The 48,704-nt window shown below is 70.2% G+C and carries 40 protein-coding genes, 9 tRNA genes, 1 pseudogene and 1 riboswitch; of the genes and pseudogenes, 27 read left to right on the top strand and 23 right to left on the bottom strand.

Going from position 1 to position 48,704, the window contains the following annotated elements; all coding sequences use genetic code 11:
• Window positions 1-68 precede the first annotated feature (68 nt).
• The gene (locus AB0I18_RS35160) at window positions 69-2,168 is read right to left on the bottom strand and encodes an asparagine synthase-related protein (protein WP_363109729.1); all 2,100 of its coding nucleotides are present in this window, start codon (window positions 2,166-2,168) and stop codon (window positions 69-71) included.
• 771 nt (window positions 2,169-2,939) lie between these two features.
• Between AB0I18_RS35160 and AB0I18_RS35155 the strand changes: the two genes are divergently transcribed.
• From AB0I18_RS35155 to AB0I18_RS35140, 4 genes are all read left to right on the top strand, one after another.
• Window positions 2,940-4,364: an MFS transporter gene (locus tag AB0I18_RS35155; protein ID WP_363109728.1), complete on the top strand. Its 1,425-nt coding sequence runs from the start codon at window positions 2,940-2,942 to the stop codon at window positions 4,362-4,364.
• Window positions 4,365-4,576: 212 nt separating this feature from the next.
• A complete protein-coding gene (gene lhgO / locus AB0I18_RS35150; RefSeq protein ID WP_363109731.1) occupies window positions 4,577-5,788 on the top strand; it encodes an L-2-hydroxyglutarate oxidase in 1,212 nt (403 codons plus the stop codon).
• A gap of 111 nt (window positions 5,789-5,899) precedes the next feature.
• The gene (gene trmB / locus AB0I18_RS35145) at window positions 5,900-6,733 is read left to right on the top strand and encodes a tRNA (guanosine(46)-N7)-methyltransferase TrmB (protein ID WP_363109727.1); all 834 of its coding nucleotides are present in this window, start codon (window positions 5,900-5,902) and stop codon (window positions 6,731-6,733) included.
• A 135-nt stretch (window positions 6,734-6,868) separates the two neighbouring features.
• The gene (locus AB0I18_RS35140) at window positions 6,869-8,179 is read left to right on the top strand and encodes a PrsW family intramembrane metalloprotease (RefSeq protein WP_363109726.1); all 1,311 of its coding nucleotides are present in this window, start codon (window positions 6,869-6,871) and stop codon (window positions 8,177-8,179) included.
• Between the two features lie 41 nt (window positions 8,180-8,220).
• On the opposite strand, the gene AB0I18_RS35135 is transcribed toward AB0I18_RS35140, so the two are convergent.
• The 4 genes from AB0I18_RS35135 to AB0I18_RS35120 form a co-directional block, all read right to left on the bottom strand.
• Entirely contained in the window at window positions 8,221-9,165 is a 945-nt protein-coding gene (locus AB0I18_RS35135) for an aldo/keto reductase (protein ID WP_363109725.1), read from the bottom strand.
• A 63-nt stretch (window positions 9,166-9,228) separates the two neighbouring features.
• On the bottom strand, window positions 9,229-10,281 hold the full coding sequence (locus AB0I18_RS35130; protein ID WP_363109724.1) for a M23 family metallopeptidase: 1,053 nt from the start codon (window positions 10,279-10,281) through the stop codon (window positions 9,229-9,231).
• An 11-nt stretch (window positions 10,282-10,292) separates the two neighbouring features.
• Window positions 10,293-10,448: riboswitch (cyclic di-AMP (ydaO/yuaA leader) on the bottom strand.
• Window positions 10,449-10,805: 357 nt separating this feature from the next.
• A tRNA-Met gene (locus tag AB0I18_RS35125) sits at window positions 10,806-10,879 on the bottom strand.
• 92 nt (window positions 10,880-10,971) lie between these two features.
• Window positions 10,972-12,114, bottom strand: a complete 1,143-nt coding sequence (locus tag AB0I18_RS35120; RefSeq protein WP_363109723.1) for a dihydrofolate reductase family protein — start codon at window positions 12,112-12,114, stop codon at window positions 10,972-10,974.
• Between the two features lie 127 nt (window positions 12,115-12,241).
• On the opposite strand from AB0I18_RS35120, the gene AB0I18_RS35115 reads away from it, so the two are divergent.
• The 3 genes from AB0I18_RS35115 to AB0I18_RS35105 all read left to right on the top strand — a co-directional run bounded on the left by AB0I18_RS35115 (window position 12,242) and on the right by AB0I18_RS35105 (window position 14,330).
• A complete protein-coding gene (locus AB0I18_RS35115) occupies window positions 12,242-12,775 on the top strand; it encodes a MarR family transcriptional regulator (protein WP_363109722.1) in 534 nt (177 codons plus the stop codon).
• A 124-nt stretch (window positions 12,776-12,899) separates the two neighbouring features.
• Complete coding sequence (ribA, locus tag AB0I18_RS35110) at window positions 12,900-13,526, top strand: GTP cyclohydrolase II (protein WP_363109721.1); 627 nt, start codon at window positions 12,900-12,902, stop codon at window positions 13,524-13,526.
• Between the two features lie 225 nt (window positions 13,527-13,751).
• Window positions 13,752-14,330, top strand: coding sequence for a DUF4352 domain-containing protein (locus AB0I18_RS35105; RefSeq protein WP_363109720.1), 579 nt, complete (start codon window positions 13,752-13,754; stop codon window positions 14,328-14,330).
• A gap of 110 nt (window positions 14,331-14,440) precedes the next feature.
• Here AB0I18_RS35105 and AB0I18_RS35100 read toward each other — a convergent pair whose 3' ends face one another.
• Together AB0I18_RS35100 and AB0I18_RS35095 are read right to left on the bottom strand one after the other, a co-directional pair.
• Complete coding sequence (locus tag AB0I18_RS35100) at window positions 14,441-14,758, bottom strand: hypothetical protein (RefSeq protein WP_363109719.1); 318 nt, start codon at window positions 14,756-14,758, stop codon at window positions 14,441-14,443.
• Entirely contained in the window at window positions 14,758-14,961 is a 204-nt protein-coding gene (locus AB0I18_RS35095; RefSeq protein ID WP_363109718.1) for a hypothetical protein, read from the bottom strand. Before AB0I18_RS35095 ends, AB0I18_RS35100 begins: the two co-directional genes overlap by 1 nt.
• Before the next feature lie 286 nt (window positions 14,962-15,247).
• Here AB0I18_RS35095 and AB0I18_RS35090 point away from each other — a divergent pair, with 286 nt between their 5' ends.
• A complete protein-coding gene (locus tag AB0I18_RS35090) occupies window positions 15,248-15,520 on the top strand; it encodes a GntR family transcriptional regulator (RefSeq protein ID WP_363109717.1) in 273 nt (90 codons plus the stop codon).
• Between the two features lie 118 nt (window positions 15,521-15,638).
• Complete coding sequence (locus tag AB0I18_RS35085) at window positions 15,639-16,307, top strand: class I SAM-dependent methyltransferase (protein ID WP_363109716.1); 669 nt, start codon at window positions 15,639-15,641, stop codon at window positions 16,305-16,307.
• Between the two features lie 103 nt (window positions 16,308-16,410).
• On the opposite strand, the gene AB0I18_RS35080 is transcribed toward AB0I18_RS35085, so the two are convergent.
• From AB0I18_RS35080 to AB0I18_RS35060, 5 genes and pseudogenes are all read right to left on the bottom strand, one after another.
• A tRNA-Lys gene (locus AB0I18_RS35080) sits at window positions 16,411-16,483 on the bottom strand.
• A gap of 144 nt (window positions 16,484-16,627) precedes the next feature.
• Window positions 16,628-16,981, bottom strand: a pseudogene (locus tag AB0I18_RS35075) (amino acid permease); the annotation flags it as partial.
• A 102-nt stretch (window positions 16,982-17,083) separates the two neighbouring features.
• A complete protein-coding gene (locus AB0I18_RS35070) occupies window positions 17,084-19,378 on the bottom strand; it encodes a DEAD/DEAH box helicase (protein ID WP_363109715.1) in 2,295 nt (764 codons plus the stop codon).
• A gap of 524 nt (window positions 19,379-19,902) precedes the next feature.
• Window positions 19,903-20,430 carry a hypothetical protein gene (locus AB0I18_RS35065; RefSeq protein WP_363109714.1) on the bottom strand — a complete coding sequence of 176 codons (528 nt, stop codon included), beginning with the start codon at window positions 20,428-20,430 and terminating at the stop codon, window positions 19,903-19,905.
• Between the two features lie 156 nt (window positions 20,431-20,586).
• Window positions 20,587-20,937, bottom strand: coding sequence for a metallopeptidase family protein (locus AB0I18_RS35060; RefSeq protein WP_181660974.1), 351 nt, complete (start codon window positions 20,935-20,937; stop codon window positions 20,587-20,589).
• A gap of 94 nt (window positions 20,938-21,031) precedes the next feature.
• On the opposite strand from AB0I18_RS35060, the gene AB0I18_RS35055 reads away from it, so the two are divergent.
• The 7 genes from AB0I18_RS35055 to AB0I18_RS35025 all read left to right on the top strand — a co-directional run bounded on the left by AB0I18_RS35055 (window position 21,032) and on the right by AB0I18_RS35025 (window position 27,796).
• A complete protein-coding gene (locus AB0I18_RS35055; RefSeq protein ID WP_363109713.1) occupies window positions 21,032-22,606 on the top strand; it encodes a metallophosphoesterase in 1,575 nt (524 codons plus the stop codon).
• An 80-nt stretch (window positions 22,607-22,686) separates the two neighbouring features.
• Window positions 22,687-22,759, top strand: a tRNA-Glu gene (locus AB0I18_RS35050).
• A gap of 39 nt (window positions 22,760-22,798) precedes the next feature.
• Window positions 22,799-22,873 (top strand) — tRNA-Asp (locus tag AB0I18_RS35045).
• Between the two features lie 23 nt (window positions 22,874-22,896).
• Window positions 22,897-22,970, top strand: a tRNA-Phe gene (locus AB0I18_RS35040).
• Window positions 22,971-23,112: 142 nt separating this feature from the next.
• Window positions 23,113-27,099, top strand: a complete 3,987-nt coding sequence (hrpA, locus tag AB0I18_RS35035; RefSeq protein WP_363109712.1) for an ATP-dependent RNA helicase HrpA — start codon at window positions 23,113-23,115, stop codon at window positions 27,097-27,099.
• 94 nt (window positions 27,100-27,193) lie between these two features.
• Window positions 27,194-27,268 (top strand) — tRNA-Asp (locus AB0I18_RS35030).
• A gap of 315 nt (window positions 27,269-27,583) precedes the next feature.
• Window positions 27,584-27,796, top strand: a complete 213-nt coding sequence (locus AB0I18_RS35025) for a DUF6274 family protein (protein ID WP_363109711.1) — start codon at window positions 27,584-27,586, stop codon at window positions 27,794-27,796.
• A 482-nt stretch (window positions 27,797-28,278) separates the two neighbouring features.
• Here the strand turns inward: AB0I18_RS35025 and bldC are convergent, their stop codons facing one another.
• Together bldC and AB0I18_RS35015 are read right to left on the bottom strand one after the other, a co-directional pair.
• Window positions 28,279-28,485 (bottom strand): developmental transcriptional regulator BldC, encoded by a 207-nt coding sequence (gene bldC / locus AB0I18_RS35020; protein WP_027749187.1) that lies wholly within the window; start codon window positions 28,483-28,485, stop codon window positions 28,279-28,281.
• Window positions 28,486-28,976: 491 nt separating this feature from the next.
• Window positions 28,977-29,819, bottom strand: a complete 843-nt coding sequence (locus tag AB0I18_RS35015; protein ID WP_363109710.1) for a hypothetical protein — start codon at window positions 29,817-29,819, stop codon at window positions 28,977-28,979.
• Window positions 29,820-30,073: 254 nt separating this feature from the next.
• On the opposite strand from AB0I18_RS35015, the gene AB0I18_RS35010 reads away from it, so the two are divergent.
• A complete protein-coding gene (locus AB0I18_RS35010; RefSeq protein ID WP_363109709.1) occupies window positions 30,074-31,168 on the top strand; it encodes a Glu/Leu/Phe/Val dehydrogenase dimerization domain-containing protein in 1,095 nt (364 codons plus the stop codon).
• A gap of 290 nt (window positions 31,169-31,458) precedes the next feature.
• Window positions 31,459-31,710, top strand: coding sequence for a DUF3073 domain-containing protein (locus AB0I18_RS35005; protein ID WP_363109708.1), 252 nt, complete (start codon window positions 31,459-31,461; stop codon window positions 31,708-31,710).
• Window positions 31,711-31,930: 220 nt separating this feature from the next.
• Here AB0I18_RS35005 and purM read toward each other — a convergent pair whose 3' ends face one another.
• From purM to AB0I18_RS34985, 4 genes are all read right to left on the bottom strand, one after another.
• Window positions 31,931-33,001, bottom strand: coding sequence for a phosphoribosylformylglycinamidine cyclo-ligase (purM, locus tag AB0I18_RS35000; protein ID WP_363109707.1), 1,071 nt, complete (start codon window positions 32,999-33,001; stop codon window positions 31,931-31,933).
• Window positions 33,002-33,074: 73 nt separating this feature from the next.
• Window positions 33,075-34,601 (bottom strand): amidophosphoribosyltransferase, encoded by a 1,527-nt coding sequence (gene purF / locus AB0I18_RS34995; RefSeq protein ID WP_363109706.1) that lies wholly within the window; start codon window positions 34,599-34,601, stop codon window positions 33,075-33,077.
• 61 nt (window positions 34,602-34,662) lie between these two features.
• Window positions 34,663-35,544, bottom strand: coding sequence for an META domain-containing protein (locus AB0I18_RS34990; RefSeq protein WP_363109705.1), 882 nt, complete (start codon window positions 35,542-35,544; stop codon window positions 34,663-34,665).
• A gap of 79 nt (window positions 35,545-35,623) precedes the next feature.
• Window positions 35,624-36,421, bottom strand: coding sequence for a sterol carrier family protein (locus tag AB0I18_RS34985; protein ID WP_363109704.1), 798 nt, complete (start codon window positions 36,419-36,421; stop codon window positions 35,624-35,626).
• Between the two features lie 339 nt (window positions 36,422-36,760).
• Between AB0I18_RS34985 and AB0I18_RS34980 the strand changes: the two genes are divergently transcribed.
• Entirely contained in the window at window positions 36,761-37,075 is a 315-nt protein-coding gene (locus tag AB0I18_RS34980; protein ID WP_363109703.1) for a hypothetical protein, read from the top strand.
• A gap of 94 nt (window positions 37,076-37,169) precedes the next feature.
• On the opposite strand, the gene purL is transcribed toward AB0I18_RS34980, so the two are convergent.
• The 3 genes from purL to purS are packed head-to-tail and all read right to left on the bottom strand — an operon-like array spanning window position 37,170 to window position 40,365.
• Window positions 37,170-39,428, bottom strand: coding sequence for a phosphoribosylformylglycinamidine synthase subunit PurL (purL, locus tag AB0I18_RS34975; protein ID WP_363109702.1), 2,259 nt, complete (start codon window positions 39,426-39,428; stop codon window positions 37,170-37,172).
• Complete coding sequence (gene purQ / locus AB0I18_RS34970) at window positions 39,425-40,105, bottom strand: phosphoribosylformylglycinamidine synthase subunit PurQ (protein WP_363109701.1); 681 nt, start codon at window positions 40,103-40,105, stop codon at window positions 39,425-39,427. Before purQ ends, purL begins: the two co-directional genes overlap by 4 nt.
• Complete coding sequence (gene purS / locus AB0I18_RS34965) at window positions 40,102-40,365, bottom strand: phosphoribosylformylglycinamidine synthase subunit PurS (protein WP_033526749.1); 264 nt, start codon at window positions 40,363-40,365, stop codon at window positions 40,102-40,104. The genes purQ and purS overlap by 4 nt, the downstream gene beginning before the upstream one ends.
• A gap of 359 nt (window positions 40,366-40,724) precedes the next feature.
• Between purS and AB0I18_RS34960 the strand changes: the two genes are divergently transcribed.
• From AB0I18_RS34960 to AB0I18_RS34925, 8 genes are all read left to right on the top strand, one after another.
• On the top strand, window positions 40,725-41,042 hold the full coding sequence (locus AB0I18_RS34960) for an Lsr2 family protein (protein WP_363109730.1): 318 nt from the start codon (window positions 40,725-40,727) through the stop codon (window positions 41,040-41,042).
• 156 nt (window positions 41,043-41,198) lie between these two features.
• Window positions 41,199-41,270: transfer RNA gene (locus AB0I18_RS34955), tRNA-Gly, on the top strand.
• Between the two features lie 79 nt (window positions 41,271-41,349).
• Window positions 41,350-41,425 (top strand) — tRNA-Gly (locus tag AB0I18_RS34950).
• Between the two features lie 178 nt (window positions 41,426-41,603).
• Window positions 41,604-42,617 (top strand): ABC transporter ATP-binding protein, encoded by a 1,014-nt coding sequence (locus tag AB0I18_RS34945; RefSeq protein WP_363109700.1) that lies wholly within the window; start codon window positions 41,604-41,606, stop codon window positions 42,615-42,617.
• Window positions 42,614-43,426 (top strand): ABC transporter permease, encoded by an 813-nt coding sequence (locus tag AB0I18_RS34940; RefSeq protein WP_363109699.1) that lies wholly within the window; start codon window positions 42,614-42,616, stop codon window positions 43,424-43,426. The genes AB0I18_RS34945 and AB0I18_RS34940 overlap by 4 nt, the downstream gene beginning before the upstream one ends.
• 100 nt (window positions 43,427-43,526) lie before the next feature.
• Window positions 43,527-44,891 carry a histidine kinase gene (locus AB0I18_RS34935; protein ID WP_363109698.1) on the top strand — a complete coding sequence of 455 codons (1,365 nt, stop codon included), beginning with the start codon at window positions 43,527-43,529 and terminating at the stop codon, window positions 44,889-44,891.
• The gene (locus tag AB0I18_RS34930) at window positions 44,888-45,508 is read left to right on the top strand and encodes a response regulator transcription factor (RefSeq protein WP_363109697.1); all 621 of its coding nucleotides are present in this window, start codon (window positions 44,888-44,890) and stop codon (window positions 45,506-45,508) included. Before AB0I18_RS34935 ends, AB0I18_RS34930 begins: the two co-directional genes overlap by 4 nt.
• Before the next feature lie 23 nt (window positions 45,509-45,531).
• A tRNA-Gly gene (locus tag AB0I18_RS34925) sits at window positions 45,532-45,604 on the top strand.
• An 80-nt stretch (window positions 45,605-45,684) separates the two neighbouring features.
• Here the strand turns inward: AB0I18_RS34925 and AB0I18_RS34920 are convergent.
• Window positions 45,685-46,584 carry a phosphoribosylaminoimidazolesuccinocarboxamide synthase gene (locus AB0I18_RS34920; RefSeq protein WP_363109696.1) on the bottom strand — a complete coding sequence of 300 codons (900 nt, stop codon included), beginning with the start codon at window positions 46,582-46,584 and terminating at the stop codon, window positions 45,685-45,687.
• Between the two features lie 93 nt (window positions 46,585-46,677).
• Window positions 46,678-48,204, bottom strand: a complete 1,527-nt coding sequence (locus tag AB0I18_RS34915) for a N,N-dimethylformamidase beta subunit family domain-containing protein (protein ID WP_363109695.1) — start codon at window positions 48,202-48,204, stop codon at window positions 46,678-46,680.
• Window positions 48,205-48,704: the final 500 nt, after the last annotated feature.

Genomic DNA, 48,704 nt, shown 5'->3' with positions numbered 1-48,704 from the left:
GCGGGGGTCTGGGGGCGCAGCCCCCAGGGGACGGGTATGGGTAGGGGCGGCGGGGGCGAAGAAAAGCCCTATCCCCTCCGCGCGCCCGCCCCCAGCGCCCCCTGCTGCGGTCGGATCCCGGCCGGGACGGCTCGTTGCCGGGCGGGGGTGCCCGTCCAGCACGTCCCCCGGCGGTCCAGCAACCGCCTGAGCCACAGTTCCAGGGACACCAGGTCCGCGAGGCCTTCCAAGGGGAGGGGCTCTCCGTCGGCCGCCGCCCGGAGGGCCTTGCGGACGACGCGGGCCTCGACCAGGCCCGCCTGGGCGAGGAGCGGCGTGTCGAAGAGGGCGATCAGGTCGTCCACGGCGACCCGGAGCCCGGTGCGGGCCGCGGCCGCCGAGGACGCGTGGGAGGGCGCGCCCCAGCCGGGCGGGAGGTCGGCGACGCCGGCGCCCTCCAGGACCGTACGGAGAATCGCGGCACGCGCGCCGGGCCGCACGCGCAGCGCCTCGGGAAGGGCGCGGCAGGCCCGTACGACCTGGTTGTCGAGGAAGGGGGCGTGCAGGCGCTGGAAGCGGACCTCGGCGGCCTGTTCCAGGACGCGCAGATCGGCGGCGTGCCGGGCGAGGGCCGAGCGCGCGCGGAAGTCGCCGGGACGCTGGCCGGGGCCGACGCTCGCCCGGGTCGTCGCCCCGGTCAGGCGAACCGATACTTCAGCGAGGGCCTCGCCGGTCAGCCAGCGTGCGGCGGGCCCGGGTCTGGCCCACGTGAGTTCGGCGAGCGACACTCCCACGGCACCTCCCGGTCCCTCGAACCGCCTGTGCAGCAGGCGGTCCGCGAGTCCTTGGATGCCGACGAGATAGGGCGTACGGGAGAGCTTGCGGGCCGCGCCGTACACGCGCGCGGGGACCATGACCATGACGGATCCGTCGGCTTTCGCCAGCGCCGCCACGGGGCGCACGAGATGACGTCGTTTGCGGTCCATCAGCAGGTCGGCGAGGCGGGCCGGGTGCGCGTCCAGGACCTGGCGGGCGCCGTAGCCCGTGAAGTGGTCCGCGCTGCCCGAGGCCAGGCGGGCGCGGTGCCGGGCGGCGGACACGAGGGAGGGGCCCGGCTCGTCCGTCAGCGGGCCTTCCAACTCGGCGTAGGGGAGGACCTCTTCGCCGCCCGCGACCACCACGTGGTGCAGCCGGGGGTTGGCGGCCAGGGTTCCGGCCCGCTCCAGTTCCGCCTCCCGGCCCTTCACCGCGAGGTCGTTGAAGGTGACGGCGAGGAGGCGTTCGCCGGCGCCCGTGCCGTGTCCCAGGACGGTGCCGGGCGCCCCGGGGAGACCGGCGGCCAGCAGGGCGAGCGTTCCCGAAGCGGGTCCTCCGGAGAGGTCGGCTCCGATGCCGGGGACGGGCATGCCGCGGGCCGCGCGCCGCTCGGCGGGGCCCATCCCGGGGACGGGACCGGGGTCGATGTCCGCGCCGGGTACGTGCCTTGGGGCGGCGAGCCGGGCCCGTACGGCCTCTACGAGGGCGTCGCGTATGGCGTCGACCGCGCTGTCGGGGTCGGCGGACGGGGCCGCGACGGCGAGGGAGGCCACCTGCTCGTACCCGGCGATCTCGCGTGCGCCCGCGCGCAGGATCAGCGCGTGGCCGGGCGGGATGCGCCGTACGCCGTCGTAGGGGGTCGAGTCGTGGAGTGCGGCCGGTACGTCGGGAGCCGCGAGCAGGGCCGCCAGGTGCCCGAAGTCCAGGTTCGCCTCGATGAGGTCGGCGAGCGGGAGGGCGGCGGTCGAGTAGGCCGTGCCGCCTGCCCAGGGGGTGTAGAACACCGGCCGCGCGCCCGCCAGATCACCGCAGACCATCAGCCGGCGGCCCACCTGGACGACCGCCGTGTAACTGCCGGACCAGGCCGTCAGATGCCGAATCGCCCCTCCGCGCGCGGCGAACAGGCCGACGCGCAGTTCCTCGTCGGAGGCTCCGCAGGTGCCGAGCACCGCGATGCGGTTCTCCTCGTCGGCCTTCACGACGCGCACCTCGTCGGGGCGCCAGTCGCCGACCGCCCAGAGCGGATCGGGGTCACCCCACAGGAGTTGGGACCCCACCGGGTGCACCGTCTCGCCGTCGCCGCCGGTCGCGCCCGCCGAACCGATCTCGCGCGCACGAGCGGCGGTACTGCTCCATCCCACCAACCACCGCATCGCCGCCTCCACAGGCTGTGGACAACCAGTGCACCGTACGAACTGGCACCATGCTGCCACGAAGAAAGCGCGCCGGAGGGCCTGTAGGGCCGCTTGTGCTCCCGGAGTGCGCCCCTGGGAGATGCCCACCATGAAGCGAACGCACGCGCGAGGAAAGGCGATCGCGAAGAATTTACCCTGCGGCTACGACGCGAATGCGCCCCCGGTACGCTCCCCAAAAACAACCAACGCGCCCTCAAGTCCCATGGTGGGAGGGATATTTGACTCCCGAGGGCAGGGGCGATATTCAGCCAAATCGGTGATGGACAGCCGGGCTCGCACACGCTCCGTACAGGCTGTGCGCAACGCACAGTCCGGGAGGCGGAGTCCGCCTCCCGGACCGGTCCGCCGCCCGCGGGGATGTAGGCGGCGGTGTCCCCCAGCCCACTGGATCCAGTACAGCGGGCCGACCCACGCATCATCCATGGAAGCGCTCCCGCGATGGCCGGAGAAGAGCGCACGGACGGGCGCACGGCCACACAGCGGGAGCACGGCACAACGCTCCGTGCTCACTCCCGGACCACATTCCCGCCATCCGGAACAATGCCCCTTAACGCTTGGGATGCGGCGAACTACCCTGTGTTTGCCTGTGTTTTCGCGGGAGGCATATACCTGAGGGCTCGGCCACGTGCTTTTGCGGGTGGGGTTCCAGGGGTTGGCTCCTGGGAAGACGCAGCACGAATGCCGCGTGGCTACGCCCGCGCGGCAGCCGTCTGTGTCGAGGGGTGGCGCATGTCCAGGGAGCAACGCGGGCCGAACGAAAAACTCGGCGCCGTTCTCGCCCTCGCGGGAATCAGCAACGCAGGACTCGCCCGACGCGTCAACGATCTTGGCGCACAACGCGGGTTGACTCTTCGCTACGACAAGACGTCGGTGGCGCGCTGGGTGTCGAAAGGCATGGTGCCGCAGGGTGCCGCGCCGCACCTCATCGCCGCGGCCATCGGCCAGAAGCTCGGCCGCCCGGTACCGCTCCACGAGATCGGTCTGGCGGACGCGGATCCCGCACCGGAAGTGGGCCTCGCCTTCCCTCGTGACGTAGGACAGGCCGTGCGGTCGGCCACCGAGCTGTACCGGCTCGACCTCGCCGGGCGCCGGGCCGGCTCCGGCGGCATCTGGCAGTCGCTCGCCGGATCGTTCGCAGTGAGCGCATACGCAACTCCCGCGTCCCGGTGGCTGATAACTCCCGCCGACAGCTCGGTGGCACGCGACGCGAACCCGGGCGAGGGCTCCGGAGCACCGCAGAAAGTCGGCCACAGCGACGTGCTGAAGCTGCGGGAGGCCGCCGAGGACGCCAGGCGCTGGGACTCCAAGTACGGGGGCGGCGACTGGCGTTCGTCCATGGTGCCGGAGTGCTTACGGGTGGAGGCGGCACCGCTGCTCCTCGGCTCGTACTCGGACGAGGTGGGCCGCGCGCTGTTCGGGGCGTCCGCCGAGCTCACCCGGCTCGCGGGCTGGATGGCCTTCGACACCGGTCAGCAGGAGGCCGCCCAGCGCTACTACATCCAGGCTCTGCGGCTCGCGCGCGCGGCGGCGGACGTCCCCCTGGGGGGCTATGTCCTCGCCTCCATGTCGTTGCAGGCGACCTACCGCGGATTCGGCGACGAGGGCGTCGATCTCGCGCAGGCCGCACTGGAACGCAACAGAGGGCTGGCCACCGCCCGCACGATGAGCTTCTTCCGGCTCGTCGAAGCACGGGCCCACGCGCGCGCGGGTGACGCCCAGGCGGCCGGCGCGGCGCTGCGGGCGGCGGAGGGCTGGCTGGAACGGGCCCGTGACGGGGACCACGATCCGTCCTGGCTCGGCTTCTACTCGTACGACCGCTTCGCGGCCGACGCCGCCGAGTGCTACCGCGATCTGAAGGCGCCCCGCCAGGTCCGCCGTTTCACGGAGCAGGCGCTGTCGAAGCCGACGGAGGAGTTCGTACGCTCGCACGGGCTGCGGCTCGTCGTGTCGGCGGTCGCCGAGCTCGAGTCGGGCAATCTGGACGCGGCGTGTGAGCAGGGCGTGCGGGCGGTGGAGGTTGCGGGGCGCATCTCCTCCTTCCGCACCACCGAGTACGTGCGGGATCTTATCCATCGGCTGGAGCCGTATGGCGACGAGCCGCGGGTGGTGGAGTTGCGGGAGCGGGCGAGGCCGTTGCTTATGGCTCCCGCCTAGGCGCCGGGTCCCTGAGCGTCTGCCTGGCTGGTGTGGTCTTGGGGGTGCGGGTTGTGTGTGGCTGGTCGCGCCCACGCGGCGGAGCCGCACAATGTCACAGCCTCGCGCCCCTGAAGGGGCGCGCCTGCGCGGCCGGCGCCTTCACACCGTCTTCCGGGTTTGAGCGCGTTGTCAGTGGCGCAGTGCACTATCGGAGGCGGGAGGTGGAGCAGGTGGTGCGGGAGATCGCTTACGACTGTGACGTGCTCGTGATCGGCGGCGGGATCGTCGGTCTGTCGACGGCGTACGCGATCACGCGTGCCGCGCCGGGCACGCGGGTGACGGTGCTGGAGAAGGAACCCGGTCCGGCCCGCCACCAGACGGGGCGCAACAGCGGGGTCATCCACAGCGGGATCTACTACCGCCCGGGCTCCCTGAAGGCGCGGTACGCGGTGCGGGGCGCCGCCGAGATGGTCAAGTTCTGCGCCGAGTACGGCATCGCGCACGCCGTCACCGGCAAGCTGATCGTCGCCACCGAGCGGGACGAGCTGCCCCGGCTGCACGCACTCGTACAGCGGGGGCGGGAGAACGGGATCGCGGTGCGGGAGCTGGGCGCCGCCCAGATCGAGGAGTACGAGCCCGAGGTGCGGGGGCTCGCCGCGATCCACGTCGCCACGACGGGCGTGTGCGACTTCGTGGGCGTCGCGCGGCAGCTCGCGGAGGCCTCGGGGGCGGAGATCCGGTACGGGGCGCGGGTCACGCGCATCGACCGGCGCCCCGACCTCGGAGTCGCCGTCCGCACGGACGACGGCACGGTCGTCCGCGCGCGCGTCCTGGTGAACTGCGCCGGGCTGCACTGCGACGAGATCGCCCGCCTCGCGGGGGACGAGCCCGGGATGCGGATCGTGCCGTTCCGGGGCGAGTACTACGAGCTGGCGCGGCCCTCACTGGTGAACGGGCTGGTGTATCCCGTACCCGACCCGGCGTTCCCCTTCCTCGGCGTGCATCTCACCCGGGGCATCGACGGCGGCGTCCACATCGGGCCGAACGCGGTGCCGGCCCTGGCCCGCGAGGGCTACGACTGGCGGACCGTACGGCCCCGCGAGCTGGGCGCGACACTCGCCTGGCCCGGTTCCTGGCGGATAGCCCGCCGGCACTGGCGCTACGGCGGCGGAGAGCTGCGCCGCTCGGTGTCCAGGGCGGCCTTCACCAAGGCGGTGCGCCGGCTCCTGCCCGCGGTGACCCCGGACGACCTGGTACCCGCCGCCGCGGGCGTCCGTGCCCAGGCGGTGCTCAGAGACGGCACGCTGGTCGACGACTTCCTGATACGCGAGGGCGCCCGGACGGTGCACGTCCTGAACGCCCCGTCCCCCGCGGCCACCGCCTCCCTGCCGATCGGCCGAGAGGTGGGCCGAAGGGTGCTCGCGACACTGGCCCGCGCCTGACGCCTGAGGGCCTGTTTCCGAGGCGTCAGGGCCGATGCCGGACCGGGCCGCACCCCCGCCCCCGCTCCACCCCGAGACCCTCCACCCCGAGACCCGTAAAATCGACTCACTGTGTCTGAGTCCCCTCTCACCCCCGATGCCCCCGGCCACCCCGACGGCCCGCCCCTCGACGCGCCGCGGCGGCAGCGTGCCAAGGGGGAGCCCCGCTTCCCCGACGGACCGCAGCCCGATCCGGCCGGTTCGCACTTCGACCGCCGTATCCGCAGCTTCCAGCCGCGGCGGAGCCGGGTGACGCAGGGGCAGGCGGACGCGCTGCAGCGACTGTGGCCGAAGTGGGGGCTGGACATCGACGGGCAGCGGGTCCTCGATCTGCCGGAACTGTTCGGCGCCGACCTGCCGGTGGTGCTGGAGATCGGCTTCGGGATGGGCGAGGCGACCGCGCGGATGGCCGCCGAGGACCCCGGCACCGGGATCCTCGCCGTCGACGTGCACACCCCCGGCCAGGGAAACCTGCTGAACCTCGCCGACCGCGGCGGCCTGTCCAACATCCGCGTCGGCAACGGGGACGCGATCATCCTGCTCCGCGAGATGCTCGCGCCGGACTCGCTGGCCGGACTGCGGGTCTACTTCCCGGACCCCTGGCCGAAGAAGCGCCACCACAAGCGGCGCCTGATCCAGCCGGATTTCCTCACCCTCGCCGCGTCCCGCCTAAGGCCGGGCGCGCTGGTGCACTGCGCGACGGACTGGGAGCCGTACGCCGAGGTGATGCTCGAAGTCCTCACCGCGCATCCGGATTTCGAGAACACCCAGCCGGACGGCGGTTTTGCGCCCCGTCCCGACTTCCGCCCGCAGACCCGTTTCGAGACCCAGGGTCTGGACAAGGGACATGTGGTGAACGACCTGCTCTTCAGCCGCGTACCTCACAACATCACCCGGGCCCCGTAGGGGCGCGGGGAACTGCGCGCTCAACCCCCACAACCCGCACCTCACAACCCACGCACTCCACCCCCCACCCAGTCGGCCCGACCCAGCGGAGCGCAACGTCGCGGCCGGAGCCCCTCCCTCGTTAGGGTCATTGCCGTGGCCACCTTTCCTCCGCATCCACCGACCCCCGGCTCCCCCGCCGGAGGCACCGGTGCCGGACGGCCCGCGCGTTGGTGGCAGCGCACCTGGGTGCGCTACGGCGCGCTGATCACCCTGCTCACCCTCTCGGGCCTCGTCATCCTGGCCCTCGTCCGCGAACAGACCGGCACCGAGGGCTTCTTGGTGGGCCTCGGCCTCGCCGTACTGCCCGTCCCGCTCCTCATGGCCGCCTTCCGCTGGCTGGACCGGGTGGAACCGGGGCCCTGGCGGAACCTGCTGTTCTCCTTCGCCTGGGGCGCCTGCGCGGCCGCGCTGATAGCGATCGTGGCCAACAGCTTCGCGACCAGATGGATAGCGACGGCCACCGCGGACCCGACCAGCGCCGACACCCTCGGCGCGACCGTCATAGCGCCCATCGTCGAGGAGTCGGCGAAGGCCGCCGCGGTCTTACTCGTCTTCCTGTTCCGCAGACGGGACTTCACCGGAATCGTCGACGGCGTGGTGATAGCCGGGGTCACCGCGACCGGCTTCGCGTTCACCGAGAACATCCTCTACCTCGGCACCGCCTTCGGCACCGACCAGCTCAGCGGCGACACCGGCATCGCCTCCGTCACCGCCGCGACCTTCTTCGTACGCGTGATCATGTCGCCCTTCGCGCACCCGCTGTTCACCGTGCTCACCGGCATCGGCTTCGGCATCGCCGCCCTCTCGGCGGACCGCCACCAGGTGCGCCGCGTGCTGCTCCCGCTCACCGGACTGCTGCTCGCGATGGGCATGCACGCGGTCTGGAACGGCTCGTCGGCCTTCGGCGAGTACGGCTTCTTCGCGGTGTACGCCGCGTTCATGGTGCCCGCGTTCGGGCTGCTCACCTGGCTGGCCATCCGGACGCGCCAGCGCGAACTCGGCACGGTGCGCGCCGAACTGCCCGCGTACGCCATGGCCGGCTGGCTCACCATGCCCGAGCCGTTCGTCCTCGGCTCGATGAAGGCACGGCGGCTGGCCCGCGACTACGCCGCCCACAACGGCGGGCGGGCGGCGGGCCGGGCCGTCGAGGAGTACGAGGCGTACGCGACGTCTCTGGCGTTCCTGCGCCACCGGGGGCGCCGCGGCCGCGCCGGCGCCGACTTCGTCGTCCGCGAACGGGAGCTGCTGCGGGAGCTGTGGGCCCGGCGCGACGTGGCCCGCCCCGCGCTCGCCTACGCGGCCCGGGTGACGGCTCCGACGCCGGTACCGCCGCCGTGGCCGGTGTACGGGTACCCGTACGGGCAGGCGGCGCCGCATCCCGCGTACAACCCGTACCTTTCGTAACTCCCGAGCCCTCCGCTGCGTCAGGCAGCGGTCCCGTCAGGTCAGGCGGAGGCCGCCGTCAGCTTCGCGAGGTCCGCGTCCGTCAGTGTCAGGTCGGCCACCCCGAGCAGCGCCGGAAGCTGTTCGAGGTTGCGGGCGCTGGCGATCGGCGCCGCCACCGTCGGGCGGGACAGCAGCCAGGCCAGGGCGACCGTCGCGAGCTCGGCCCCGCGCTCCTGCCCGACCTCGTCCAGCGCCGCCAGGACGCGCCGCCCCCGCTCCGACTCCAGATACGCGCCCGCCGCGCCGGCCCGGGGGCTGTCGATCTGGACCCCCGGCCGGTACTTGCCGGTGAGGAAGCCCTTGGCGAGCGCGGAGTACGGCACGACGGCCAGCCCGCCCCGGGAGGCGATGTCCTGGAGCGGGCCCTCGTAGGTGTCGCGCGAGACGAGGCTGTAGTGGGGCTGCAGCGCGACATACCGCGCGAGGCCCTCGCGGTCGGAGAGGTCGAGGGACTCCTGGAGCCGCTCGGGGGAGATGTTGGAGGCGGCGATCGCCCGCACCTTGCCGGCGCGCACCAGCTCGTCCAGAGCCGTGAGGATCTCCTCGACCGGCACCGAGGGGTCGTCGAAGTGCGTGTAGTAGAGGTCGACGTAGTCGGTCCGCAGCCGCCGCAGCGACGCCTCGACCCCGCCCTTGACGGTCCCGGCGGACAGCCCCTTGTACTGGGGATGGCCGCCGACCTTGGTCGCGATCAGCATGTCGGCCCGATTGCCGCGCGCGGCGAGCCAGTTGCCGATGACGGTCTCCGACTCGCCGCCCTCGTTGCCGGGCGCCCAGGCCGAGTACACGTCGGCGGTGTCCACGAAGTTCCCGCCCGCGGCCGCGTACGCGTCGAGCACGGCGAAGGACTGCGCCTCGTCGGCGGTCCAGCCGAAGACGTTGCCGCCGAGGGCGAGCGGGAAGACCTCGAGGTCGGACGAACCCAGCTGGCGAAGAGAAGTCATACGTAGGTCAACGACCGTACCGGACGGCCGTATTCCGTACGCACAGAGCCGGAGAGCCGGGCCTTACGGGTTGAGCCCCTTGCTCCGCATCCACGCCATCGGGTCGATGCCGTCGCCGCCGCTCGTGTGGACCTCCATGTGGAGGTGCGCCCCGGTGACGTTGCCGGTCGCGCCCACGCGGCCGATGACGTCGCCCGTGTTGACCTTCTGCCCGACGCTGACGCTGATCGACGACTGGTGGGCGTACCAGATCTCCGTACCGTCGTCGAGCGTGAGGACCGTGCGGTAGCCGTACGACCCGTTCCAGCCGGCCTCGGTGATCGTGCCGGTGTGGACGGCCTTGAGCGGCGTCCCCGTGGGAGCGGCGAAGTCCAGGCCCGTGTGCTGGCCGGAGGACCACAGCGAGCCGGACTGACCGAAGGTCGAGGTGATGGTGTACGAGGAGGTCGGCAGCGTGAACTGCTTGGCGAGCTCGGCGAGGCGCGCGGCCTCGGCCTTCTCCTTGGCCTCCTGGTCCGCCTTCTTCTTGGCGGCGGCGATCTTGGCCCGGGCGGCGTCCCGCTCCTTGGCGGCCTGATCGGCGGCGGCGGCCTCGGCGGCCTGCTGGGCCTCGCGGTCCACCTGGTCCTGCTGCTGCTCGGCCTGGAGCATGATCCGGGAGCGCAGGGCCTCGCCGGCGTCCGCGGTGCCCTGTTCGGCGTCGGCGGTGGTGGTCAGGCCCGCTGCGGTGAGCGGCGTGCCGGCCTCCTCGGCGGAGTCGTCGTCCGAGATCAGCGAGCCCACGTTCGGCAGGTCGGGCATCGAGATCGACACCGGCGGCTTGCCGGTCTGCGCGGTGGCCATGCCGCCCGCGCCGACGGCGGCTATGACACCGACGCCCAGAACGGTCGAGCTGCGTGCGAGTCCTCCGCCGCGCTGCTTGGAGACGCGGTGCTTACCGCGTACGGGACGGAGGGAATCCGCGGTGGGATTCCACTCCTCCCAGGTGTCCTCGTCCTTGCGGATGCCGTAGGCGAAGACGTCGAGCTTCTTCTCACCCGAGGTCTCGCCAGGTGTTTCACCCGACAACTCGCTTGGTGCGAACGAGGGTTGGGGAGCGGGGCGGTTGGACGCCACGTGGGCGCACTCCTTTCCTTCCTTCTCGCCTACCGGGTTAGCTGACGGGTTCGGAGCAGGAAGGTCTCCTACGCGCGTCAACCGCGGTATCCTCACCGCGAATAACGCCCGATTCACCCCAATTAGTGGTTCCCCGGTTCCCTTGCGGGATTCGGCACGTGCACACGGAGCCGACTCTTGTGACGGCTGGGACGACCGCGCTGCGTTATCGAACGTTAATAGACGCGGGTACCGGATTCCAAGCTGTTCCGAGTGATCGTTAAGGCTCTTGGCCTGGACTTACAGGTCATGAGCGGTTCAAACCGGGCGAGTTGACCCGCAATCGAGGGTGATCCCTATGGTGATGGTGTGTCAGTTGTTATGCGCAGGGGCGTCATTCGACTACCACGGGTGATATAGCGGCCATGGAAGCTCACGGCCGTCGTACGGCGATCAGCGCCATGGCGGTCGGCGCGCAGCTCCATGTCGGCCGACGAAAATGACTTGAGGCCGGAATCCAATGGATTCCGGCCTCAGGCCTTCAGTAGCGGGGACAGGATTTGAACCTGCGACCTCTGGGTTATGAGCCCAGCGAGCTACCGAGCTGCTCCACCCCGCGTCGTTGAACTCAACTATACGCCATCTGCGGGACCCCCAGCACCACGGTTTACGTCGCCCGCCCTTCACCGGGGGTTTCGGCTGGGGCAGGGGTCAGCCGAGGAGGTGGCGGTTGGGCGCGGTCGCCCGCTCCTCGTACTCCGGGAGTACGAGGACGGTGGCGCCCTCCGCCGCCAGCAGCCCGCTGCCGTCCGCGGCCGCCACGAACGTGTCCGGCTCGCGCCAGGCCGTGACGACCCGGCGCACGCCCGCGTCGAGGATCAGCCGGGCGCAGGGTGCGGGCCGGGAAGCACGGCGGGCGCACGGCTCCAGGCTGCTGTAGACCGTGGCGGTGGCGAGGCGCGGGTCGGCGGGGCCGAGCTTGGCGAGCGCTGCCTCCTCGGCGTGCGACACCGGGTCGGACTCGCGGGAGTGGCCGCGGGCCAGCTCCGTACCGTCGGCCGCGACGACGACCGCGCCGACGCTGAACGCGGTCCGCGAGGGCGGGCAGTCGGCGGCGAGTTCGCAGGCGAGCCCCAGCCAGTGCCGGTCGGCGGCGGTGGCGAGCGGACCGGCACCGGGGGCGGTGGGCACGTACCGCATGAGGACCACGTCTCCGACGGGCCGGGTCTCGACCAGCCGCATCCGGTTGCGGGGGCCGCCCGGGTATCCGCCGGGCCCGAACAGCCGTGGCGCGTCCGGCTGCCCCACGACGAGCGGTGCGAGGGCGAGCTGCAGCTCGTCCGCGAGCCCCTGCCGGAGGAGCTGGGTGTGCACCCGGCCGCCCCCTTCGACCATGAGGCGCCGGACGCCGCGTACGTCGTGGAGGTGCGCGAGTACGGCCCGCCAGTCCAGCTCGGGGCCGACGGGGACGACGTCGACGCCCAGGCCGTGCAGGGCTTCAGCGGCCCTCCGGGCGCCCTTGTCGGACGTGTAGACGATCTTCTCGCCGCCGGTGGACCAGAAGTTCGCGGCCGGGTCCAGGTCGCCGCTGCCGCTGACGGTGACCTTCAGCGGGTACGCGGGCCGGCCGGCGGCGACCCGGGCCGCGCGCCGCTCGGCGGAGTTGACCAGCAGCCGGGGGTTGTCGGCGCGCAGGGTGCCCGCGCCGACCAGGATCGCGTCGGACTCGGCCCGCACCTCGTCGACCCGGTCGAAGTCGGCCGGCCCGGAGAGCAGCAGCCGGTCGGGCCCGGTGTCGTCCAGGCAGCCGTCGAGGGAGACGGCGGCGGACAACAGGACGTAGGGGTGAGGCATGAACGCGCTTCCTTTCGGACCTTGCCTGATCTTGTCGGACCTTGCGTTTTCGCGTTCGGACTTCGCGAAGGCGAGCCGGGACAGGCCTGGGCTTGGTTCAAGTTTGAAACAAACCTACACTGGGTGCATGACGACCCGCTGGCTCACTCCCGAGGAGCAGCGCGCCTGGCGCGCGTACGTCGCAGCCTCCCTGCTCCTGGAGGACGCGATCGACCGGCAGCTCCAGCAGGAGGCCGGCATGCCACACCTCTACTACTCCATCCTGGCCAACCTCTCCGAGATGCCGGGCCGCCGTCTGCGCATGACCGATCTCGCCGAGAAGCTGAAGATCACCCGCAGCCGCCTGACGTACGCGGTGACCCGCCTGGAGAAGGACGGGGCGGTACGCCGCGAGGGCTGCCGCAGCGACAAGCGGGGCAGCCTGGCGATTCTGACGGACGAGGGGCTGGCCGTCCTGGAACGCACGGCGCCCGGCCATGTCGAGACGGTCCGCACGTCCCTCTTCGACAATCTCACTCCGGAGCAGGTGGGACAGCTGGAGGACATCTGTACGGGGATCGCGCGAGGCCTGGAGGGGGACGACCCGCAGGCCATGCCGGACGACGTCCCGTGGCGCCGCCGCTCCTCCACGACCACCACGACCACCACGAACTGCACCTGAGTCGCAGCACACTCTTTGCTTCAATTTTTAAGCATGTCCTCAAAATGTGGGGTAGGGTCTCGATTCGAGGATCTGCTTCAAAACTGAAGCAGATAAGAACCTGGACCTGGACCGGAGTACCCGCATGCCCGACTACCCCGCCGCCACCCCGCGCGCACGCGTCCGGGTCCCGCTGCGCTTCCACGACGGTTACAGCGTCGACGCCGAACTGGTCACCTTCCACGGCCTGACCGACGGCCAGGAACACGTGGCCGTCGTGCTCGGCACCCCGTCCGCGACCCCGCTGGTCCGCCTCCACTCCGAGTGCCTGACCGGTGACGTCTTCGGCTCCGCCCGCTGCGACTGCGGCCCGCAGCTGCGGGAGGCGGTCGAGCAGATCGCCACGCGTGGCGGCGTGCTCCTCTACCTCCGCCAGGAGGGCCGGGGCATAGGCCTCTACAACAAGCTCGACGCGTACGCCCTCCAGGACCAGGGCCTCGACACCTACGCCGCCAACACGGCCCTGGGCCTTCCTGAGGACGCCCGCGACTACACGGCGGCGGCCCAGATGCTGACGGCACTCGGCATTACGGAGCTCGACCTCCTCTCCAACAACCCGGACAAGGCGGAACAGCTCCGCTCGCTGGGCATCGACGTCCAGCACCGCGTCCCGACGGGCGTCTTCACGACGGCCCACAACGTCCACTACCTGCGGGCGAAGGTCCTGCAGACCCAGCACACGCTGCCGCTGGCGGAGCTTACGGCGGGCTAACGGCCTGGCCAGGCATACGGTCGATCGAGGCTTCGCCGTGCGGGTGATACGGGACGGACGCACGCTGAGAGCATGAACACCAGCCCTCCCGACGGACCTCCCGAGGGCCCACTCCAGCCTCCGCCGGGGAGTCTTCGGTCTCCCCCTCCACCTCGTCGGCCAAGGCCGGCCCGAAGAGTCCTCACTCATGCGGCCGCAGTCACCGTGGGCCTGATCGTCGGAACAGTGATCGGTTTTGCCGCCGACCGCCCCACGGACGAAGCCCAGCAGCCCACCGAGACCGTCACCTCGACATCCACCGAGCAGACCGTCACCTCGACACCCACTGACGAGCCCGCTACGTCGACACCCACCGACGAGACCACCCCCAAGCAGGACGGCAGTCTCAAGATGGGCGCCAAGATGGACATCGTCGACGCCGGGAAAAACCTCCACATGACTGTCCAAGCCGTGGAGTATCAGCAGCCCTACAAAGGCCCTCAGCCCCAGGCACCCGAGAACTTCCAGGGTGGCGACGTCTGGGCAACCGCCGAGGTCAAGGTGTGCAACGTCGACGGCGCGAGTATCACCGTCAGCCAGTTCCCCTGGTCCCTGGCGTACAAGGACGGCACGAGCATCGGGATCACCGGTTCCTCCGGCGGAGACATGCCCAAGCCGGAGTTCCCGATGGACAAGACCCTCAAGTCCGGCCGTTGCGCGGCCGGCCTCATCGCCTTCCCGGTATCCGGCGAGAACACCCCAGAGTTCGTCGTCTACGACCCCGAGGAAGGCGAACCCGCCGAGTGGGCGATCAATAAAGGCTGACACAAGAGGTGCGCCCCGCGGCCGGGGCGCAAGACGGGCGCCCTTACCGCCGCCCCCTCGCCACCGCCGTAGAACCGCAGGGCTGCGCTCCTGCCTCGATGTAGCCGGTCTCAGCTCCTGGGCTCCTCACTCACCTCAGCGTCCGGCACAAGCAGGCGCATGCCGCGGGACTCTGCGACCCGCAGCACATCGCTCAGGCACTCGGCGAGCCGGAGCCCCGCGTAACGCACCTCGGTGTACGGGGACATGGGGTCGTCCAGCACCTTCCGGGCATGGCCGAGCACGTCAGCGCCCATGGCCAGTTGCACGGCTTCCATCTCGTCGGCCAGGCGGGACAGGTACCCGCCTCCGTCGCCCGGCACGAGAAAACACGGCTTGCCCTCCGGGGACGGCCACGGCAGCAGGCGGGGCGCGATGACAGGTTCCATCAGGCGGCCACCTCCCTCGCGCCGATCAGGTGCTGGTCGAGATCGATCCCGAGATCGGCGGCGAGCACCAGGGCGATCCGACGTCGACGCTGGCGCGCGCGTTCCTGTTCGTGCGCGACGAGGTAGGGGCGCGCCAGGGCGGTCGCGCCGCCGTCGAGCGGGCCGTCCAGTCCGTATGGGGAGCGGTGGGCGGGGAGTCGCACGGTGGCAGGGTGGGGCGTGGTCGGGCGCTGGACTGCTGGCGAGGCGGGTCGGGCCCCTGCTCGACGCCTTCCCGTGCCGGGGGCAAACACGAGTCGCAGCCATTGGACAGCCTGGCCGATAAGGTCGTGCACGTCGACGCTCCTTACTGAGCGTTGGCCATGCCCCGGGAGGTCTAGCCACCTCGCCGGGGTCTTCTGTTCCTTTGAGGCTACGGCAACTTGTCACCTGTTGTCATGTGACTACACATGACGAGATGCACTGTCGCAGGTTAATTAGGGTCGAGATATGACTGTCGACCTCGAAGGCCCCGAACCGCTGTACGAGCAGATCGCGGTCATACTCACCGCGCGGATCGCGGACGGCACGTACGAGCCTCGCCGTCGGGTCCCCTCGGAGGCAGCCATCTGCCAGGAGTTCAACGTGTCACGCCCGACCGCCCGAGCGGCCATCCAGCTCTTGGGCCAGCGCGGCCTCATCGTCACCGTGCGCGGGAAAGGGTCGTTCGTTGCCGAGCGGCCTGCCGCCGATGCGTCCGAGGGCGACGGCTCCGCCGACTGAGGTATGGCCCTGGCCCACGATCGGTGTCACGCGATCACCCCCTTCGCCCGCTGCGCATAAGACACTCCAGCCGTCCGGTGTCGGTGCCGGGCGGCTGGTCTCATGAGTGGAGCAAGTCGTGGCAGACACGAGCGTGGCGTGGGACACCTACTCCGCCCAGCGGCCCGAGCGCCGGGCGGTCAACTCCTGCGGCGACACGACATGGTTCAACTGGACCCAGTACCCGGACCACGGCCCGGGCGCAGAGGTGCTGGGTCTTCCGGCTCACGGCCGCGTCCTGGACCTCGGATGCGGGAAGGGCGGCAATGCCGCGCATCTGGCGGCCTTGGGAATGGACGCCGTTGGCATCGACGTCTCGCAAGCGCAGCTGCACGCGGCTGAGGAACGCTGGGGCAGTGTCGGCGGCCTGGCCCTGCACAAGTCGGAGGCCGTCACCTTCTTGCGAAGGGCGGCGGACGTGTACGACGCCGTGTACTCGGTGTACGGGGCGGTCTGGTTCACCGATCCGGCCGCGCTCCTGCCCGCCATCCGTGAGCGTCTGGAGCCGGGGGGCACGCTGGCGTTCTCGCAGCGGCCGGCCGTGGAGGGCTGCTACGGCTGCCAGGCCTCGTACATCCCGCGCGGTGCCGACGAGGACCCGCTCGTTGTGAAGCGTTGGGACTTCGAGCCCGCGGCCTGGGAACGGCTGCTGAAGGAGTACGGCTACACGGAGGTGCGGGCGGAGGTACTCGCTGCTCCGCCCGGCAGGCGGAAGGTGGGCACGCTCATCGTTCGGGCGCGCGCCTGACCGAGGGTCCACTTCGATAGAGCGTTGACGGAGCTGCCGATGTTCGGGCCCCGGAACACGACAGAGCCCCGTTTCAGATCACCTCTGAAACGGGGCTCTTCCGTAGACCCTGTGGGACTCGAACCCACAACCAATGGATTAAAAGTCCACTGCTCTGCCAATTGAGCTAAGGGTCCGCGCACCGACCCGCGTCGGTGCCCGCACCGGACCGTGCCGATGCAGGAACGAGCATAGCCGGACGCGGCCGGGAGTCCGATCGGGTATCGGGGTCCCGGCCGCGCCGAGGGAGCGGAAAGGGGGCGGAGCGGGCGGAACCGGAGCTACGGGTCGAGTGGTTCCGGGGCGCCCGCGCGGGCAGCTTCTCGGGCGTGGGTGCGTTCGTGGTCCGGGTTGAGGAAGCAGTGGCGGGCCGAGGCGAACCACCAGATCGCGGCGAAGCAGAGGACGGCCAGGACCGCGAGCGGGGCGTAGTTGAAGGTCTCCCAGGTGACTGGCGAGAGCTGGGGCAGCATGAAGAGGGCCGTGATGACACCCACCCAGGAGACCGCGACGATCCCGATCGGGCGGGACCAGCGGCCCAGGTGCCAGGGGCCGCGTTCGAAGGCGTCCCCCTTGCGGACCCGCAGCAGCGTCGGGATGACGTACGCGATGTAGAGGCCGATCACGGCGATCGACGGCCTGCCGTTCCACGGACTGCCCGGGGGAATGCCGAAGGGCCCGGCCGACCGAGGTCGTCCGGGCCCTTCGTGTGCTGCTCAGTGAGTGCTCACCGCACGTCAGCCGTTGCGCTTCCAGCGCGGCTTGTCGTCGCGGCGCCCGAAGGTACCGGTGCCGGTTCCCGTGCCGGTTCCGGCGCCACGGTGGTCGTCACGACGGCCGGACGGGCGGTCGTGGCCGCCGGAGCGGAAACCACCGGTGGGGCGGTCGCCCTGGCGGTCGCGGTTGAACGGACGGTCGCTGCCTCGGTGGCCGGCCGGACGGTCGTCACGACGGTCACGGTTGAAGCCGCCGGAGCCACCCGACGGACGGTCGCCCTGGCGGTCGCGGTTGAAGCCGCCCGACGGACGGTCGTCGCGGCGGAAGCCGCCACGGTCGCCGCCGCGCTCGCCGTCACGACGGTCATCGCGACGGAAACCACCCGAGCCACCCGACGGACGGTCGTCACGACGGTCGAAGGAACGGCCGCCACGGTCGTTGTTGTCGCGGTTGAAGCCACCCGACGGGCGGTCGTCACGACGGTCGCGGTTGAAGCCGCCCGAGCCGCCCGAGGGACGGTCGTCGCGGCGGAAGCCGCCACGGTCGCCGTCACGGCGGTCGTCCCGACGGAAACCACCCGACGGACGCTCGTCACGACGGTCACGGTTGAAACCACCACGGTCACCGTCACGACGGTCATCGCGACGGAAACCACCCGAGCCGCCCGACGGACGGTCGTCGCGACGGTCACGGCGCTCGCGCTCGTAGTTGCCCCGCTCGTCCCGACGCGGACGCGACTCCTCGCGCGCCGGCGCCTCGGCGGCCTGCGCCGCCGACTGCTCGGCCACCGCGGCGGCGGCCGCCTCGACCACGGCGGCGGCCTCGGCCAGCGCGGCCTCCGGGTCGTCGCCCCGCTCGCGCGCGGCCCGCGCGATCAACCGGTCGGCCTCCTCGCGCAGCTCGCTCGCACGCCGCTGCGCGCGCTCCAGCTCCTTGGCGAGCTGCGAGACCTCACGCTCGGCCTGCTGCGCGGCGTTGACCGCCGACTCGGACTGGACCTCGGTCATCGACCGGGCTCCGGTGATGTCGGCGACCTCCGGGTCGAAGGCCGCACCGCCCTGGATGATGTGGCGCGTGGCGTCGACGCCCGCGTCCTCCATCTGACGGAAGATCTGGCGGCGCTGGTGCGGCAGGGAGAGGGACACGACCGTGCCGCTCTTCCCCGCACGGGCCGTACGGCCGGAGCGGTGCAGGTAGTCCTTGTGGTCGCCGGCCGGGTCCACGTTCAGGACCAGGTCGATGCCGTCGACGTGGATGCCGCGGGCGGCCACGTCGGTCGCGACGAGCGCGTTGACGTAGCCCTTCTTGAAGTCCTCGAGCACGCGGGTACGCGCGCCCTGCGTCATGCCGCCGTGCAGCGCGTCGGCCTTCACACCGGAGTCGCAGAGCTGCTCGGCGATGCGGTCGGCGCCCAGCTGGGTGCGGACGAAGATGATCGTGCGGCCCTTGCGGGAGGCGATCGCGGCGGTGACCGGCGCCTTGTCCTTGGGCTTCACGATGAGGATGTGGTGGGACATGGTCGTGACGTTGCCCTGGGCGCTGTCGACCTCGTGCGTGACCGGGTTGGTCAGGTAGCGCTTGACCAGCGTGGAGATCTCGTTCTCCATCGTGGCCGAGAACAGCATGCGCTGGCCGCCGCCCGGGATCTGGTCGAGCAGCTCGGTGACCTCGGGCAGGAAGCCCAGGTCGGACATCTGGTCGGCCTCGTCGAGGACCGCGACCTCGACGTTCGCCAGGGAGCAGGCGCCGCGGTTGATGATGTCGCGCAGCCGGCCCGGAGTGGCGACGAGGACGTCGACACCGCGCTCCAGGGCGTAGATCTGGTTGCTCATCGACGTACCGCCGCAGACGACCTTCATCTTCAGGCCGAGTACGTCGCCGTACGGCTGGAGGGCGTCCGCGACCTGCATCGCGAGCTCACGGGTCGGCGTGAGGATGATGCCGCGGGGCTTCTTCTTCTCGGTGTGGCCGCCGGACAGCTTGGTCAGCAGCGGCAGACCGAAGGAGAGGGTCTTGCCGGAGCCGGTGCGGCCACGGCCGAGGATGTCCTTGCCGGCCAGGGCGTCCGGGATGGTGGCGGCCTGGATCGGGAAGGGGGCGGTCACGCCGTTCTGTGCGAGCTTGCGCACGATGCCGTCGGCGAGGCCGAGGGTGCCGAAGGTGACTTCGGGAGTCTCGGGGGTCTCAGGAGCCTCGGGGGTCTCGAGAACCTCGGGCGTCTCAAGAACCTCGGCCACGGTGATGGCCTCGGGCTCGACGGCCGCGTCCCCGCTGTTCTCGGGCACGACGACGTGATCAGTACTGGAAATGGACATGCGAATGCGAAACCTTCCGGAGTCTCGTCGGCACGCGCCCGTCAACTCCGTGATTTCGCAAACGACCGCCTCAATGCGGTCAGCCACGGCAAGGGAGAGTACGCGCCACGCGGCGCGCTCTGCTGCGGCGCCGGGCAATAGGATCAGACGATCTACCACCATACGCACCCTGCACCCCCGAGGGCAAATCCGGCCCGAGGGCCGAGGCCTGACCACTCCCGCGACCTTCTTTTCGGCCGGTCAGCCGGTCCAGCCCCGGTCAGCCTGTTCAGCCCTGTTTGCCCGCCGGGCCCGTTCAGCGGTCAGCCTGTTCAGCCCCGTTTGCCCGCCGGGCCGCTCAGCCCGACAGCCCGCCCAGCCCGTCTGCCCGCCCGGCGCGTTCAGCCGTCAGCCCGTCCAGCCCTGTTCGCCCGCCGGGCCGCTCAGCCCGACAGCCCTCCCGGCGCGTTGAACCGCCCGGCATGTCCGCCCGCCCAGCCCGCTCTGCCGCTCCGCCCGTCCAGCCGACAGCCCGTCCTCGCAGGTCAGGCCTCGACCCCGGCCCGGGGCGCCGGCTCCCGCTCTCCGACGAGCTGTGGCTCGGGCTCCGGGTGCGCCGAGGACGAGGGCTCGGCGGTGGTCGGGTCCGGCGACGGTGGAGGCGTCTCCTTGGTGGGCGTCGGCTCCGGGTTCGGACGCGTCGGAGTGGGCTGCGCCTTGGTCGGCGTGGGCGCCGCCGGCCTGGGCTTCTTCCCGTCCTTGCCCTCGTCGTCGGGCTTCCCGGACTTCGACGGAGCGGCGGACACGCTCTCCCCCGCCGACGGCGAGGCCGACCCGGACGCCGACTCGCTCGGCTTCGCCGAACCGTGTTTTCCGTCACTCGTCCCGCGATAACCGGGACCCCCACCGGACACGGCCGACCCCCCGTCGGGCGCCTCACCGCCCCGCTGCCCCGCCGAGTGCGAGGGCTTGGCACGGGGTTCCCCGTCGTCACCGACGCTCATACAACCGGCGGACGCGGCCACGGCCAGGGTCGCGGCGGCCAGACGGACAGGTACGTACATGGCGCGCACGGGCAGCCACCTCCGAGGCGGTTATGACGAGTCCCCCTGCCCAACTCCCGCCGCCCACAAGAAGACACGCGCCCCGCCGACCCACCGTCACCCGAGTGCCCGCGCCCGAGCCCCCTCACCCCGGCCCGACACCCCGGCCCGATCACCCGTACCCGGTCATCCGTACCCGAGGGCATGCAGCCGCGCGTCGTCGATCCCGAAGTGGTGGGCGATCTCATGCACCACGGTCACCTCCGTCTCGACCACCACGTCCTCCCGCGACTCGCACATCCGCAGCGTCGGCCCCCGGTAAATCGTGATCCGGTCCGGCAGCACACCCGCGTACCACTCACCCCGATCGGTCAGCGGAGTCCCCTCGTACAACCCGAGCAGCTCGGGATCGTCGGCGGGCGGCTCGTCCTCGACGAACACCGCCACGTTGTCCATCAGTCGCGTCAGCTCCGGCGGGATCCGGTCCAGCGCCTCGGCGACCAGTTCCTCGAACTCCTCGCGCGTCATCTCCAGCACACGGCCATTGTCCGGCACGAGACCGCCCCGCGAGCGGTACGAGACACGGCGGCCGCCCCGCATATCCGCCCCCGGACATGGGCATACGGGACCAATGGCCCGCGTCCCCGCTGCCGCACTGCACCGCATTCGCACACCGCTCGGCAAGGTCCCGCACGCCCTCGCCCGCCGCTACCGCATCCGCCGGATCCACCCGACCCTGGAACTCGTCCACCAGCCGCACCCCTGGACCCGCGCCCTGGGCCTCGTCGCGGTCGTCGTGCTTGGCGCCTGGCTCGGCCTGCTCATCGTCGGCAACGTCCGGGCCCCGGTCGGCCCCATGGACACGACGATGACCCTGCGCCCGTCCGCGACCGGCGGCACGAAGATCAACGTCTCTCCGCTGGGCGCGCTGCAGCTGGACACCCACATCGCCCCCGTCCGCCTGGACGTGAACGTCGACCAGTTGGACCCGGCCCGCTCCCAGTCCCTGGTCGACCACCCCGAACGGCTCTCCGGCCTCCAGGAAGAGGTCGCCCAGGACGTCGGCCACGGCACGCTCGACCTGGCCGTACGCTCCTGCGTCGCCGTCGTCTCCGGCGCCACCGCCCTCGGCCTCGCCGTCTACCGCCGCCCACGCCGCGCCCTCGCGGCCGGCGGCCTCGCCCTCGCCCTGCTCACCGCGTCCGGCGTGACGGCGTACGCGACCTGGAACCCCAAGTCGGTCCTGGAACCGAGGTTCTCGGGCCTGCTCTCCTCGGCCCCCTCCCTGGTGGGCAACGCGCGCAGCATCGTCACCGAGTTCGACGTCTACCAGAAGGAGTTGGCCCGCCTGGTGACGAACGTGACGAAGCTGTACGACGTCACGTCCACCCTCCCCGCCTACGCGCCGGACCCGACGACCATCCGCGTCCTGCACGTCTCCGACATCCATCTCAACCCCGCGAGCTGGAAGATCATCGCGTCGCTGGTGGAGCAGTACGACATCAACGTCATCGTCGACTCCGGCGACACCATGGACCACGGAACGGCGGCCGAGAACAGCTTCCTGGACCCGATCCAGGACCTCGGAGCCCCGTACGTCTGGGTGCGGGGCAACCACGACTCCGCCGTCACCCAGAGCTATCTGGAGCGCATGAAGAACGTGCACGTCCTGGACGACGGCCGGGCCGCCTCCGTCGCGGGACTGCGCTTCGCCGGCATCGGCGACCCGCAGTTCACCCCCGACCGCACGACCGAGCCCGGGGCCGACAACGCGCAGGAGCTGGCGGGCGCCCGGCTGGCCTCCGCGCTGCGCGACCAGCGGGCGGCCGGCACCCCCGTCGACATCGCCATCGCCCACGAGCCGTCGGCGGCCCGCGAGACGGACGGCGAGGTACCTCTGGTCCTGGCGGGCCACCTCCACCACAACGAGATGGAGGTCATGAAGTACGGCACACGCCTGCGCATCGAGGGGTCCACCGGCGGCAGCGGCCTGCGCGCGGTCGAGGGCAAGTACCCCGACCCCATCGAGGCATCGATCCTCTACATCGACCGCGACTCCCGCCGCCTCCAGGCCTGGGACGAGATCAAACTCGGCGGCCTGGGCCTCACGACGGCCGAGGTCAGCCGCCACCTCCCGAAGGAGAACCAGCCGGGCGCACCGTCGAGTGGGACCCCCACTCCGTCCTCCCCCTCGGCCACCCCCTAAACCGTTTTGGCGATCCCTCCCGACATCCCATATGCTTCTCAAGTCCCCGACGCGCCGCGAGGCGCCCAGGCGGGCCGATAGCCCTCATCGTCTAGCGGCCTAGGACGCCGCCCTTTCAAGGCGGTAGCACGGGTTCGAATCCCGTTGGGGGCACGTATTCCCGTGTGCGAGACTGTTCGCACACAACAGCTTGGTCCTGTGGAGCAGTTTGGAGTGCTCGCCACCCTGTCAAGGTGGAGGCCGCGGGTTCAAATCCCGTCAGGACCGCTGCGGTTCCTCGCGAACCGCGTGGCTGGGTAGCTCAGTTGGTACGAGCGATCGCCTGAAAAGCGATAGGTCGCCGGTTCGATCCCGGCCCCAGCCACAACCAAGGCCCCGATCTTCGGATCGGGGCCTTTTTGCACTCACCTCTGTGCTGCTTTGTACTGACATTTGTACTGGCCTCTGTGCCGCCCGCGCAAAAGCGTTCGCCCCTCATTTCCCCGAGGTGCGATCCTGGACCCCGTATGTCTACGCACCCTGCCCCCGCCCTCGGCGATCTCGCCCTCCGTCTGGCCGAGCTGTCACTGCGCGACGCGCACCGGCTCGGGCGCAGGCTCGAAGGCGCGCGCCGGATCCGCAAGCCCGAGGCCCGGGCCGCCGTCACCGCCGAGATCGACGCGGAGGTGACCAAGGCCGAGGTCCGCATGGCCGAGCGGCGCACCCGTGTGCCCGCGGTCACGTATCCCGAGCAGCTTCCGGTCAGCCAGAAGAAGGACGACATCGCGGCCGCGATCCGTGATCACCAGGTCGTCATCGTGGCCGGTGAGACGGGGTCCGGCAAGACGACCCAGATCCCGAAGATCTGTCTTGAGCTGGGCCGCGGTGTGCGCGGCATGATCGGGCACACCCAGCCCCGCCGGATCGCCGCCCGTACCGTCGCCGAGCGGGTCGCCGAGGAGCTGGACACGCCACTGGGCGAGGCCGTCGGCTGGAAGGTCCGTTTCACCGACCAGGTGAACCCGGACGGGACCTTCGTGAAGCTCATGACGGACGGCATCCTGCTCGCCGAGATCCAGACGGACCGCGAGCTGCGCGCGTACGACACGATCATCATCGACGAGGCCCACGAGCGGTCCCTGAACATCGACTTCCTGCTGGGTTATCTCGCTCAGCTGCTGCCGAAGCGGCCGGATCTGAAGGTCGTCATCACCTCCGCGACCATCGATCCCGAGCGGTTCTCGCGGCACTTCGGCGAGGCCCCGATCGTCGAGGTGAGCGGTCGTACGTACCCCGTCGAGGTCCGCTACCGCCCCCTCCTCGAAGAGGACGGTGACGATTCCGACCGCGACCAGATCACCGCGATCACGGACGCCGTCGAGGAGCTCCAGGGGGAAGGCAAGGGCGACATCCTCGTCTTCCTGTCCGGAGAGCGGGAGATCCGCGACACCGCGGACGCGCTCACGAAGAAGAACTACCGGTTCACGGAAGTGCTGCCCCTGTACGCCCGGCTCTCGCACGCCGAGCAGCACCGCGTGTTCCAGCAGCACACCGGGCGCAGGATCGTTCTGGCGACCAACGTCGCCGAGACGTCGCTGACCGTCCCGGGCATCAAGTACGTCATCGACCCGGGCACCGCCCGTATCTCCAGATACAGCCACCGTACGAAGGTGCAGCGCCTGCCCATCGAGCCGGTCTCGCAGGCGAGTGCCAACCAGCGCAAGGGCCGTTGCGGACGGACCAGCGACGGCATCTGCATCCGGCTGTACAGCGAGGACGACTTCCTCGCCCGGCCCGAGTTCACCGATGCCGAGATCCTCCGTACGAACCTGGCGTCCGTCATCCTCCAGATGACCGCGGCCGGGCTCGGGGACATCGAGAAGTTCCCGTTCATCGATCCGCCGGACCACCGCAACATCCGTGACGGTGTCCAACTCCTCCAGGAACTGGGCGCGTTGGATCCGGGCCAGAAGGAGGCACGCAAGCGCCTCACCGAGACGGGCCGCAAGCTCGCCCAGCTGCCCGTCGATCCCCGGCTGGCCCGGATGGTCCTGGAGGCCGACAAGAACGGCTGTGTGCGCGAGGTCATGGTGATCGCGGCCGCGCTGTCCATCCAGGACCCGCGCGAGCGCCCGGCCGAGAAGCAGACGCAGGCGGACCAGCAGCACGCGCGCTTCAGGGACGAGACCTCCGACTTCCTGGCGTACCTGAACCTCTGGCGGTATGTGCGCGAGCAGCAGAAGGAGCGAGGTTCGTCGTCCTTCCGCCGTATGTGCAAGCAGGAGTACCTGAACTTCCTGCGGATCCGCGAGTGGCAGGACATCTACTCGCAGCTGCGGACCGTCGCCAAGCAGATGGGCATCCATCTGAACGAGGACGACGCCCCCGAGCAGCAGGTCCACCTCTCGCTCCTCGCCGGACTGCTCTCGCACATCGGGATGAAGGACGTGAAGGAGGCCGGCTCAGAGAGCGGGAGAGGCGGGGAGGGCGGGCGAAGCACGACGAAGAACGAGTATCTGGGCGCGCGGAACGCCAAGTTCGCGATCTTCCCGGGCTCGGCGCTCTTCAAGAAGCCCCCGCGTTTCGTGATGTCCGCCGAACTAGTCGAGACCTCCCGGCTCTGGGCTCGCGTCAACGCGAAGATCGAGCCCGAGTGGGTCGAGCCGCTCGCGGAGCACCTGCTGAAGCGCACGTACAGCGAACCGCACTGGGAGAAGGACCAGGCGGCGGTGATGGCGTACGAGAAGGTCACGCTGTACGGCGTGCCGATCGTCGCCCAGCGCAAGGTCAACTACGGGCGGATCGACGCGGAGACCAGCCGTGAGCTGTTCATCCGCAACGCGCTCGTCGAGGGCGACTGGCGTACGCACCACAAGTTCTTCGCCGACAACCGCCGGCTCCTCACCGAGGTGGAGGAGCTGGAGCACCGCGCCCGGCGCCGGGACATCCTCGTCGACGACGAGACGCTCTTCGACTTCTACGACCAGCGGGTGCCCGAACACGTCGTGTCGGGTGCGCACTTCGACTCCTGGTGGAAGCACAAGCGGCACGAGAAGCCCGAACTCCTCGACTTCGAGCGGTCGATGCTCATCAACGAGCGGGCCGGGGACGTCAGCAAGGACGACTATCCGGACTCGTGGCGTCAGGGCGGGCTCAAGTTCCGTGTGACGTACCAGTTCGAGCCGGGCGCGGACGCGGACGGGGTGACCGTCCACGTCCCGCTGCACGTCCTCAACCAGGTCACCGACGAGGGCTTCGACTGGCAGATCCCGGGCCTGCGGGAGCAGGTCGTCACGGAGCTGATCCGTTCCCTCCCGAAGCCGATCCGCCGGAACTACGTCCCGGCCCCCAACTTCGCGCAGAAGTTCCTGGAGCGGGCGGTGCCCCTGCAGGAGCCGTTGACGACGACGATGGCGCGTGAGCTGAAGCGCATGGTCGGGGTACCCCTGACCGCCGACGACTTCGACTGGTCGAGGATCCCCGATCACCTGCGGATCACCTTCCGGATCGTCGACGAGCGCCGCCGCAACCTGGCCGAGGACAAGGACCTGGAGGCGCTGCAGCTGAAGCTGAAGCCGAAGGCGCGGCAGGCGATCTCGCAGGCCGCGGCGGCGACGGCCGAGCGTGAGGGCGGCGAGTCCCTGGAGCGCGCGGGCCTCACGGACTGGACCATCGGCTCGCTCACGCGCGTTTTCGAGACCCGTCGCGCCGGCCAGCCGGTCAAGGCGTACCCGGCGCTGGTCGACGACGGCGACACCGTCTCCGTACGCCTCTTCGACACCGAGGCCGAGCAGCAGCAGGCGATGTGGCTGGGCACGCGTCGGCTCATCCTGCGCAACATCCCGGTGAACCCGGCGAAGTTCGCCTCGGACAAGCTCACGAACGCGCAGAAGATCGCGCTGTCGGCGAACCCGCACGGCTCCGTCCAGGCCCTGTTCGCCGACTGCGCGACGGCGGCGGCGGACAAGCTGATCGGGGACTTCGGCGGGCCCGCGTGGGACGAGGAGTCGCACCGGAAGCTGTACGAGCGGGTGCGCGCGGAGATCGTGGACACGACGGTCCGCACGGTCGGCCAGGTGCAGCAGGTGCTGGCCGCCTGGCAGGCCTGTGAGCGCCGTCTGAAGTCCGTACGGAGTCCCGTGCTGCTGGCGAACCTCACGGACGTACGGACGCAGCTGGACGCCCTCGTGAGGCCCGGCTTCGTCACGGCGGTCGGGCTGCGGCGCCTCGCGGACCTGATGCGGTATCTGGTCGCGGCGGACCGCCGGCTCCAGCAGATGCCGACGAACGTCCAGCGGGACACGGCCCGTATGGAGAAGGTCCACGAGATGCAGGACGAGTACGCGTGGCTGTTGGAGCAGTTGCCGCAGGGGCGGCCCGTTCCTCAGCAGGTGCTCGACATCCGCTGGATGATCGAGGAGCTGCGCGTCAGCTACTTCGCGCACGCGCTGGGCACGGCGTATCCCGTCTCCGACAAGCGCATCGTGAAGGCGATCGACGCGGCCGCCCCGTAACGGCGCCCGTACGCTGGGTGAGTTCGCTCTCCGGGCTCACCCTCCTGTAGAGTCTCTTCTCGCAGCGCAACGCAAGATCCGCACTGCGAAACCTGGTCCTGTGGAGCAGCTTGGAGTGCTCGCCACCCTGTCAAGGTGGAGGCCGCGGGTTCAAATCCCGTCAGGACCGCAGCAGATGAAGAAGGGCCCCGCATCCTTGGTGGATGCGGGGCCCTTCTTCGTGCCCGGTTACGGGCGCGCCCCGAAGGGGCGCCCCGTCAGGGGCGCGGGGAACTGCGCGCCCAACCCCCACGGCCCGCAGCCACGCACCGGACCGCAGGCAGCCCCTCCCTCCGGTGCCACGTACCCTCCGGTGCCGCGTACTCGTCAAGACCACCCCCGCCCCACAAGTCCCCCACACCCCGCACGGAGCGCCCCGGTCTTGACGCCGTCAGATTCCGCCGGTACTCAGAAACCAGGGCCCAAGACCCCACCGGAGGTGGCCATGGCGGCGTCCGCTAGGCATGAGACGCGAGCTCTGCTCCGCGCCCATCTGTCGGCCGCCTCGGGATACCGCTCCGGGTATCGCCATCTGACCCGCCACTGCCCGATCTGCCACCGGCTCCTGCGACTGGCCACGGAGCCCGGCACGGACGGCGCGGACGGCGCGGAGAGCCCCGAGGGCGCCGCCGGGGACGAAAGCCCTTCCCCGGCGTGAGCCGGGCGAGCGGCGCGAGGAGTGCTCCGCGCACCAACTGCCCCTGGGGCGGCCCGAGATGCGTACGGTCTCCAATAGCGCAGGAACGTCGGACGCAACAAGGACTCTGGCATGTGACGGGTGTCACCGCATGAGTTTTCAAACCCGAAGAACTTACGCCTCACATACAACTGGTCAATTTAATATGTGCAATTGCACCAAGCTCCGGACTCGTCCCGAGACCGCCCACAGGTGATCCCCCAGGCCTCCCCAGACTGCGACAAGGTCGCTCACAGACCGACCCGGCGCACCGCGACCAGGGCACAAAAAAGATCGCGCTGGACCCGGCGGAGTCCAGCGCGATCTACGACGCACCCTTGTTGCTTGAGGTTCTTGCTCGGGCGTGGACCCCGTTGGGGCAGGATCCGCGTCGCTTGGAGCTTGGGTTCGGGCGTACCGACAAGTGGGGGACCTGCCGGAATGCCCTGCTATGGACTTGTTGTTCAGACTTCGCTGCGCTGCTGCGGAATGCCCGCGAGCAGAGCACGAACCTCGGCCTCGCGGTAACGGCGATGGCCGCCGAGCGTGCGGATCGAAGTGAGCTTGCCGGCCTTCGCCCACCGCGTCACCGTCTTCGGGTCCACGCGGAACATCGTGGCAACCTCAGCGGGGGTCAGCAGCGGCTCGGCATCAGGGGTGCGAGCGGTCATGAGCGGCCTCCTCGGGAGAACCGAACCTTCTCGGTTCTTTCCTCTAAATTCTGCACCTTGACCCGCGTTGCCCGAAATGGCGGACGCGGGCCGAGTCGGTTATAGGACGAACGGCTTGTCCTCGGCACTACAACTACACCATCCGTCCAGCCACGTCGGCCAAACCGATGGAATTGCCCTCCCAGGTGTTCATCAGCGACGGAAGCCGATGGACCATGCCATAGCGGACAGTCACGCCACTGTGACGATCAGTCACAGGGCGATCAGGAGTCATCAGACCCCCCATAGCGTGCAATGCTGAGATTCCACCCATACGTGGGCAGATGGAGCCCTCCCCGGACTCCTTGTCCTATTTTGGCATGAGGAGGGGCGTTAGGCGCAAGGTCCGCGTAAGTGCCGTCCGTCACGCTTACCCCGTAAGACCCGGATCGGGCCTTACGTCCAGTCAGATCCCGTGACACAAAGGAACCGTCGGCCCCTCAGCCCGCGGATCAGTTCGCCGACTGCCGGTCCCGGACCGACCGCCACCGCTCCACGAGCCGACCGTAGGCCTCACCGGCCACCGTCCCGTCACCGCTGCGCAGCGCCTCGACGCCCTCGGCGACGTCCGCCGCCGAATGGTCGCCGTCGAGTTCTCCGGGCGGCAGGACGTGCACCAGACCGCCGTAGTCCAGTTCCACCAGCGAGCGCGGATGGAACTCCTCCAGCCAACGCCCCACGTCCACCAGGCCGTCGATGAGCGGTCCCTCGTCGAGGGCGTCCCTGAGTGTCCGCAGGGCCCGCGCAACCCGCCGCCGCGCCTGCACCATCGGCGTCCGGTAGCGCAGCACGGGCGCGTCCTCGCCCGAGCCCTTGTCGTACTCGCGCTCCTCGTCCGACACGAGCACGAACCAGTTCAGCGGCACCTGCCAGGTCGAGGTGCGGATCCAGGGCCGGGCGTCGGGGTTGCGGGTCAGCCAGCGCTCGTAGTCCTGGGTCGCCTGACGGCGTACGACCGCGGGCAGCACCGCGTCCAGGACCGGTGGCGGCAGCTCCTCGGCCAGGTCTCCCAGCGCCTGCCAGCCGCGCAGCCGGGTGCGCCAGGGGCACACGCACAGCACGCCGTCCACGTCCGTGACGAAGGCGTCGCCGCTCTCGTGCACCGGCACCGGGATCGGCGGGACGGGCAGCAGGTCGGCCAGGGACCGGCGCAGTTCGTCCTGGTAGGAGGGGCGCTCCGGGCGGCGCGCGTAACGCGCCCAGTAGCCGCGCTCCGGCTCCGGGAAGGCCGCCAGCGGTTCGTACACGCGCAGATAGGACGCGTACGGGACGATCAACGACGACACTTTGGGCACGCTTGCTCCCTCCCCCGCGGGCCTGCCGGAAAACCCGCGAAACCTGCCCACAAGCGCGCGGGAAAACACTCAAATCGTCCCACGGCGGGACGCGCCCGTACTCCGATGCGCCCAGGCCGTACTCCGGGAGAAGGTGATCCTGACCACTGCGCGGATGGCGGGCACGCGCAGGCTCTAATCTCGTGCCACGGAACCCGCCACCCGTACGGGATCCGCCTCCCCAACTCGCCGCTACTTACCTGGGAGTCACCACAGTGACCGACGTAACCGGCGCGCCCGCCGACGTACTGCACACCCTGTTCCACTCGGATCAGGGTGGCCATGAGCAAGTAGTGCTGTGCCAGGACCGGGCCAGCGGCCTCAAGGCCGTCATCGCCATCCACTCGACCGCCCTGGGCCCGGCCCTCGGCGGCACGCGCTTCTACCCGTACGCGAGCGAGGAGGAGGCCGTCGCCGACGCCCTGAACCTCGCGCGCGGGATGTCGTACAAGAACGCCATGGCCGGCCTCGACCACGGCGGTGGCAAGGCCGTGATCATCGGCGACCCGGACCGGATCAAGACGGAGGAGCTGCTCCTCGCGTACGGCCGGTTCGTGGCCTCGCTGGGCGGGCGGTACGTGACCGCCTGCGACGTCGGTACGTACGTGGCCGACATGGACGTGGTGGCGCGGGAGTGCCGCTGGACGACCGGGCGCTCGCCCGAGAACGGGGGCGCCGGGGACTCGTCCGTCCTCACCGCCTTCGGGGTCTTCCAGGGCATGCGGGCCTCCGCCCGGCACCTGTGGGGCGACCCGTCGCTGCGCGGCCGCCGGGTCGGCATCGCGGGCGTCGGCAAGGTCGGGCACCACCTCGTGGAGCATCTCCTGGAGGACGGCGCCGAGGTCGTGATCACGGACGTACGGGAGGCCTCCGTACGCCGGGTCCTGGACAAGCACCCGACCGGCGTGACGGCCGTCACGGACACGGACGCGCTGATCCGGGTGGCGGGGCTCGACATCTACGCCCCCTGCGCGCTCGGCGGCGCCCTGAACGACGACTCCGTGCCGGCACTCACCGCGAAGATCGTCTGCGGTGCGGCCAACAACCAGCTGGAGCACGCGGGAGTGGAGAAGGACCTCGCCGACCGCGGAATCCTCTACGCGCCGGACTACGTGGTGAACGCGGGCGGTGTCATCCAGGTCGCCGACGAGCTGCACGGCTTCGACTTCGAGCGGTGCAAGGCCAAGGCCGCGAAGATCTTCGACACCACGCTGGCCATATTCGCACGTGCGAAGGGAGACGGGATTCCGCCGGCCGCGGCGGCCGACCGGATCGCCGAGCACCGGATGGCGGAGGCACGCCGTCCGTGACGCCCGAGGACCTCTGAGAGGTACCCGTCGGCGGGTGTTGGAGAGAACTCTCACGTTCGTCGGCGGGTCGCTCTCCCAGAAGAGGTTAAAATCGCGGTTGACCAGCGAGGACAGGGCACCTCGTGGGTCCTGGACGTAGGCGCGTCCTGTGGGCGACGTACCGTATGGGCGTGGGCTCAGGTACCGTGGATGCCCTACGGACCGGTCTCTCAACAGAGAGTCCGTTCTAGATCATGAACGCGTGTCAAGACTCTGGGGCCGTCGAGCCCCGTCACCGAGGGGGTCGAGCCATGGGGCGCGGCCGGGCCAAGGCCAAGCAGACGAAGGTCGCCCGCCAGCTGAAGTACAACAGCGGCGGGACAGACCTGTCGCGTCTGGCCAACGAGCTGGGCGCTTCGACTTCGCAACAGCCGCCGAATGGCGAGCCGTTCGAGGACGATGACGAGGAAGACGACCCGTACGCCCAGTACGCGGATCGCTATAACGACGACGATGACGAGGACGAGGAGTCCGGTCCCGCGTCGCAACGCCGCGGCGCGTAGCGCTTGCAGCGGGCTTAGCAGGGTCCGTGGTCGTGCTGTAGCTGTTGCTGCACCTCACCCGGTTCGGGCGGTTTCGCGCCGGACCGGGTTTTGTGCATGCCGCGTCCGCGGGGGGCGCCGGGATAGCTGCGGTTCGTTTATCGGGCTGCGGGTTCGTTGTGGCTGGTCGCGCAGTTCCCCGCGCCCCTTAAGGGGCGCGCTTCACTGGTCCGGCGTCTGATCAGTTGGCGTAGTTGCCGGTCATGGTGGCGCCCGATTCGTGGGCCGCTCGGTCGGTGATCTCTCCTGCCACCCAGGCTTCCACGCCTCGGTCCGCCAGGGTGGCCAGGGCCACGTCCGTCGAGTCCTCGGGGACGATTGCGATCATGCCTACGCCCATGTTCAGGGTCTTTTCCAGTTCCAGGCGGTCTACCTGGCCGGTGGTGCCTACGAGGTCGAAGACGGGGGCCGGGGTCCAGGTGGCGCGGTCGACGGTGGCGTGCAGGGTGTCCGGGATCACGCGGGCCAGGTTGGCGGCGAGGCCGCCGCCCGTGACGTGCGAGTAGGCGTGCACGTCGGTCGTGCGGGTGAGGGCCAGGCAGTCCAGCGAGTAGATCTTGGTGGGCTCCAGGAGCTCCTCGCCGAGGGTGCGGCCGAACTCCTCGACGTGCTGGTCGAGCTTCAGCTTGGCGCGGTCGAAGAGGACGTGCCGGACGAGCGAGTACCCGTTCGAGTGAAGTCCGGAGGCCGCCATGGCGATCACCGCGTCACCCTTACGGATACGATCCGCGCCCAGCAGCCGGTCGGCCTCCACGACGCCCGTACCGGCGCCCGCGACGTCGAAGTCGTCCGGGCCGAGGAGGCCCGGGTGCTCGGCCGTCTCGCCGCCCACGAGGGCGCAGCCGGCGAGGACACAGCCCTCGGCGATGCCCTTCACGATGGCCGCGACACGCTCGGGATGGACCTTGCCGACACAGATGTAGTCGGTCATGAACAGCGGCTCGGCGCCGCACACCACGATGTCGTCCATGACCATCGCGACCAGGTCGTGGCCGATGGTGTCGTACACGCCGAGCTGCCGGGCCAGGTCGACCTTCGTGCCCACGCCGTCGGTGGCGGAGGCGAGCAGCGGCCGCTCGTAGCGCTTGAGGGCGGAGGCGTCGAAGAGGCCGGCGAAGCCGCCGAGGCCGCCGAGGACCTCGGGGCGCTGCGTCTTCTTCACCCACTCCTTCATGAGCTCTACGGCGCGGTCGCCCGCCTCGATGTCGACGCCGGCAGCCGCGTAGCTGGCACCTGTGGTCTCAGAAGACATGACAGTGAGAGCTTTCGTGTCGTACAGCTGAAGTGCTGCGGGGTCTTGGCTGCGAGGACTTGGCTGCGAAGGCTTACGGGCGACGGATCGCGTCGGCCGCTGCCGTGGCCGCCGGACCGGCGGCCAGTTCGGTCTCCAGGAGCTGCTTGCCGAGGAGCTCGGGGTCCGGGAGGTCCATCGGGTACTCGCCGTCGAAGCAGGCACGGCAGAGGTTCGGCTTGGCGATGGTGGTCGCCTCGATCATGCCGTCGATGGAAATGTACGAGAGGGAGTCGGCGCCCAGCGAGGTGCCGATCTCCTCGATGGTCATGCCGTTGGCGATCAGCTCGGCCCGGGTCGCGAAATCTATGCCGAAGAAGCAGGGCCACTTCACGGGCGGAGACGAGATCCGGATGTGGACCTCTGCCGCGCCCGCCTCACGGAGCATGCGGACGAGCGCGCGCTGGGTGTTGCCGCGCACGATCGAGTCGTCCACGACGACCAGCCGCTTGCCCTTGATGACTTCCTTGAGCGGATTCAGCTTGAGGCGGATGCCGAGCTGGCGGATGGTCTGTGAAGGCTGGATGAAGGTCCGGCCGACGTACGCGTTCTTCACCAGGCCGGCGCCGAACGGGATGCCGGACGCCTCCGCGTAACCGATCGCGGCGGGCGTGCCGGACTCCGGAGTCGCTATGACCAGATCGGCCTCGGCGGGGGCTTCCTTGGCGAGTTTGCGGCCCATTTCGACCCGCGAGAGGTACACGTTCCGGCCGGCGATGTCCGTGTCAGGACGGGCCAGATACACGTACTCGAAGACGCAGCCCTTGGGCTTCGCTTCCGCGAATCGCGATGTACGGAGGCCGTTCTCGTCGATGGCGACGAACTCGCCCGGCTCGATCTCCCGGACGTAGGCCGCGCCGCAGATGTCGAGGGCGGCGGACTCGGAGGCGACCACCCAGCCGCGCTCCAGGCGGCCGAGGACCAGCGGGCGGATGCCCTGCGGGTCGCGGGCCGCGTACAGCGTGTGCTCGTCCATGAAGACGAGGCTGAAGGCGCCCTTGACCTGCGGGAGGACCTTTGCGGAGGCCTCCTCTATGGTCAGCGGCTTGCCGTCTTCGTCGACCTGGGCCGCGAGCAGGGCCGTGAGGAGGTCGGTGTCGTTGGTGGCCGCTACCCGGGGGGTGCGGCCCTCCTGCTTGGGCAGGTCCGCGACCATCTCGGCGAGCTCGGCCGTGTTGACCAGGTTGCCGTTGTGGCCGAGCGCGATGGAACCGTGCGCGGTGGCACGGAAGGTGGGCTGGGCGTTCTCCCAGGTGGAGGCACCGGTGGTCGAGTAGCGGGCGTGACCGACCGCGATATGACCGAGGAGCGAACCGAGGGAGGCCTCGTCGAAGACCTGGGAAACGAGGCCCATGTCCTTGAAGACGAGGATCTTGGAGCCGTTGCTTACCGCGATTCCCGCGGATTCCTGGCCTCGATGCTGGAGGGCGTAGAGCCCGAAGTAAGTGAGCTTGGCGACCTCTTCGCCGGGAGCCCAGACTCCGAAGACGCCGCAAGCGTCCTGGGGGCCTTTCTCGCCGGGGAGCAGATCATGACTGAGTCGACCGTCACCACGTGGCACGCCACCGAGTGTAGGCGAGGTCGCCCACTGGTCCGAATTGGGGATGCGGGCCCGGGATGGATCACTCGGCGGCGGCCGCTTGGAGGCCCGCGCCGTTTTCGCTGGTCAGCGTGAGGGTGCGGTGCTTGAGCTGGTACTTCACGGTGCCGTCGAAGAGCTTCAGCAGGGCTTTTTCGGTGTCCATGAGTGAGGCGGAGCACATCTTGCGGGTGGTCCCCGCCCTGCCCAGAGTGATACCGCCGTCGCTGACCGTCGCCTTCGCCGTCACCCGGTTGCAGCCGAGTTGCCCGCTGACGGTGCCGGCCTTCTCGTCGAAGGTGAGGTGGACCTTGCCCTCGGCCTCGGAGGCCAGGGGCACGGCCGACTCGCCCTTCACATCGCCCTTCACCAGGGACGTGACGTTCCACTTCGTGCCGTGGAGCTCGGCGGGCTGCTCGGCGGTGAGCTTCACGGTGTGGCCGTCCTTCGTGGTCAGCGTCAGCTTGCCGTCGTCGACCGCAGCCTTGATCGTGCTGTCGGAGATCGCGTCGCCCAGCCGGGACTCGAACTCCATCGCGCCCTTGGCCGTACATGCCTTCATGGTCGTGATCGCGTCGTCGCCGACCACGATGGTGTCGCCCTTGATCTCGGCGCTCGCCCCGAAGTGGTTGCAGCCGTAGTTGCCGCCCACCTTGCCGTCCTTGCCGAATTCGACGTAGGCACCGGCCGGGGCGTCGTGCTTCGTGCCGCCGACCGTCACGCTCTCCACGTTCCAGTGCTTGCCGGCGATCTCGGTGGCGTTCCGGGTGCCGACGGAACCGGAACCCGACGAGCCGGACTTGTCGTCGCCGCTCTCCGTGCCGCAGGCGGCGGTGGCGAGCAGCCCGGTGACGGCCAGGAGGCCGAGGCTGCTTCGGGCGCTGAGGACGCTACGGGCGCTGAGGGTAAGACGCTGCGTGTGCATGCCGCTTTGACGGGACGGGTGGGGTTCTTGGTTCCCCTTCTCGGCTTCTCGGCCCATCGGGGGGTTCAGACACAGGCTCTCAGCGCATCAGGGGGAGCAGTCCGCCCAGGTCGGCCCGTTCTCCGCTCGCGCTGACCTGGGCGTCGGCGAGGGCCGTCCGCCATTCCGTACGTCCCGTCGCGAGCCGGATCCAGGTCAGCGGGTCCGTCTCGACGACGTTCGGCGGGGTGCCGCGGGTGTGGCGCGGGCCCTCCACGCACTGCACGACCGCGTACGGCGGCAAGCGCACCTCGGTGGAGGCGCCGGGTGCCTTCACCGCGAGCGCGTCGGCGAGGAGGCGGGTGCAGGCGGCGAGGGCCTGGCGGTCGTACGGGATGTCGAGGCCCGGGACGGCCGCGTTCAGGTCGTCGGTGTGGACGACGAGCTCGACCGTACGGGTGACGAGGTAGTCGGCGAGGCTCATGGAGCCGGTGCGGGTGCCGAGCAGCCTGGTGTCGGGAGCCGCCGCCAGGCGCTCGATGACGCGCTGCCCGGTGCGGGCGTAGAGCGCGTCGAGGTCCGGGTTGGCCCTGGCCAGCTCCCGGGTGTCGTCGGCGATGTCGCCCGCTCTGCCGGCGGTCGCGAACGGCCAGTCCAGCAGGGTGAGCTCCGCCTTGTCCGGTTCGTCCCGATCAAGGTTCCGGCTGACGGTCTCGACGGCCATGGTGATGTGGGCGGCCAGGTCGCGTACGGTCCAGTCGCCTAGGCGGGTGGGCTGCGCGAGCTGCTCGGGCGTGAGGGTGCGGACAGCCGTCCGCACGTTCCCGAACTGGGTCAGAACGGCGGCGCGGGTCTTGCCGGGATCGTAGCTGCGGAGGCGCTTCTTGGCCGGTGGCATGGAGATCACCCTAGGTGGGGGAGGCTGCGGGCGGTGTCCGGGTCGGGGCCGTCCATCAGCTGGAAGTGGAGGTACGGCTCAGGTGACCGCGCTGCCGGTCGTGTGGGCGGAAGGCCGTCATGGCGAGCTTGCGTGCGGACATCGTTCCCCAAGTTCCGTTGACTTCCCTCATGTTCCGTCAAGTTCCGTCAGGCTCACGGGCGAGCCGTGGACAGGGCGACGAGCACGCCCTATAACTCTTCAGGTTCCGCCCCGGCCCGTTCGCCCTTCCAATGGCTTGCGAGCCGCGTGATGACCAGCGTGGTGACCGCTCCATCTCCAACGGGGAAGGTTCGCTCCATGTCCTTGATCAAGAAGTCCGGGGTCGCCGTGACGGCGCTGCTCGCCGCGTCACTCTCCGTCGTGGCCACCGCCCCGTCGGCGTACGCGGCGGCAGGCGACACGGCGCCCGCGTGCGTCGATCGGAACGTGCAGAGGCCGGCCAGCAATGCCTACGTGTGGATCGAACTGACGAACAACTGCAGTACGACCAAAAAGGTCAAGATCGTTATTTCCTGGGGGAGCGACGGCTCGTGCTGGACGCTGAAGCCCGGGGCCAGCAAGTCCTGGACCTACGACGGCTTGGGCGACTACGACAAGACCGTGCTGTGCTGAGAGGCTGCTTCTGAGCTGAGCGCCCGCATGCCGAAGGCCCCGCCCGGGCTCCTGAGCAAGGAGTCCGGGCGGGGCCTTCAGTGCGTACGGGCTGTCAGGCCAGCAGCGCCGGGATCGTCTCCTCGTGCACCGTGCGCAGTTCGGTCAGGGGGAGGGTGAACTCGCCCTGGACCTCCACCGAGTCCCCGTCGACGACGCCGACGCGGGTGACGGGCAGGCCCCGCGCCCCGCACATGTCGTTGAAGCGGAGTTCCTCGGAGCGCGGGATCGCGACGATCGCGCGGCCCGCGGACTCGGAGAAGAGGAAGGTGAAGGCGTCGAGGCCGTCGGGTACGACGAGACGCGCGCCCTTGCCGCCGAGCAGGGCCGACTCGACCACGGCCTGGATCAGACCGCCGTCGGACAGGTCGTGCGCGGAGTCGATCATGCCGTCGCGGGAGGCGGAGATCAGGATCTCGGCCAGCAGGCGCTCGCGCTCCAGGTCCACCTTGGGCGGCAGCCCGCCGAGGTGGTCGTGGATCACCTGCGACCAGGCCGAACCGCCGAACTCCTCACGGGTGTCACCGAGGAGATAGAGCAGCTGCCCTTCCTCCTGGAAGGCGACCGGGGTGCGACGCGCCACGTCGTCGATGACGCCGAGGACGGCCACGACCGGGGTCGGGTGGATGGCGGCCTCGCCGGTCTGGTTGTACAGCGAGACGTTGCCGCCGGTCACCGGGGTGCCCAACTGCTGGCAGCCGTCGGCCAGTCCGCGGATGGCCTCCGCGAACTGCCACATCACCGCCGGGTCTTCGGGCGAGCCGAAGTTCAGGCAGTCGGAGACGGCGAGCGGCTTGGCGCCGGTCGTCGCGACGTTGCGGTACGCCTCGGCGAGGGCGAGCTGCGCACCCGTGTACGGGTCCAGCTTCGCGAACCGGCCGTTGCCGTCCGTGGCGATGGCTACGCCGAGGCCTGACGCCTCGTCGATGCGGATCATGCCCGAGTCCTCGGGCTGCGCCAGCACGGTGTTGCCCTGCACGAAGTGGTCGTACTGGCTGGTGATCCAGGACTTGGAGGCCTGGTTCGGGGAGCCGACCAGCTTGAGGACCTGGTCCTTGAGCTCGTCCGAAGTGGTGGGCCTGGGCAGCTTGTTGGCGTCGTCCGCCTGGAGGGCGTCCTGCCAGTGCGGGCGGGCGTACGGGCGCTCGTAGACCGGGCCGTCGTGCGCGACCGTGCGCGGGTCGACGTCGACGATCTTGCCGCCGTGCCAGTAGATCTCCAGGCGGTCGCCGTCGGTCACCTCACCGATGACGGTGGCGATGACGTCCCACTTGTCGCAGATCTCCAGGAAGCGGTCGACCTTCTCCGGCTCGACGACCGCGCACATGCGTTCCTGCGACTCGCTCATGAGGATTTCCTCGGGCGAGAGCGTGGAGTCGCGCAGGGGTACGTCGTCCAGCGTGACGCGCATGCCGCCGGAGCCGTTGGACGCCAACTCGCTTGTCGCGCAGGAGAGTCCGGCCGCGCCGAGGTCCTGGATGCCGACGACCAGCTTCTCGGCGAAGGCCTCCAGGGTGCACTCGATGAGGAGCTTCTCCTGGAAGGGGTCGCCGACCTGGACGGCGGGGCGCTTGGACGGCTTGGCGTCGTCGAAGGTCTCGGAGGCGAGGATCGAGGCACCGCCGATGCCGTCGCCGCCCGTGCGGGCCCCGTACAGGATGACCTTGTTGCCGGGTCCGGACGCCTTGGCGAGGTGGATGTCCTCGTGCCGCATGACGCCGATGGCACCGGCGTTCACGAGGGGGTTGCCCTGGTAGCAGGCGTCGAAGACGACCTCGCCGCCGATGTTCGGCAGACCGAGGCAGTTGCCGTAGCCGCCGATGCCGGCGACGACGCCCGGGAGTACGCGCTTGGTGTCGGGGTGGTCCGCCGCGCCGAAGCGGAGCGGGTCGACCACGGCGACCGGCCGCGCGCCCATCGCGATGATGTCGCGCACGATGCCGCCGACGCCGGTGGCCGCGCCCTGGTAGGGCTCGACGTACGACGGGTGGTTGTGCGACTCGACCTTGAAGGTGACCGCGTAGCCCTGCCCGACGTCGACGACACCGGCGTTCTCGCCGATGCCGACGAGGAGGGCGTCCGAGTGGGGGGCCTTCTCGCCGAACTGCTTGAGATGGACCTTGGAGGACTTGTACGAGCAGTGCTCGGACCACATGACCGAGTACATGGCGAGTTCGGCACCGGTGGGCCGGCGGCCGAGGATCTCCACGACCCGCTCGTACTCGTCCTTCTTCAGGCCGAGTTCGGCCCAGGGCAGCTCGACGTCGGGGGTCCCGGCCGCGTGCTCGACCGTGTCCAGAGGCGTCCGGCTCATGCGTTGACCAGCTTCTTGAGGATCGAGGTGAAGAAGGGGAGGCCGTCGGTGCGGCCGGTCCCGACGAGGGGCTCGACCGCGTGCTCGGGGTGCGGCATGAGGCCGACGACGTTGCCCGCCGCGTTCGAGATGCCGGCGATGTCCCGGAGGGAACCGTTCGGGTTGAAGTCCAGGTAACGGAAGGCGACTCGGCCCTCCGCCTCCAGCATGTCGAGGGTGCGCTCGTCGGCGACGTACCGCCCGTCCATGTTCTTCAGCGGGACGTGGATCTCCTGGCCGGCGGTGTAGTCCGTCGTCCAGGCGGTGTCCGCGTTCTCCACCCGCAGTTTCTGGTCACGGCAGATGAAGTGCCGGTGGTCGTTGCCGAGCATGCCGCCGGGCAGGAGATGGGCCTCGGTCAGGATCTGGAAGCCGTTGCAGATGCCGAGCACCGGCATTTCCGACTTCGCCTGCTCAATGACGGTCTCCATCACCGGCGAGAAGCGCGCGATGGCTCCGGCGCGCAGATAGTCGCCGTACGAGAAACCGCCGCACAGCACCACCGCGTCGACCTGCTTGAGGTCCTTGTCCTTGTGCCAGAGAGCGACGGGTTCGGCACCGGCGAGCCTGATCGCGCGCTGGGTGTCCCGGTCGTCGAGGCTGCCAGGGAAAGTGACCACGCCAATACGAGCGGTCACTTTCCGACCTCCGCGACTTCCTCCACCTTGACGGTGAAGTCTTCGATCACGGTGTTGGCGAGGAAGGATTCCGCCAGTTCATGGATGCGGGCGAGCGCGGCGTCGTCCACCGGTCCGTCCACTTCCAGTTCGAATCGCTTTCCCTGACGTACGTCGGAGACACCCTCGAAACCGAGGCGCGGCAGTGCACGCTGCACCGCCTGGCCCTGGGGGTCGAGGATCTCCGGCTTGAGCATGACGTCGACTACGACGCGTGCCACTGGCACTCCCGGTGTGTGGTGCTGAGCAGGTTCCTTCAGACTACCCGCACAAAATTTCTACGCGGGTAGATTCGTAGGAATCTACGTGACGGCCATCACGATTCTGCATCGAGGAGCTATCAAGGGGCTTCCGTCACGAAAAATCCTGGGAAAGATCCGGATCGAGACCCTGGCTCCTATTGCCCTGGGACACGCCAAGAGATTTAGTCGAGCTTCACATTGGATTGCCGGGCACTGTACAAATGAATTGTCAATAGTCGATACTTTGCCCAATCACTCATAAATGCAGCCGGACAGTCGGCATCTCCGCACGTCATCGGACGTCGCTCAAGAGGTGCCGCATGAAGGGACCGATATTCGTGGCGCAGCGTGTCGTAGTCACTCTCTTCGACGACATCGACGGCTCGGAAGCGGCGGAAACGATCGCCTTCGGTCTGGACGGCAAGTCGTACGAGATCGACCTGAACCAAGCCAACGCGAAGAAACTGCGTAGCGCCCTGGAGCCGTACGTGGAGGCCGGCCGGAAGCGGTCGCGCTCCGGCAAGGCCTACCGGCAGACGGCGGTCGCCCCGGACCCGGCGGCCGTCCGGGCCTGGGCGCAGTCCAACAAGCTGGAGGTGCCCGCCCGCGGACGCATCCCCAAGAAGGTCTACGAGGCGTTCACCGCGGCGCAGTGACGGCGCGCTGACCTTGCGGCGGGGGTGCCGGTCGGTGCGTCCCGGGTCCGTCAGCGGGCCCTGGGGGCAGCCGACTTGCGCTGCACCCCCGCCGATCAGCTAGAGTCTGGAGCACGCCGAGGGGCAAGGCCGAAAGGCCCGGCTCACCGGAGTCACGCGGGTGTAGTTCAGTAGCAGAACATCCCCCTTCCAGGGGGAAGGCGCAGTGTGCAATTCCTGTCACCCGCTCTGCATCGCTTACCGACCACTGTGGTGGATCAGGTAGGCTGGTGCCCGCGCCGATCGGTGAGAGCCGGTCGGAGGCAATGCGGACGTAGCTCAGTTGGTAGAGCGCAACCTTGCCAAGGTTGAGGTCGCCAGTTCGAACCTGGTCGTCCGCTCCAGCAGGTAAAGGCCCCGGTCATCGAGACCGGGGTTTTTTGCATGCCTGCTCGCTTTCCGGCGTCCTGGCTGTCGGCGCCCCGCTTTCCGCCGTCCTGGCTTCCGCCGTCTGACATTTGTCATGTGCAGCGATGACAGCGCGCACTGCCCCCGCCCGCCGACAGCGGCGAGGCTGGTCCCATGAACGCGAAAGAGCACGTGAAAAGGCACGTGAACGAGCATGTGATCGAGGTCACGGATCTACGACGCGTGTACGGGGGAGAGTTCGAGGCGGTCCGGGGGGTGACCTTCAACGTCGGCCGCGGGGAGCTGTTCGCACTGCTCGGGACCAACGGCGCGGGCAAGACCTCCACGGTCGAACTGCTGGAGGGCCTCGCGCCGCCGGCCGGCGGACGGGTACGGGTCCTCGGCCACGACCCGTACACGGAACGCGCCGCCGTGCGTCCACGCATCGGCGTCATGCTCCAGGAGGGCGGCTTCTCGTCCGAGCTGACCGTCGCGGAGACCGTACGGATGTGGGCGGGCTGCACCAGCGGGGCCCGCCCGGTGGGCGAGGCGCTGTCGCTGGTCGGACTGGAGCGACGGACCGGCGTACGGGTGAAGCAGTTGTCCGGGGGCGAGAGGCGGCGCATGGACCTGGCGATCGCGCTCCTCGGCCGGCCCGAGGTGCTCTTCCTGGACGAGCCGACGACCGGGCTCGACGCCGAAGGGCGCCAGGAGACCTGGGCGTTGGTGCGCGAGCTGCGCGACACGGGCACGACCGTGCTGCTCACCACGCACTACCTGGAGGAGGCGGAAGGGCTCGCCGACCGGCTCGCGATCCTGCACGCGGGGCGGATCGCGGTCTCCGGGACCCCGGCCGAGGTGACCGCCTCCCAGCCGTCCCGGATCTCCTTCGAGCTGCCCGACGGCTACTTCCTCGGCGATCTGCCGCCGCTCGCCTCGCTCGGCGTCACCGGGCACGAGACGGACGGCCGGGTGGTCCGGCTGCGGACCGGTGAGCTGCAACGGGCCGCCACCGGGCTGCTGGTGTGGGCCGAGCGGGCCGGGGTCGAGCTGCGGGGGCTCGACATGCGGTCCGGGTCGCTGGAGGAGGCGTTCCTGCGGATCGCCCGCGAGGTGTCCGCGGCGGCGTCGGAGACCTCGGGCAACTCGGGTGTTTCGGGTATCTCGGAGAAGGAGCGGGTGGCATGAGCGCGGGGACTGTGACGAAGGCCGCATCCGTGAGCCCGGGTACGGCGGTGACCGCCGCGGGCCGGATGGCGGCGCTGGCGCGGGCCGAGCTGACGCTGCTCGTGCGCGGCAAGGCCACGCTCTTCGCGGCCGTGTTCGTGCCGCTGGTGCTGCCGTTCAGCCTGCGCTCCGTCGTCGAGGACATGGACCTCAAGGAGGCGGGCCTCTCGGTCGGGTCGGTCATCCTGCCCTCCACCGTCGGCTTCTCCCTGCTCTTCGCGGTCTACAGCTCGCTGGTGAGCGTCTACGCCGCCCGCCGTGAGGAGCTCGTCCTCAAGCGGCTGCGCACCGGGGAGCTGCGGGACGCGGAGATCCTGGCCGGCGCCGCACTGCCGTCGGTCCTCATCGGCCTGGTGCAGTGCCTGGCACTGACGGCCGCTTGCGCGGTGCTCCTCGACGTGGGAGCACCCGAGGCACCCCACCTCGCCGTCCTGGGCCTGCTGTTGGGTCTCGCAATGTGGCCCGCGCTCGCGGCGGTCACCGCCAGCTTCAGCAGGAGTGTGGAGAGCGCCCAGGTGGCGGCGATGCCGCTGCTGCTGGTGTCCATGATGGGCTCCGGCACCTTCGTACCGCTCGAAGTCCTGCCCGACCGCCTCGCCTCCTTCTGCGAACTGCTGCCGCTCACACCGGTGATCACGCTGATCCGCGGCGGCTGGACCGGCGACCTCTCCGCGTACGACGCCCTGGGCGCCGTCGCCACGGCGGTGGCCTGGACCGTACTGGCGGTGTTTGCTGTAAGGCGGTGGTTCCGCTGGGAGCCGCGGCACTGAGACGGACGGGACGGGCGGCATGGCGGGGGCGGACATTGCGGGCGCCGCGAAGGCGACAGCGGAGCAGGTGAGGGCGACGACAGGGCAGGTGAGGGCGGATATGCGGAGGCCGGGAGCCTGGTGGCGCGGGCAGAGCACGCCGGCCAAGGTCGAGTCGTACACGCGCTGGTCCTTCCACTTCTTCGCGTTGATGGAGATCGCCGCGATCGGGCTTCCCCTGTTCGGACAGGTGGGAACGGGCCTCGCCGGCTTGCTGTTCCTGCCGCTGTGCGGGCACGCCGTGTTCTGTGCGGTGACCGCGTCCCGGGCGCTCGACTGGACGCTCGGGAGGCGGGAGCAGCCCGTACGCCTGCTCGCCGTGCTCGGTACGGTCACCGGGCTGCTGGGGATCGGCGCGCTTGCCCTCTTGGAGTACGGCCCCGGCGAGGGCTCCGACAACGCGGCGGGCACGCTCTTCGCGGGCGTGATGACCTTCGGGATCGGCGCCCTGGTACTCGGGGTGCGCGGCCGGCGGCGCGTGCTGACGATCGTGGGCGGCCTCCCGGCGGGCGTCGCGGCCGTGGCGCTGGCGCTGGGTGTCCCCGGGTCCACCGCGCTGATCACCGCGCTGATCGTGATGATCGCCGGCGGGTTCCTCACCTTCACCTCCGTCTTCTCGGTGTGGCTGCTCAACGCCGTGTACGAACTCGACGCGGCCCGCGAGACCCGCGCCCGCCTCGCCGTCGCCGAGGAACGGCTGCGCTTCGGGCGCGACCTGCACGACGTGATGGGCCGCAACCTCGCGGTGATCGCCCTGAAGAGCGAGCTCGCCGTCCAGCTCTCGCGGCGCGAACGGCCCGAGGCCGTGGACCAGATGATCGAGGTGCAGCGGATCGCCCGCGAGTCGCAGAAGGAGGTGCGCGAGGTCGTACGCGGCTACCGGGAAGCCGACCTCGGCGCCGAACTCGCCGGTGCACAGGGGGTGTTGACCGCCGCCGGGGTCGACTGCACGGTGACCGGCTCCGCGACGGAGCTGCCCGCGGCGGTGCAGTCGGCCCTTGGCTGGGTCGTACGGGAGGCGACGACGAACGTGCTGCGGCACGGGAACGCGAGGCGGTGCCGGGTGTCGCTGGCGGTGGCCGGGGCTCGCGTCGCCCTGACCGTGGAGAGCGACGGGGCGGCCGGCGCGGGTGGCTCCGCCGGAGCGAGGAGCGGGTCCGGTCTCGCGGGGCTTCGGGAGCGGCTGTCCGCGGTGGGCGGGACGCTGGACGCGGGGCCGGCCGGCGGTGACCTGTTCCGGGTGGTGGCCGAGGTTCCGCTGCCGCTGTCCTCGGCGCCGGATTCCCTGCGGTCCCAGCAGTCCCAGGAGCCACAGGAGTCCCAGCCGCTCCCTTCGCCTTCTTCGCCCCCTTCACCTCCGCAGTCCCCGGCGTCCTCCTCGTCGGCCCCTGATGCGCGCCGCGTGAACGAAGAGGTCACCTCATGACGTCCGTACGACCCGTCCGGCTGCTGCTCGCCGACGACGAGCACCTCATCCGTGGGGCGCTGGCCGCGCTGCTCGCGCTGGAGGACGATCTGCTGGTGGTGGCCGAGGCGGCCACGGGACCCGAGGCGTTGGCGATGGCCCGGGCCCACGAACCCGACGTGGCCGTGCTGGATCTTCAGATGCCAGGGGCGGACGGTGTGAAGGTGGCCACATCGCTGCGGGCCGAACTTCCCGCCTGCCGGGTGCTGATCGTGACGAGCCATGGACGGCCGGGACATCTGAAGCGGGCGCTTGAGGCAGGTGTGCGGGGGTTCGTCCCGAAGACCGTCAGCGCGCAGCGGCTCGCCGAGATCATCCGTACCGTGCAGGCCGGGAACCGTTACGTCGACCCGGAGTTGGCCGCCGACGCGATCTCCGCCGGGGACTCGCCGCTGACCGCGCGCGAGGCCGAGGTGCTGGAGCTGGCCGCCGACGGGGCGCCCGTCGCCGAGATCGCGGAGCGGGCCTCGCTGTCGCAGGGGACCGTACGGAACTATCTGTCGTCGGCCGTGTCCAAGCTCGGGGTCGAGAACCGGCACACGGCGGTGCGGCTCGCACGGCAGCGAGGTTGGGTATAGTGGCTGTCGCGCCACGGCGCAGCGCGGACGTAGCTCAGTTGGTAGAGCGCAACCTTGCCAAGGTTGAGGTCGCCAGTTCGAACCTGGTCGTCCGCTCGGTGCAGGAAAGCTTGTAAGAGCAGTGAGAAGCCCCCGGTCATCACGACCGGGGGCTTCTTCGTGTGCGCCGGGCGCGCTCAGGTCCAGGTGCCGCCGGTCAGGCGCTCGTACGCCTCGACGTACTTGGCGCGGGTCGCGTCCACGACCTGCGTGGGCAGAGCCGGCGGCGGCTGCTCGCTCCCGCGGTCCCAGCCGGACTCGGCGGAGGTCAGCCAGTCGCGCACGAACTGCTTGTCGAACGAGGGCTGCGCGCGGCCCGGCTCCCACAGGTCGGCCGGCCAGAAGCGGGAGGAGTCCGGGGTCAGCACCTCGTCCGCGACGACGAGCGTCTCGCCGTCGAAGCCGAACTCGAACTTCGTGTCGGCGAGGATGATCCCGCGGTCGCGCGCGATGTCGCGGCCGCGGCCGTAGACGGCGAGCGTCGCCTGGCGCAGCTGGGCCGCGGTGTCGGCGCCGACCTGGCGGGCGACCTCCTCGTACGAGACGTTCTCGTCGTGCTCGCCGACCGCCGCCTTCGTCGCGGGCGTGAAGATCGGCGCGGGGAGTTCCGAGCCGTCGGTCAGGCCTTCGGGGAGGGCGAGACCGCAGACCGTACGGGTCTCCTTGTACTCGGTGAGGCCCGAGCCGGTGAGATAACCGCGGGCGACACACTCGACCGGAACCATCCGCAGGGACTTGCAGACCATGGTGCGGCCCTCCCAGTCGGCGGGGGCGCCGGCCGGGACGTCGGTGCTCAGCACGTGGTTCGGGAGCAGGTCCGCGATCTGGTCGAACCACCAGAGGGAGAGCTGCGTGAGGACGCGGCCCTTGTCGGGGATCTCCGTGGGGAGTACCCAGTCGAACGCGGAGATGCGGTCGCTGGCGACCATCACGAGGTCGCCCGCCTCGTTCTGGTACAGGTCGCGCACCTTGCCGGTGTGCAGATGCACCAGACCCGGAACCTCAAGGGGTTCGGGCTTTTCTACGAATCCGGACACGATTCCCTCCCGCGGTTCTGACTGGATGGCCCGATTCTCCCGCATTCCGGGAAGCCGCAGGTGAACGGGGTCCGGTCGGTCCGGTCAATCCGGTCAGTCGCGCTTGCAGATGCGGTCCAGGAGGTTGGCCGTGGCGCGTTGGACGCGAGGGTCGACGTGGCCGGGGCGGTCCAGGGCCGGGGACCAGGCGAAGGTGCCGGCCGCGAAGACGAGGGCGCCGGAGGGGGCGCGGTACAGGGACGTCTCCTGGTGGCGGATCGCGCCTTCGGTGTCCCGGTACGGGGAGTGGGACAGCAGGATGCGGCCCTGGTGCTCGGGAAGGGTGACGCGGGGGAAGTAGCGGTCGGCCTCGCCCGCGACCATGCCCTCGAGTTCGTCGCCCTCGTGCGCGCCGGTGGCCTCCCACATCCAGTGGTCGGCGTTGCGGACGACCAGCGGGTGCGCCTCGGGGACCCGGCCCGCGTACTGGATGCCGAGGAGCTCCTGCTCCGGGCGGTCGATCTCGCGCCACAGGGCGGGTTTTCCGGGGCAGCGGCGTTTCAGGCAGGTGAGCAGGCGGTCGGGGACGCCGGACGGGGACGGGCCCAGCTCCGCCTGCCAGTACATGGTGTTGGCGGAGAGGAAGACGAGCGAGGTGCCGCGGTCGCGGGCCGCTTCCACGGTACGGCGCATGGTCGTCGACCAGTACTCGTCGTGGCCGGGGAAGACCAGGCCCCGGTAGCGGGTGGGGTCGACGCGGCCGGCGTGCAGGTCGCGGGCGTCGGCGTACGCGAGGTCGTAGCCGTAGCGCTCGGCCCAGCGGATGAAGTCGTAGGCGTGGCCCACGTGCAGGGGCAGGCCGGCGCCCGCGTACGGCCGGTCGAAGGAGACCGTCGTCGCGGCGTCGGCCTCGCCGAGCAGCCGGCCGCTCTCGTCCCACGCGTGGTAGAGGCTGGCGCCGGTGTGGCCGTCCTCCGGGTAGAGGTTGTACGCCTGCCATGTGATGTCCGGGAGGAGCAGCAGCAGGTCGGCGGGGTGGTCGTCGCGGACCGTGAACGGGATGTGCGAGCGGTGGCCGTCGTCCGTGGTGAGGACGGCCACGTACGCGCCGACGCTCCAGTAGCTGGGGATCTGGAGCCGCCACGACAGCCACCAGTGGTGACAGGAGACCGTACGGTCCGCGGTGAGCGGGGGCGGCTGGACGATGCCGGGGAGGCGGGGGCTGGTGGTGATCTTGCTGGCGCCGTCGCCGCCGTAGTGGCCGATGCGGTAGATGTCCACGCTGAACTGCTGAGGCGGGTCCACGGTGATGTGGAAGTCGATGGCCTCGCCGGGGGCGGCCGCGCCGGTGGAGGCGAAGCCCTTGATCTGCCGGTGTACGTCGTCGGCCGTGCGGGGGCCGCCGGCGGTTGAGCGGGGGGTGGGGGTGCCCGAGTCCGAGCGGGTGTTGGGGTTGCGGCTGGTCGGGTAGGTGGCGCCGGGGGGCGGGGTGTGGTCCACGTACCACGGGACGACCTGGCCGGTGTCGTCGAAGTAGTGCTCACTGCCGCGCAGCCAGGGGACCGGGCCCTGTCCGAAGGGGTCGGTGACGGCGTGCGCCAGCGCTCCCGACTCCCACCGGCGAATCTGCTCCGACCCCATGCGACGTTCCCTCCCTCGTGCCCCCGTCAGCCCTGATAGCCCCTGCCCGGTCAACGAGCGGTCCCAGCACATCACATTACGCATGCGGTCCGTCACCGTTCGTCGCCGATTGACTTAACCGGACCGGGTGCCTCCGGCGGTTGGGCCGGGTTGTTCGGGTTGGGTGGGATGGGTGGGGCGGGGGTTGGTTCGGGGTTGGTGGGGTTTGACGTGTGGAGGGGGGATGGGTGGGAGGGGGTCGGGTGCGGGTGGGTGGGGGCTGGTCGCGCCCCGCGGCGGAGCCGCAAATGTCACAGCCCCGCGCCCCTGGAGGGCGGGCTGCGCCCTGCCCTCCAGCCCGACCGCGCGCCTCAGCTCGCCCGCGCACCCAGTCAGCCCGCCCTTGCAGCCCAGCCCAGGCCCCTCCAGCCCGTCCGGCGTTTGAGGACGAGGCCGTTCAGGCCGATAGGCGGGGGTCTGGGGGCGCAGCCCCCAGGGATGGGACGGGTAGGGGCGGCGGG

Origin of the sequence: Streptomyces sp. NPDC050704 (genome assembly GCF_040654355.1) — a bacterium.
GTDB lineage: Bacteria > Actinomycetota > Actinomycetes > Streptomycetales > Streptomycetaceae > Streptomyces.
The sequence above is the reverse complement of the archived record's forward strand: the minus strand, read 5'-3'. Positions and strand labels throughout refer to the sequence as shown.

Coding starts and splice junctions, on each gene's coding strand:
- bldC (WP_027749187.1), bottom strand. CDS start 28,485: ATGACCGCTCGCACCCCTGATGCCGAGCCGCTGCTGACCCCCGCTGAG.
- ribA (WP_363109721.1), top strand. CDS start 12,900: ATGCCCGACTACCCCGCCGCCACCCCGCGCGCACGCGTCCGGGTCCCG.
- AB0I18_RS35100 (WP_363109719.1), bottom strand. CDS start 14,758: ATGGAACCTGTCATCGCGCCCCGCCTGCTGCCGTGGCCGTCCCCGGAG.
- AB0I18_RS34915 (WP_363109695.1), bottom strand. CDS start 48,204: ATGGGGTCGGAGCAGATTCGCCGGTGGGAGTCGGGAGCGCTGGCGCAC.
- AB0I18_RS35155 (WP_363109728.1), top strand. CDS start 2,940: ATGTCCAGGGAGCAACGCGGGCCGAACGAAAAACTCGGCGCCGTTCTC.
- purM (WP_363109707.1), bottom strand. CDS start 33,001: ATGTCTTCTGAGACCACAGGTGCCAGCTACGCGGCTGCCGGCGTCGAC.
- AB0I18_RS34980 (WP_363109703.1), top strand. CDS start 36,761: ATGTCCTTGATCAAGAAGTCCGGGGTCGCCGTGACGGCGCTGCTCGCC.
- AB0I18_RS35005 (WP_363109708.1), top strand. CDS start 31,459: ATGGGGCGCGGCCGGGCCAAGGCCAAGCAGACGAAGGTCGCCCGCCAG.
- purL (WP_363109702.1), bottom strand. CDS start 39,428: ATGAGCCGGACGCCTCTGGACACGGTCGAGCACGCGGCCGGGACCCCC.
- AB0I18_RS35090 (WP_363109717.1), top strand. CDS start 15,248: ATGACTGTCGACCTCGAAGGCCCCGAACCGCTGTACGAGCAGATCGCG.
- AB0I18_RS34935 (WP_363109698.1), top strand. CDS start 43,527: ATGCGGAGGCCGGGAGCCTGGTGGCGCGGGCAGAGCACGCCGGCCAAG.
- AB0I18_RS34985 (WP_363109704.1), bottom strand. CDS start 36,421: ATGCCACCGGCCAAGAAGCGCCTCCGCAGCTACGATCCCGGCAAGACC.
- AB0I18_RS34930 (WP_363109697.1), top strand. CDS start 44,888: ATGACGTCCGTACGACCCGTCCGGCTGCTGCTCGCCGACGACGAGCAC.
- AB0I18_RS35160 (WP_363109729.1), bottom strand. CDS start 2,168: ATGCGGTGGTTGGTGGGATGGAGCAGTACCGCCGCTCGTGCGCGCGAG.
- AB0I18_RS35055 (WP_363109713.1), top strand. CDS start 21,032: ATGGCCCGCGTCCCCGCTGCCGCACTGCACCGCATTCGCACACCGCTC.
- AB0I18_RS35120 (WP_363109723.1), bottom strand. CDS start 12,114: ATGCCTCACCCCTACGTCCTGTTGTCCGCCGCCGTCTCCCTCGACGGC.
- AB0I18_RS34945 (WP_363109700.1), top strand. CDS start 41,604: ATGAACGCGAAAGAGCACGTGAAAAGGCACGTGAACGAGCATGTGATC.
- AB0I18_RS35135 (WP_363109725.1), bottom strand. CDS start 9,165: ATGACTTCTCTTCGCCAGCTGGGTTCGTCCGACCTCGAGGTCTTCCCG.
- AB0I18_RS34990 (WP_363109705.1), bottom strand. CDS start 35,544: ATGCACACGCAGCGTCTTACCCTCAGCGCCCGTAGCGTCCTCAGCGCC.
- AB0I18_RS34940 (WP_363109699.1), top strand. CDS start 42,614: ATGAGCGCGGGGACTGTGACGAAGGCCGCATCCGTGAGCCCGGGTACG.
- AB0I18_RS35070 (WP_363109715.1), bottom strand. CDS start 19,378: ATGTCCATTTCCAGTACTGATCACGTCGTCGTGCCCGAGAACAGCGGG.
- AB0I18_RS35025 (WP_363109711.1), top strand. CDS start 27,584: ATGGCGGCGTCCGCTAGGCATGAGACGCGAGCTCTGCTCCGCGCCCAT.
- hrpA (WP_363109712.1), top strand. CDS start 23,113: ATGTCTACGCACCCTGCCCCCGCCCTCGGCGATCTCGCCCTCCGTCTG.
- AB0I18_RS35115 (WP_363109722.1), top strand. CDS start 12,242: ATGACGACCCGCTGGCTCACTCCCGAGGAGCAGCGCGCCTGGCGCGCG.